General features: G+C 65.9%; 48 protein-coding genes and 1 pseudogene (2 of these 49 only partly in view). 14 read left to right on the top strand and 35 right to left on the bottom strand.

The window, feature by feature from the left end; genetic code table 11:
• A protein-coding gene (locus ACG0Z6_RS00965; RefSeq protein WP_394457948.1) for a hypothetical protein crosses the window boundary here: on the top strand, window positions 1–111 show its 3' portion. The gene continues 117 nt to the left of window position 1, outside the view; the window shows 111 of its 228 coding nt (coding positions 118–228); the start codon falls outside the window, past its left edge; its stop codon occupies window positions 109–111.
• On the opposite strand, the gene uvrA is transcribed toward ACG0Z6_RS00965, so the two are convergent.
• Entirely contained in the window at window positions 112–5,763 is a 5,652-nt protein-coding gene (gene uvrA / locus ACG0Z6_RS00960; RefSeq protein ID WP_394457946.1) for an excinuclease ABC subunit UvrA, read from the bottom strand.
• 215 nt (window positions 5,764–5,978) lie between these two features.
• On the opposite strand from uvrA, the gene ACG0Z6_RS00955 reads away from it, so the two are divergent.
• Window positions 5,979–6,419, top strand: a complete 441-nt coding sequence (locus tag ACG0Z6_RS00955) for a response regulator (protein ID WP_394457944.1) — start codon at window positions 5,979–5,981, stop codon at window positions 6,417–6,419.
• A 28-nt stretch (window positions 6,420–6,447) separates the two neighbouring features.
• Here ACG0Z6_RS00955 and ACG0Z6_RS00950 read toward each other — a convergent pair whose 3' ends face one another.
• On the bottom strand, window positions 6,448–7,065 hold the full coding sequence (locus ACG0Z6_RS00950; protein WP_394457942.1) for a 3-hydroxybutyrate oligomer hydrolase family protein: 618 nt from the start codon (window positions 7,063–7,065) through the stop codon (window positions 6,448–6,450).
• 192 nt (window positions 7,066–7,257) lie between these two features.
• Here ACG0Z6_RS00950 and ACG0Z6_RS00945 point away from each other — a divergent pair, with 192 nt between their 5' ends.
• Both ACG0Z6_RS00945 and ACG0Z6_RS00940 read left to right on the top strand, forming a co-directional pair.
• On the top strand, window positions 7,258–8,793 hold the full coding sequence (locus ACG0Z6_RS00945; RefSeq protein WP_394457940.1) for a malonate--CoA ligase: 1,536 nt from the start codon (window positions 7,258–7,260) through the stop codon (window positions 8,791–8,793).
• Window positions 8,790–8,999: a cysteine-rich CWC family protein gene (locus ACG0Z6_RS00940; RefSeq protein ID WP_394457938.1), complete on the top strand. Its 210-nt coding sequence runs from the start codon at window positions 8,790–8,792 to the stop codon at window positions 8,997–8,999. The genes ACG0Z6_RS00945 and ACG0Z6_RS00940 overlap by 4 nt, the downstream gene beginning before the upstream one ends.
• Before the next feature lie 1,136 nt (window positions 9,000–10,135).
• Here the strand turns inward: ACG0Z6_RS00940 and ACG0Z6_RS00935 are convergent.
• From ACG0Z6_RS00935 to ACG0Z6_RS00920, 4 genes are all read right to left on the bottom strand, one after another.
• Window positions 10,136–10,438 carry a contact-dependent growth inhibition system immunity protein gene (locus ACG0Z6_RS00935; RefSeq protein ID WP_394457936.1) on the bottom strand — a complete coding sequence of 101 codons (303 nt, stop codon included), beginning with the start codon at window positions 10,436–10,438 and terminating at the stop codon, window positions 10,136–10,138.
• Window positions 10,435–10,818 carry an RNase A-like domain-containing protein gene (locus ACG0Z6_RS00930; RefSeq protein WP_394458792.1) on the bottom strand — a complete coding sequence of 128 codons (384 nt, stop codon included), beginning with the start codon at window positions 10,816–10,818 and terminating at the stop codon, window positions 10,435–10,437. The genes ACG0Z6_RS00935 and ACG0Z6_RS00930 overlap by 4 nt, the downstream gene beginning before the upstream one ends.
• A 489-nt stretch (window positions 10,819–11,307) precedes the next feature.
• A complete protein-coding gene (locus ACG0Z6_RS00925) occupies window positions 11,308–12,027 on the bottom strand; it encodes a transporter (protein WP_394457933.1) in 720 nt (239 codons plus the stop codon).
• A 177-nt stretch (window positions 12,028–12,204) separates the two neighbouring features.
• Entirely contained in the window at window positions 12,205–15,138 is a 2,934-nt protein-coding gene (locus ACG0Z6_RS00920) for an adenosylcobalamin-dependent ribonucleoside-diphosphate reductase (RefSeq protein WP_394457931.1), read from the bottom strand.
• A gap of 376 nt (window positions 15,139–15,514) precedes the next feature.
• Between ACG0Z6_RS00920 and ACG0Z6_RS00915 the strand changes: the two genes are divergently transcribed.
• Both ACG0Z6_RS00915 and ACG0Z6_RS00910 read left to right on the top strand, forming a co-directional pair.
• Window positions 15,515–15,871: a PilZ domain-containing protein gene (locus ACG0Z6_RS00915; protein WP_394457928.1), complete on the top strand. Its 357-nt coding sequence runs from the start codon at window positions 15,515–15,517 to the stop codon at window positions 15,869–15,871.
• Between the two features lie 133 nt (window positions 15,872–16,004).
• The gene (locus tag ACG0Z6_RS00910) at window positions 16,005–18,488 is read left to right on the top strand and encodes a YgiQ family radical SAM protein (protein WP_394458791.1); all 2,484 of its coding nucleotides are present in this window, start codon (window positions 16,005–16,007) and stop codon (window positions 18,486–18,488) included.
• A gap of 33 nt (window positions 18,489–18,521) precedes the next feature.
• Here the strand turns inward: ACG0Z6_RS00910 and ACG0Z6_RS00905 are convergent, their stop codons facing one another.
• Window positions 18,522–18,827, bottom strand: a complete 306-nt coding sequence (locus ACG0Z6_RS00905; RefSeq protein WP_394457926.1) for a hypothetical protein — start codon at window positions 18,825–18,827, stop codon at window positions 18,522–18,524.
• Between the two features lies 1 nt (window position 18,828).
• Window positions 18,829–19,206 carry a phage holin family protein gene (locus tag ACG0Z6_RS00900; RefSeq protein ID WP_394457924.1) on the bottom strand — a complete coding sequence of 126 codons (378 nt, stop codon included), beginning with the start codon at window positions 19,204–19,206 and terminating at the stop codon, window positions 18,829–18,831.
• 193 nt (window positions 19,207–19,399) lie between these two features.
• On the opposite strand from ACG0Z6_RS00900, the gene ACG0Z6_RS00895 reads away from it, so the two are divergent.
• Window positions 19,400–21,637, top strand: a complete 2,238-nt coding sequence (locus ACG0Z6_RS00895; protein WP_394457922.1) for a putative bifunctional diguanylate cyclase/phosphodiesterase — start codon at window positions 19,400–19,402, stop codon at window positions 21,635–21,637.
• Between the two features lie 39 nt (window positions 21,638–21,676).
• Here the strand turns inward: ACG0Z6_RS00895 and ACG0Z6_RS00890 are convergent, their stop codons facing one another.
• The 3 genes from ACG0Z6_RS00890 to ACG0Z6_RS00880 all read right to left on the bottom strand — a co-directional run bounded on the left by ACG0Z6_RS00890 (window position 21,677) and on the right by ACG0Z6_RS00880 (window position 25,059).
• Window positions 21,677–21,976, bottom strand: coding sequence for an ElaB/YgaM/YqjD family protein (locus ACG0Z6_RS00890; RefSeq protein ID WP_394457920.1), 300 nt, complete (start codon window positions 21,974–21,976; stop codon window positions 21,677–21,679).
• Between the two features lie 139 nt (window positions 21,977–22,115).
• Window positions 22,116–23,033: a hydroxymethylglutaryl-CoA lyase gene (locus tag ACG0Z6_RS00885; RefSeq protein WP_394457918.1), complete on the bottom strand. Its 918-nt coding sequence runs from the start codon at window positions 23,031–23,033 to the stop codon at window positions 22,116–22,118.
• Window positions 23,020–25,059: an acetyl/propionyl/methylcrotonyl-CoA carboxylase subunit alpha gene (locus ACG0Z6_RS00880; protein ID WP_394458790.1), complete on the bottom strand. Its 2,040-nt coding sequence runs from the start codon at window positions 25,057–25,059 to the stop codon at window positions 23,020–23,022. Before ACG0Z6_RS00880 ends, ACG0Z6_RS00885 begins: the two co-directional genes overlap by 14 nt.
• Window positions 25,060–25,291: 232 nt before the next feature.
• Between ACG0Z6_RS00880 and truD the strand changes: the two genes are divergently transcribed.
• Window positions 25,292–26,305: a tRNA pseudouridine(13) synthase TruD gene (truD, locus tag ACG0Z6_RS00875; RefSeq protein WP_394457916.1), complete on the top strand. Its 1,014-nt coding sequence runs from the start codon at window positions 25,292–25,294 to the stop codon at window positions 26,303–26,305.
• Between the two features lie 121 nt (window positions 26,306–26,426).
• Here truD and ACG0Z6_RS00870 read toward each other — a convergent pair.
• The 7 genes and pseudogenes from ACG0Z6_RS00870 to ACG0Z6_RS00840 all read right to left on the bottom strand — a co-directional run.
• Window positions 26,427–26,700, bottom strand: a pseudogene (locus tag ACG0Z6_RS00870) (MFS transporter); the annotation flags it as partial.
• A 2-nt stretch (window positions 26,701–26,702) separates the two neighbouring features.
• Window positions 26,703–28,544 carry an arsenic resistance N-acetyltransferase ArsN2 gene (gene arsN2, locus ACG0Z6_RS00865; protein WP_394457914.1) on the bottom strand — a complete coding sequence of 614 codons (1,842 nt, stop codon included), beginning with the start codon at window positions 28,542–28,544 and terminating at the stop codon, window positions 26,703–26,705.
• Entirely contained in the window at window positions 28,535–29,023 is a 489-nt protein-coding gene (locus ACG0Z6_RS00860) for a MarR family winged helix-turn-helix transcriptional regulator (protein WP_394457912.1), read from the bottom strand. Before ACG0Z6_RS00860 ends, arsN2 begins: the two co-directional genes overlap by 10 nt.
• 117 nt (window positions 29,024–29,140) lie before the next feature.
• On the bottom strand, window positions 29,141–29,872 hold the full coding sequence (arsH, locus tag ACG0Z6_RS00855) for an arsenical resistance protein ArsH (protein WP_394457910.1): 732 nt from the start codon (window positions 29,870–29,872) through the stop codon (window positions 29,141–29,143).
• Complete coding sequence (locus ACG0Z6_RS00850) at window positions 29,865–30,575, bottom strand: aquaporin (protein ID WP_394457908.1); 711 nt, start codon at window positions 30,573–30,575, stop codon at window positions 29,865–29,867. The genes arsH and ACG0Z6_RS00850 overlap by 8 nt, the downstream gene beginning before the upstream one ends.
• Before the next feature lie 10 nt (window positions 30,576–30,585).
• Window positions 30,586–31,089 (bottom strand): arsenate reductase ArsC, encoded by a 504-nt coding sequence (locus ACG0Z6_RS00845; protein ID WP_394457906.1) that lies wholly within the window; start codon window positions 31,087–31,089, stop codon window positions 30,586–30,588.
• 81 nt (window positions 31,090–31,170) lie between these two features.
• Window positions 31,171–31,494, bottom strand: coding sequence for an ArsR/SmtB family transcription factor (locus ACG0Z6_RS00840; protein WP_394457904.1), 324 nt, complete (start codon window positions 31,492–31,494; stop codon window positions 31,171–31,173).
• A gap of 456 nt (window positions 31,495–31,950) precedes the next feature.
• On the opposite strand from ACG0Z6_RS00840, the gene ACG0Z6_RS00835 reads away from it, so the two are divergent.
• Entirely contained in the window at window positions 31,951–33,342 is a 1,392-nt protein-coding gene (locus tag ACG0Z6_RS00835; protein ID WP_394457902.1) for an SNIPE associated domain-containing protein, read from the top strand.
• A gap of 3 nt (window positions 33,343–33,345) precedes the next feature.
• On the opposite strand, the gene ACG0Z6_RS00830 is transcribed toward ACG0Z6_RS00835, so the two are convergent.
• Together ACG0Z6_RS00830 and glmS are read right to left on the bottom strand one after the other, a co-directional pair.
• A complete protein-coding gene (locus ACG0Z6_RS00830; protein ID WP_394457900.1) occupies window positions 33,346–33,627 on the bottom strand; it encodes a helix-turn-helix domain-containing protein in 282 nt (93 codons plus the stop codon).
• A 50-nt stretch (window positions 33,628–33,677) separates the two neighbouring features.
• Entirely contained in the window at window positions 33,678–35,552 is a 1,875-nt protein-coding gene (glmS, locus tag ACG0Z6_RS00825) for a glutamine--fructose-6-phosphate transaminase (isomerizing) (RefSeq protein WP_394457898.1), read from the bottom strand.
• Window positions 35,553–35,690: 138 nt separating this feature from the next.
• On the opposite strand from glmS, the gene ACG0Z6_RS00820 reads away from it, so the two are divergent.
• Window positions 35,691–36,167 carry an Lrp/AsnC family transcriptional regulator gene (locus ACG0Z6_RS00820; protein WP_394457896.1) on the top strand — a complete coding sequence of 159 codons (477 nt, stop codon included), beginning with the start codon at window positions 35,691–35,693 and terminating at the stop codon, window positions 36,165–36,167.
• Window positions 36,168–36,172: 5 nt separating this feature from the next.
• On the opposite strand, the gene ACG0Z6_RS00815 is transcribed toward ACG0Z6_RS00820, so the two are convergent.
• The 13 genes from ACG0Z6_RS00815 to ACG0Z6_RS00755 all read right to left on the bottom strand — a co-directional run bounded on the left by ACG0Z6_RS00815 (window position 36,173) and on the right by ACG0Z6_RS00755 (window position 50,180).
• Entirely contained in the window at window positions 36,173–37,378 is a 1,206-nt protein-coding gene (locus tag ACG0Z6_RS00815; protein ID WP_394457894.1) for a PEP-CTERM sorting domain-containing protein, read from the bottom strand.
• A gap of 256 nt (window positions 37,379–37,634) precedes the next feature.
• On the bottom strand, window positions 37,635–38,804 hold the full coding sequence (locus ACG0Z6_RS00810; protein WP_394457892.1) for a trypsin-like serine protease: 1,170 nt from the start codon (window positions 38,802–38,804) through the stop codon (window positions 37,635–37,637).
• A 246-nt stretch (window positions 38,805–39,050) separates the two neighbouring features.
• The gene (locus tag ACG0Z6_RS00805; protein WP_394457890.1) at window positions 39,051–40,196 is read right to left on the bottom strand and encodes a HupE/UreJ family protein; all 1,146 of its coding nucleotides are present in this window, start codon (window positions 40,194–40,196) and stop codon (window positions 39,051–39,053) included.
• Window positions 40,197–40,213: 17 nt separating this feature from the next.
• Window positions 40,214–41,320, bottom strand: coding sequence for a DUF3500 domain-containing protein (locus ACG0Z6_RS00800; RefSeq protein WP_394457888.1), 1,107 nt, complete (start codon window positions 41,318–41,320; stop codon window positions 40,214–40,216).
• Between the two features lie 93 nt (window positions 41,321–41,413).
• Window positions 41,414–42,430, bottom strand: a complete 1,017-nt coding sequence (locus ACG0Z6_RS00795) for a sensor histidine kinase (RefSeq protein ID WP_394457886.1) — start codon at window positions 42,428–42,430, stop codon at window positions 41,414–41,416.
• Window positions 42,427–43,098: a response regulator transcription factor gene (locus tag ACG0Z6_RS00790; RefSeq protein ID WP_394457884.1), complete on the bottom strand. Its 672-nt coding sequence runs from the start codon at window positions 43,096–43,098 to the stop codon at window positions 42,427–42,429. The genes ACG0Z6_RS00795 and ACG0Z6_RS00790 overlap by 4 nt, the downstream gene beginning before the upstream one ends.
• A gap of 2 nt (window positions 43,099–43,100) precedes the next feature.
• Entirely contained in the window at window positions 43,101–44,282 is a 1,182-nt protein-coding gene (locus ACG0Z6_RS00785) for a class I SAM-dependent rRNA methyltransferase (protein ID WP_394458789.1), read from the bottom strand.
• Window positions 44,283–44,315: 33 nt separating this feature from the next.
• Window positions 44,316–45,860 carry a hypothetical protein gene (locus ACG0Z6_RS00780; protein WP_394457882.1) on the bottom strand — a complete coding sequence of 515 codons (1,545 nt, stop codon included), beginning with the start codon at window positions 45,858–45,860 and terminating at the stop codon, window positions 44,316–44,318.
• A gap of 30 nt (window positions 45,861–45,890) precedes the next feature.
• Window positions 45,891–46,844, bottom strand: a complete 954-nt coding sequence (locus ACG0Z6_RS00775) for a tyrosine recombinase XerC (protein ID WP_394457880.1) — start codon at window positions 46,842–46,844, stop codon at window positions 45,891–45,893.
• Complete coding sequence (locus ACG0Z6_RS00770) at window positions 46,837–47,532, bottom strand: DUF484 family protein (RefSeq protein ID WP_394457878.1); 696 nt, start codon at window positions 47,530–47,532, stop codon at window positions 46,837–46,839. The genes ACG0Z6_RS00775 and ACG0Z6_RS00770 overlap by 8 nt, the downstream gene beginning before the upstream one ends.
• Window positions 47,529–48,395 (bottom strand): diaminopimelate epimerase, encoded by an 867-nt coding sequence (gene dapF, locus ACG0Z6_RS00765; protein WP_394457876.1) that lies wholly within the window; start codon window positions 48,393–48,395, stop codon window positions 47,529–47,531. Before dapF ends, ACG0Z6_RS00770 begins: the two co-directional genes overlap by 4 nt.
• A gap of 7 nt (window positions 48,396–48,402) precedes the next feature.
• Entirely contained in the window at window positions 48,403–49,326 is a 924-nt protein-coding gene (locus ACG0Z6_RS00760; protein ID WP_394457874.1) for an LpxL/LpxP family acyltransferase, read from the bottom strand.
• The gene (locus ACG0Z6_RS00755) at window positions 49,323–50,180 is read right to left on the bottom strand and encodes a lysophospholipid acyltransferase family protein (RefSeq protein WP_394457872.1); all 858 of its coding nucleotides are present in this window, start codon (window positions 50,178–50,180) and stop codon (window positions 49,323–49,325) included. Before ACG0Z6_RS00755 ends, ACG0Z6_RS00760 begins: the two co-directional genes overlap by 4 nt.
• Before the next feature lie 190 nt (window positions 50,181–50,370).
• On the opposite strand from ACG0Z6_RS00755, the gene metK reads away from it, so the two are divergent.
• The gene (gene metK / locus ACG0Z6_RS00750) at window positions 50,371–51,552 is read left to right on the top strand and encodes a methionine adenosyltransferase (RefSeq protein ID WP_394457870.1); all 1,182 of its coding nucleotides are present in this window, start codon (window positions 50,371–50,373) and stop codon (window positions 51,550–51,552) included.
• A gap of 190 nt (window positions 51,553–51,742) precedes the next feature.
• Here the strand turns inward: metK and ACG0Z6_RS00745 are convergent, their stop codons facing one another.
• Together ACG0Z6_RS00745 and ACG0Z6_RS00740 are read right to left on the bottom strand one after the other, a co-directional pair.
• Complete coding sequence (locus ACG0Z6_RS00745; RefSeq protein WP_394457868.1) at window positions 51,743–52,111, bottom strand: response regulator; 369 nt, start codon at window positions 52,109–52,111, stop codon at window positions 51,743–51,745.
• A gap of 26 nt (window positions 52,112–52,137) precedes the next feature.
• The gene (locus ACG0Z6_RS00740; protein ID WP_394457866.1) at window positions 52,138–53,103 is read right to left on the bottom strand and encodes a chemotaxis protein CheX; all 966 of its coding nucleotides are present in this window, start codon (window positions 53,101–53,103) and stop codon (window positions 52,138–52,140) included.
• 372 nt (window positions 53,104–53,475) lie between these two features.
• Between ACG0Z6_RS00740 and ACG0Z6_RS00735 the strand changes: the two genes are divergently transcribed.
• From ACG0Z6_RS00735 to ACG0Z6_RS00725, 3 genes are all read left to right on the top strand, one after another.
• Complete coding sequence (locus ACG0Z6_RS00735; RefSeq protein ID WP_394457864.1) at window positions 53,476–54,591, top strand: GGDEF domain-containing response regulator; 1,116 nt, start codon at window positions 53,476–53,478, stop codon at window positions 54,589–54,591.
• A gap of 53 nt (window positions 54,592–54,644) precedes the next feature.
• The gene (locus ACG0Z6_RS00730) at window positions 54,645–55,760 is read left to right on the top strand and encodes a DNA glycosylase AlkZ-like family protein (RefSeq protein ID WP_394457862.1); all 1,116 of its coding nucleotides are present in this window, start codon (window positions 54,645–54,647) and stop codon (window positions 55,758–55,760) included.
• Window positions 55,761–55,906: 146 nt separating this feature from the next.
• Window positions 55,907–56,062 carry the 5' end (the start) of a class I SAM-dependent methyltransferase gene (locus ACG0Z6_RS00725; RefSeq protein WP_394457861.1) on the top strand. 510 nt of this gene lie beyond the right edge of the window, so 156 of the gene's 666 nt are visible here — the first part of the coding sequence; the start codon lies at window positions 55,907–55,909; its stop codon lies off the right edge, out of view.

The following is a 56,062-nucleotide window of genomic DNA, read 5'->3' as shown; positions in this document are numbered from 1 at the left end:
GAGCCCGCCAGCGTGCTGACCATGAGCGAGGCCAATGCCCGCGTGCTCATGGCCTTGCTGAAAAAGCAGCTGGCCGACTTCGACGGCCGCAAAGCGCGCAGCCAGCGCTGATCAGCGCCCCCGCGCCAACACCGGCGCCAGGGCCACGCCGGTGTGCGTGGCCGCGGCCACCAGCTGCTCGGGCGTGCCCTGGGCCGCCAGGTGCCCGCCGCCGCTGCCGCCTTCGGGGCCGAGGTCGATGATCCAGTCGGCCTCGGCAATCACGTCGAGGTCGTGCTCGATCACCACCACGCTGTGCCCGGCCGCCACCAGGCGGTGCAGCACGCCGATGAGTTTGGCCACATCGGCCATGTGCAGGCCCACGGTGGGTTCGTCCAGCACGTAGAGCGTGTGCGGGGCTTTCTGGCCGCGGCGCGTGACGTCGTCGCGCACCTTGACCAGCTCGCTCACCAGCTTGATGCGCTGGGCTTCGCCGCCGCTGAGCGTGGGGCTGGGCTGGCCCAGGGTGAGGTAGCCCAGGCCCACGTCCTGCAGCAGCTTGAGCGGGTGGGCGATGGAGGGCATGGCGGCGAAGAATTCCACCGCCTCGTCCACTTCCATCTTCAGCACATCGCCCACGCTCTTGCCGCGCCAGCTCACTTCCAGGGTTTGGGGGTTGAAGCGCTGGCCGTGGCATTGATCGCACAGCAGCTTCACATCGGGCAAAAAGCTCATGGCAATGGTGCGCATGCCCTGGCCCTCGCAGGCCGGGCAGCGGCCCTCGCCGGTGTTGAAGCTGAAGCGCCCAGCGGCATAGCCACGGGCTTTGGCCTCCAGGGTTTCGGCAAAGAGCTTGCGGATGGCGTCCCAAAAGCCCACATAGGTGGCCGGGCAGCTGCGTGGGGTTTTGCCGATGGGGGTTTGGTCCACTTCCAGCACGCGGTCCACCTGCTGGTGGCCTTCAATGCCCGCGCAGCCCAGCCATGGCGCCGGGTCCTGGCGCAGCGGCACGGCCACGGCCATATTGGCCAGCAGCACGTCGCGCGCCAGCGTGCTCTTGCCTGAGCCCGACACCCCCGTCACCGCCACCAGGCGCTGCAGCGGCACGGCCACGTCCAGGCCCTGCAGATTGTGCAGACGCGCCTGGCGCACGTAGAGCTGCGGGCCCTCGGGCGTGATGGCGCGGCGCGCCTGCAGCGGGTGGCACAGCGGCTGGGCCAGCCAGCGCCCGGTGACGGACTCGGGCTGCGCGGCCAAGTCGGCCGCACTGCCTTGCGCCACCACGCGCCCGCCGCGTTTGCCCGCGCCGGGGCCGATGTCGATGATGTGGTCGGCGCGGCGTATGGTGTCTTCGTCGTGCTCCACCACCACCAGGGTGTTGCCCTTGGCGCTGAGTTGGGCCAGCGCCCCGAGCAGGATTTGGTTGTCGCGCGGGTGCAGGCCGATGGTGGGCTCGTCCAGCACATAGCAGACGCCCTGCAGCTGGCTGCCGAGCTGTGCGGCCAGGCGGATGCGCTGCGCCTCGCCGCCCGAGAGCGTGGGCGCGGCGCGGTCCAGCGTCAGATAGCCCAGGCCCACGTCTTCCAAAAAGCGCAGACGGCTGCGGATTTCGGTGAGCACATCGCGCGCGATCTCGGCGTCGCGGCCCTGCAGCGCCAGGCCCTCGGCCCAGAGCCGCGCCTGTGCCACGCTCCAGGACGCCACGCTGGCAATGGCCTCGCCCTCAAAGCGCACGGCGCGCGCCACGGGGTTCAGGCGGCTGCCCTGGCAGTCGGGGCAGGCGTGCTCGGCCAGGTCGTCGATCTCGGGTTCTTCGGCGGGGAAGCTTTGCTCGCGCCCGCGTGCGTCGGCCTGCACGCTGTCGTCGAGCTGCTTGCGCTGCTCGCGGCTGAGTGCCAGGCCCGTGCCCACGCAGCTGCTGCACCAGCCGTGCGAGCTGTTGTAGCTGAACAGGCGCGGGTCCAGCTCGGGGTAGCTGGTGCCGCAGCTGGGGCAGGCGCGCTTGGTGGAGAACACGCGCAGCTGCCCAATGCCCGCCGTGGGTGCGCCCGTGCGCAGCGCAGCGTGCAAGCCCTCCAGCGGCGCGAGCACCTGCACCACGCCCTTGCCGTGCTCCAGGGCCTTGTCCAGCAGGCTGCGCAGCTCGGCCTCGTTGTCGGCGCTCACCACCAGGTCGCCCACGGGCAGCTCGATGTGGTGTTCCTTGAAGCGGTCCAGCCGCGGCCAGGGCGCCACGGGCAGGAATTCGCCGTCCACGCGCAAATGCGTGAAGCCCTTGCCTTTGGCCCATTTGGCCAGGTCGGTGTAGAGGCCTTTGCGCGCCACCACCAGCGGCGCCAGCAGCCCGATGTGATGGCCGCGGTAGTCGCGCAGCAGCTGCGCGGCAATGGCTTCCTGGCTTTGCGGCTGCACGGGCGTGCCGTCGTTGGGGCAATGCTGCAGGCCCAGCTTCACATAGAGCAGGCGCAGAAAGTGCCAGACCTCGGTGGCCGTGGCCACGGTGCTCTTGCGCCCGCCGCGCGAGAGCCGCTGCTCAATAGCCACGGTAGGCGGAATGCCCCATACCGCGTCCACCTCGGGGCGCCCGGCGGGCTGCACGATGGAGCGCGCGTAGGCGTTGAGCGATTCAAGGTAGCGGCGCTGGCCCTCGTTGAAGAGGATGTCAAAGGCCAGCGTGCTCTTGCCCGAGCCCGACACGCCGGTGACGACGCTGAACTTGCCGCGCGGAATGCTCACGTCCACGGACTTGAGGTTGTGTTCGCGGGCGTTGACGATGCGGATCTCCTGCTCGGCCGCCACCGCGCGGCGCGCGCGCAGCAGGCTTTGCAGCGGGCGCCCTTCGGCCACGGCCATGGGCGTGCGGTCCATGTGCTGGGCGTACTCGCGCAGCGCGCGTGCGGTGTGGGAGTGCGGGTGCTCGCGCACCTCCTCCGGCGTGCCGCAAACCACCAGCTCGCCGCCGTCTTCGCCGCCCTCGGGGCCCAGGTCTATGACCCAGTCGGCGGCGCGGATCACGTCCAGGTTGTGCTCGATGAGCACCAGCGAGTGCCCGGCAGCCAGCAGTTTGCGCAGCGCGCGCATGAGCTTGGCAATGTCGTCAAAGTGCAGCCCGGTGGTGGGCTCGTCAAACAGAAACAGCGTGCCCTTGGTGGCCAGGCCCTGGCGCGCCGTGGGGCGCTTGGCGCTGGCGGCCTCGGCCAAAAAGCCCGCGAGCTTGAGGCGCTGCGCCTCGCCGCCCGAGAGCGTGGGCACGGGCTGGCCCAGGGTGAGGTAGTCCAGGCCCACGTCGGAGAGCGGCTGCAGGCGCGCCAGCACCTCGCGGTCCTGCGCGAAAGCGGCCAGCGCCTCGGCCACGGTGAGGTCCAGCACATCGGCCACGCTGAGGCTGCGCCCGCCGCGCTCGATGTGCACTTCCAGCACCTCGGCACGGAAGCGCCGCCCGTCGCAATCGGGGCAGCGCAGGTAGACGTCGGAGAGGAACTGCATCTCCACATGCTCAAAACCCGAGCCGCCGCAGGTCGGGCAGCGGCCGTCGCCCGCGTTGAAGCTGAACATGCCCGCGCCGTAGCTGCGCTCCTGCGCCAGCGGGGCGTCGGCAAAGCGCTTGCGGATGTCATCAAAGGCGCCGACATAGCTCACGGGGTTGGAGCGCGCGGTCTTGCCAATGGGCGACTGGTCCACAAACACCGCGTCCACCAGCACGTCAGCACCGAGCAGGCGGTCGTGCTCGCCCGGGGTTTCGGTGGCCTGCCCAAACCAGCGCGCCAGCGCGGGGTAGAGCACGTCTTGAATGAGCGTGCTTTTGCCCGAGCCCGACACGCCCGTCACCGCCACCAGGCGCTGCAGCGGGATGTCGACGCTGAGGTTTTTCAGGTTGTGCGCACGCGCGCCTTCGAGGATGAGGCGCGGCGTGTGCGCCTCCACCGGGCGCTTCAAGCACATGCCCACGTGCTTGCGCCCGCCCAGATAAGCGCCGGTGAGCGTGTCGGCGGCGCGGATTTGCTCGGGCGTGCCGTCAAACACAATCTGCCCGCCCAGCCGCCCGGGGCCGGGGCCCATGTCGATGAGGCGGTCGGCGGCCAGCATCACGGCGGGGTCGTGCTCCACCACCACCAGGGTGTTGCCCGCGTCGCGCAGGCGCTGCATGGCCTGCACGATGCGGTTCATGTCACGCGGGTGCAGGCCGATGGAGGGCTCGTCCAGCACAAACAGCGTGTTCACCAGCGAGGTGCCCAGGGCCGTGGTGAGGTTGATGCGCTGCACCTCGCCGCCCGAGAGCGTGCGGCTTTGCCGGTCCAGCGTCAGATAGCCCAGCCCCACCTCGCAGAGGTAGCGCAGCCGCGTGCGGATTTCGGTCTGCAGCAGCTGCAGGGCTTCGTCCATGAGCGCGTCGGGCAGGCGAAGCGTGTCCATGAACTGGCGCAGGCGCTGCAGCGGCAGTTGCATGAGGTCGTGCAGCGACAGGCCCGGCAGCGCCTGCAGCTGCTCGCGCGACCAGCCCACGCTGGGCGGCAAAAAGCGCTGCGCCAGCGGCAGCAGGGTCGCGCAGTCGCCATCACCCAGGCGCCACAGCAGGGCCTGGGGCTGCAGCCGCGCGCCGCGGCAGGACGGGCACTCGGTGTAGCTGCGGTACTTGGACAGCAGCACCCGGATGTGCATCTTGTAGGCCTTGCTCTCCAAATACTCGAAGAAGCGGCGCACGCCATACCACTGCTGGTTCCACTTGCCCTTCCAGTCCGGCGCGCCCTCCACCACCCAGTCGCGCTGCGCGGGGCTGAGCTGGTTCCAGGCGGTGTCGCGCGGGATGCCGGCCTCACCGGCGTACTTGATCAAGTCGTCCTGGCACTCCTTCCAGGCCGGGGTTTGCAGGGGCTTGATGGCGCCGTTGCGCAGGGTTTTTTTCTCGTCCGGAATCACCAGACCCAGGTCCACGCCGATGACGCGGCCAAAGCCGCGGCAGGTCTCGCAAGCCCCCATGGCGGAGTTGAAGGAGAACAGCGCGGGCTGGGGTTCGAGGTAACGCTCGTCGCTCTCGGGGCAGTGCAGGCCGCTGGAGTAGCGCCAGAGCTGCTCGGGCGCGTCGGGCTCAGCACCCAGCACATGCACGCTCATGCGCCCGCCGCCGCGCTTGAGGCACAGCTCGATGGCCTCCATCACGCGCGCTTGCTCGGCGCCTTGCAGGCGCAGCCGGTCGGCCACCACCTCCAGAATCTTGCGCTCGCCCTGCACGCGCTCGCTGTGCACGCGCGTGAAGCCCGAGGCCGACAGCCACTGCTGCACCTCCTCAGCGCTGACGCTGGCGGGCAGCTCCACCGGGAAGCTCAGCACCAGGCGCGGGTTGTCCTGGCGCGTGCGCTCCAGCAGTTCGGCGTAAATGGTCTGGGGCGTGTCGTGGCGCACCGGCAGCGCGGTCTGGCGGTCAAACAGCCGCGCACCGCGCGCCATGAGCAGCTTGAGGTGGTCGTTGAGCTCCGTCATGGTGCCCACCGTGGAGCGGCTGGTGCGCACCGGGTTGGTCTGGTCGATGGCGATGGCCGGGGGCACGCCCTCGACTTTGTCCACCGCCGGGCGGTCCATGCGGTCCAGGAACTGGCGCGCGTAGGCCGAGAAGGTCTCAACATAGCGGCGTTGGCCCTCGGCATAGAGGGTGTCGAACACCAGGCTGGATTTGCCCGAGCCACTGGGGCCCGTCACCACCGTCAACTCGCCTGTACGAACGTCCAGATCCAGGTTTTTGAGGTTGTGCTGGCGTGCGCCACGAATACGGATATCGGCGTCGGACATGCGGAGGAACCCTGGGAGAGCGTGGGGGAAGCATTCTGGCAGAGGACTCTCATCATCTTGTCTGATGAGTTGTTGCCGCCATTCACGACCCCTCACTTCTGGTGACGCCTCGCCCCCGACTGCAGGGGTTATCGTTGGGCCGCTTTCCGCCACAAGCCCTCACAATTCCTGCACCCCAGCGCCGTTACCGCGGCCCAGCCGTTCTGCCTCCATCCATGTCAAGCCTGACCCCGCACCCCTCGAACCCCGCCCAAGCCACAGCCGCGCCGCTGGTGCTGGTGGTGGAGGACAACGCCATCAACCAAGTGGTGGCCATGGAGTTCCTGCGCATGATGGGGGTGAGGGTGGAATTGGCCGACAACGGCGTGGAGGCCCTGGAGTGCTGCTACCGCCAGGCGCCGGATTTGGTGCTGATGGACATCCAGATGCCCGAGATGGACGGGCTGGAGTGCACACGGCGGCTGCGTGAAGAGCAAACGCATGGGCGGCTCAAGCACTTCCCCATTCTGGCGCTGACGGCCCATGCCCTGGAGAGCGATGTGGCCGAGAGCCTGCGCGCGGGCATGAACGAGCACCTGACCAAGCCGCTGGACTACCTCACGCTGCGCGAGCGGCTTGCCCGCTGGCTGCCACTGCCCGTGGCCATGAGCAGCTGACGCGCCGGGAGGCGCGCGGCTCAAACGTTCAAACCAAAGGTGCTACAGGGGTTGCGGGGCCCTGCACCACTTGCATGGGGCGGTCTGCGGTGGTGATGACCACCGTCTGCCCCGGCAGGATGCGCACCTGACGCCGACCCGACCGGTCCACGCTGCCGTATTGCTCGTTGAGCACGAAAAACGCAAAGCTCAACGCACGGCGCGTGGAGGCGTCCCACAGTGCAGCGCTGCTGGGCGCCGCAGTGCTGCGACGCTCCAAGGTGCTGGCTTGCATCACGGGAGCCTCGTTCTGAGTCTCCAGGCGCACCACCGCGCAGCCATTGCGCAAGCCCACGTCGGCTGCGGCACTCTGACCATAGACGCCTTGGCTGGCAGACACGGCGGCGGTGATGATGCAGGGCTGCTGCGGGTTGAAGCCCACGGGCACTTGCACCAAGACGGCGGCCATGTGCTGGGGGTCTGCACCGCCCAGCAAGGTCAGATATTCGTTGCCGGGCTGACCCTTCAGGTGTTTAACTTCACCCAGCCAATGGGGTTTGGCATTGAGCGCCTGCGGTGCGTTGACAGCACCCCCGCACCCCCACAACTGCGCCAGCATCAGCGCCATGAAGGCGCCGACACAGAGCTTGACCCAGCCTGCAACCATGATTTCCCCTGACCTTGTTTTTCAAATTCGTATGCAGCTTCTGTGTGCGTTTTTACCGGCTTGGCCGGACAAGCACATCCCCAGAGTCCCCCGCAGTCAGGGGTTTATTTCATCAAGTCCACTGACTTAAGTGACAAGGGTTTGCAGTGCAACAATGCCCGCCATCCCGGCCCTCAGCCCCCTTCGCCCACCATGGACAGCGCCAACGACAATCTCTTTCTTGCCCTGCGTCAAGGCTTCCCAGAAGACCTGCAGGCCTGCGCCATCGAGGTGGCCGATGCCGCTGCGCCGCTGCGCTACAGCTGGCTGGATTTGGAGCGCGCCAGCGCCATGCTGGCCAACTGGCTGGAACAGCTGCAGCTGGAGCCCGCCAGCCGCGTTTTGGTGCAGGTGGACAAGAGCGTGGAGGCCCTGACGCTGTACCTGGCCGTGCTGCGCGCAGGCCATGTCTATGTGCCGCTCAACAGTGCTTACCAAGACGCCGAGCTGGCCTATTTCATCGAGGACGCCAAGCCCGCTGTGGTGGTGTGTGCGGGGCGAAATTTCGGCTGGATCAGCAAGCTGGCTTTCACGCGCGGCGTGCCCTGGGTCTTCACGCTCAACGAGGACCGCAGCGGCACATTGCTGGACCGCGCCCAGCACATGAGCGACCAACACCAGGTGGCGCACAAGCGCGGCAGCGAGCTGGCCGCCATCCTCTACACCAGCGGCACCACGGGGCGCAGCAAAGGCGCCATGCTCAGCCACGCCAACTTGCTCAGCAACGCGCAGGTGCTCAAAGACTTGTGGGCCTGGCGGGGCGAGGACGTGCTCATCCACGCCCTGCCCATCTTCCACGTGCACGGGCTCTTTGTGGCCTCGCACGGCGCGCTGCTGGCCGGCGCGCGCATGCTGTGGGTGAACCGTTTTGACGCCGCCACGGTGCTGGCCCTGTTGCCGCGCGCCACCGTGTTCATGGGCGTACCCACGCTCTATGTGCGCCTGCTGGCCGAGCGCGGCCTCACGCCTCAGCACTGTGCGGCTATGCGGCTGTTCATCAGCGGCTCAGCACCCCTGCTGCTGGAGACCTTCCGCAGCTGGCAAGAACGCACCGGCCACACGATTCTGGAACGCTACGGCATGAGCGAGACGCTGATGCTGAGCTCCAACCCCTACGACCCGCAGCAGCGCATGGGCGGCACCGTGGGCCCGGCCCTGCCCGGCGTGGGCCTGCGCGTGGTGGACGACGCCGGCCAGCCCTGCGCGGCCGAGCACATCGGGCACATCCAAGTGCGCGGCCCCAACGTCTTCAGCGGCTACTGGTGCATGCCCGAGAAAACGGCGGCCGAGTTCAGCGCCGATGGCTGGTTCAAAACAGGTGATGTCGGGCAGCTGGACGCACAGGGCTATCTGCGCATCGTCGGGCGCAGCAAAGACCTCATCATCAGCGGCGGCTACAACGTCTACCCGGCTGAGGTGGAGGGCTTTATCAACGAACTGCCCGGCGTGGCCGAGTCCGCCGTGATCGGCGCCCCCCACCCCGACTTCGGCGAAGCCGTGGTGGCCGTGGTGGTGGCACAGGCCGGCGCCACGCCGGATGCCGCGCAGATGCTGGCCACGCTCAAGCAGCGCATTGCGGGCTTCAAAGTGCCCAAACAGCTGCTGCTGGTGCCAGAGCTGCCGCGCAACGCCATGGGCAAGGTGCAGAAAAACCTGCTGCGCCAGCAATACCAGGACCTGTTCGCATGAGTACCACCCCGGCACCCCAGGCCCTGGACCGCTGCCCGCGCTGCGGCCAGGCTTTTCACTGCGGCGTGCAAGACAGCCACTGCGACTGCCAGACCCTCACGCTCACACCCGCACTGCGCGCCGAGCTGGCCCAACGCTGGCCGGGCGCCTGCCTGTGCCTGCGCTGCCTGCGCGAACTCAGCACGGGCCAAGTCCCACCTGCGTAGGCACCGATAGGCTCTGACGCCGATCACGACGACGGCCAGCTCAGCGACGAGGAGGCGCGGCGCAGGATCATCGAGCGGGCGCGGGCGGCGGGTCGGCGGGTGGGGACTTAACATTTAAGACCTGACCCCAAATTCCCAAGATCTTGGGTGTCCTTGAGATTTACTGCCAAGAGCGACCTGCGCCTAATACCCTCGGCGCATCTCAGTGAGGCTTCCGTCCTGAGGATTGAGCACGCCGGCGACCTCGACCCACCGCCCCTGGTCGTCTGAGTAACCGACTGTCACCTCAAGAGCCCCCCCCGCCTCCCGAACAGCTCCAAACTGCGCGTTGGCACCAAGCCCAGGTGCTCGATGTTTGCGCAGCAGGTCTCCTGCCGGAGAGTAGATGAACAGGTTCTCAGACCCACACTCTTCGAAGTCTCCGACGATTGCCATCTGACCATGGGCAATCAACGGGCACACAGCGATTGGCGGCTTCTGAAACATTACTCGCGTCGATGCGCCGCTCCATGACCAGGAGACAACAGGCTTACGGTCCCAAACGGACCAATCAATCACGGGTGCGTCAGACATTTGTGGATGAAAAGCAAATTCGGGGTCAAGTCTTAAATATTTACCCTCTACACCCCGAGGCCAGTCGGTAAGCATACTTGCCGTCATGTCTCGTCCTCTGCGTATCGAGTTCCCGGGTGCGCTGTACCACGTGACCGCGCGTGGTACAGGCGGGAAGACATCTTTGTCGATGATGCGGGGAATCGAGGTCAGGCCTCAAAGATATACCCCCACCAGCTATTCCTCCCGCTCCTTGCGCTCAGCCTTGGCTATCAACTGACAAGATTTGAGACTTGACCTCAAATTCCGATGAGGTGCGGCAAAGGATCATCGAGCGGGCTGCGGATCGGCGGGGCAAGGACTAAATATTTGAGACCTGACTCCGAATTCCGGCGCCCAGCCGAGAGGAGGGGCTGCGACGGGCACATGACGAGGGAGGCCTGACCATGACCGCCATGGCAGCCGAACTGGGCTTGACCGTGGCGCGCGTGAGCCAGCTGGTCAGCCGGGCTGAGCGTGCGAGAAATGGGGACGGGCGTGATAGGCAAGACTCAATAATTAAGATTTGACCCCGTTGTCCCCTGTCAGCAGCCCTCTTCAAACTTTCGCTTCACGTGGGAAAGCCACTCCTCCCAGGAAAGATTGCGCGAATGTGGCTCGAAGAAACACCCCAGCTCGATAGTGATGACGGTCCGCAGCGCGTCTTGGGCTAAGCCCTTGCGCAGCAGCAAGTCGAGTTCAGCAGCAGCACTCTTCAACCGCGCAGGTGACTCACCGGCGACGATGGTCTGCAGGGCAGCATCATCCGTTTGGAACTCAGCAGCCCAGTCTTGGTGGAAATAGCTTCCAAGAATGTCGGACAGCTCAGGGTAATGATTGGTGGTCATGGCAATGTAGGAAAGCCGGTAAGAGTTCTGTATCCCGTTGGCATGCGCGGGTCGCGCACAAGAATGACTCGCACGGAACTCGCATCCACCGCGCCACCGGCACCTCGCGTCACTGAAATCCCTGCAGGCCCAGTGAGCGCGTGGTCAAGGCGCAAGCGCGGGGCGGTTCCGCTGAGCCAATCTGAAACCTTGATTTGGTTTGCGTCAAGTGTCTGCGACACGGCACTCTCGGCCGCAGGGCGGTCGTAGAACGAGGATGAGCCCGTGATGTTTGGCTCAGCGGCTAGGCGGTTCCGCAAGTCGAGCTCAGTCTTGCCTACGTGCTTCTCCAACAGGTGGCCGCCAGCGTTCTCATGAACTTGAAGACCACCTCCGGGCACCAACCGGCTGAACGGTGCTGCCGCCTCATCAGCGGCATTGCCAACAGTACCGCCCCATCGCCCAGCCTGCCCCGCCCTCAATAGGCTGACGCCCTCACTCACCAGCGCCCGGGCCCCTGGCCCGGCTATCGTCGCGACGAAAATTCGGGGTCAAGTCTTAAATATTTACCCCCACCAGCTATTCCTCCCGCTCCTTGCGCTCAGCCTTGGCGATCAACTGACTGACTTTGGCCAGCGTCAGGCCGACTTCCTTGGCAATCATCGTCATGCTCAGGCCACTCTCTGTGTACGCGCGCTTAAACGCTTCTTCTCGCGTTTCGCACTGAGCCAGCCATTCGGCAAGGCTGTGGCTTGACAAGCGTTGAACTTTGGGGGCAGTGCCAGGATTTGTTCGCATGAGCATCACCCCCGGACCGCTGCCTGCGCGAGCTCAGCGCCCGCGTTGCTGGCGTGCCCTAAGCCCTGCTGCTGCTGCGCGGTAGCACTGCCTCAGTGAGGAAACAAAAAGGTCAGCGCCAGACGAAATCCGTGGTCTGGTCGTTCATCAGGCGACTGCAGGTAGTGCTTGTAACCGACCCCAACACTGAGCATCTGACCACCGATACGCGTCACCTTGCTGACCACCCCCACCATCGGAAATGTCACCTTCTTGCCCGCTTGCCCTTCCCAGTTGTAGGTGTACTCCGGCGCCAAAGTTGCCGACCATCCTTGACCCAGACGGTAGCTGGCAAAGGGGTTCAAAAACGTCGCGTTGATCTTCGTCCGTCCCTCACCACCGCTGACACGAAGCAGATGATTGGCCAAGCTGCCATAGGACCAATTGCCGGACTCCACCAACATCACAACGCTGGGACCCACGGCCCATTGGTCTGCTCCGAGTCGCTTTTGGGTGGCGCTTGGCGCCACCAAAACCGGGCCTACACCCCAAATCAAGCCGCTCGCCTTGGCTGGGGAAAGAAATGCTGTCAGCACCAAATCACCCACGCCGCTTGCCGCTCCTTGCCCCGCCACCCATTCGGGCTGACGAAGCACTGGCACGATGACCCGGGTGATGAGGTTCCACTCCGGGTCGAGCGACACGGGAATGACCGGCTGCACATTCAGGGTGAACTGGGTGCTCCGGCCATCAAGCCCCGCGCCACGGTCCCAGTTGAACTGCAAAGGCACGCTGGTCATGGCAGCCACAGGATTGGCTGAGGCTTTGGCCAATTCATCGGCGGTGGGTGCGCTCTGTGCCGTACTGCAGGCCAGAGCCCAAGTGCAAATCGCTACAACAACACGCATGTTCATCGCGGCTCCTCAGTCAAAGCGGCGATCGTAAAGAGGTCGCCACTCCAGCACCAGGACTATTGAGCCCTGTGTTCAGGCTGCCCCACTATCGCCCCCTCAACCGCATTGCCCCACAAAGCCGCAGGCGGTGCAGAACTCGCAGCCGTCTTTGTGAATGAGCGTGGCGTTACCGCATTCGCTGCAGGTTTTTCCGCCTTGCAGGGCCAGCCCGGCGGGCTTGGGCACGCTGGCGCGCGGGGCTTGCAGCAGGCCCATGTCCACCAGGGGGTAGCCCTGCTCGTCCAGCACGCCCAGCATGGCGTAGCGGTGGATGATGAGGCGCGCCACATAGGCCACGGTGCTGGGCCAGACCTGCTGGCGGCGTTCGCCGCTGAGGTTGGGCACGGAGGCCATGAAGTGGCCCAGCGGTTCGCCCACGTTCAGCAGCTTGCGCAGCTTCATGCCGATCCAGGCCGGGTCCAGCACGCGCATGTCCAGCGACAAGAGCCGCGCCAGCCCGTCCAGCGCCTTGGGGTAGTTGCCCGACAGGCCCATGGCGCAGGGGCGCGTGACATGGCCCTCGCCCGTGGGCGCGGGCAGGCTCACTTCCTTGAGCGTGAGCGTGAACTGCTCGCCGCTGGCGGGGTTGTCCACGTCCACCGCCCAGGCCAGCGTGCCTTGCACGCCGGTGCGGGGTTCCTCGAGGGCAAAGAGCGCGTCCATCACCGGCGTGGGCCCGCCTTCTTGCAGCGCGCCGAGCTGCTCGCAGCGCCAGCGAATCACTGCCGCCGTGGCGGCCACCACGCCGGGGAAGAGGCGCGTCTCGCCGCTGGGCGGCATGGGCATTTCAAAGCTGCGTTCCTCGGCCACGGTGGCCAGGGCGTCGAGCTTGAGCTTGAGCCAGGCGGCGTCGTGGCAGCGCATGTCCAGCGACAGCGTCTTGGCCAGCGCCGCCAGGCCGCGCGGTTGCTCAGCGCCGTTGACCCAGACCTCAAAAGGCAGGTTGCGCTCGAACAGGCCAGCCTCGGGCCCGTTGGCGGGCAGCTCGCCCACGAAGAGCGCGAAGTCCCCATGCGGGTAGCGAATCATGGTGGACCAGGCCGGGTTGCCGCTGGGCAGCTCAGGCCGGCTGGGCCAGCGCAGCGAGGCCAGCACGGGCTTGGGCAGGCGCTCCAGGCGCAGCCGCTCGTTGCCTCCGGCGGCGGGCTTGAGCGGCTCTGGCTGCACCTCGGGCGTGACCGACAGCACCGAGCCCAGCACCGCATTGGGCCGGTAAGTGGCCAGGCCCTTGAGCCCGCTCTTCCAGGCCGCGAAGTACAGGTCCTGGAAGTCCTCGTAGGGGTAGTCGGCCGGGACGTTGACGGTCTTGGAAATCGAGGTGTCGATATAGGGCGCCACCGCGGCCACCATGGCTTCGTGGTCGGCGGCTTGCAGCTCCAGCGCAGTCACAAAGGCCGCAGGCAGCGGCACCTCGGTGCCAAACATATGGCGGAACAGGCGCCAGGCGTGGTCCTCCACCGCATAGTCTTTGGTGCTGCCATCGGCCATGCGCTTTTTGCGCGTGTAGCTCCACGAGAACGCGGGCTCGATGCCGTTGCTGGCGTTGTCGGCAAAGGCCAGGCTGATGGTGCCCGTGGGGGCGATGGACAGCAGGTGCGAGTTGCGCAGGCCCTGGCGGCGGATTTTGTCTTTGAGCCAATTGGGCAGGCGCGAGGCAAAGTTGCCCCCGGCCAGATACAGGTCGGCGTTGAAGAGCGGGAAAGCGCCGCGCTCCAGCGCCAGGTCAGCGCTGGCCTCGTAAGCCGCGTCGCGCATGACCTCGCTGATGCGCTGCGCGGCCTCGCGTGCGGCATCGCTGTCGTAGCGCAGGCCCAGCATCACCAGCGTGTCACCCAGGCCGGTAAAGCCCAGGCCCACGCGGCGCTTGTTGGCGGCTTCCTGCGCCTGCGCGGGCAGCGGCCACAAGGTGGCATCGAGCACGTTGTCCAGCATGCGCACCGCGGTCTTGCAGACCTCGGCAAACCCGGCTTCGTCAAAGCGGGCCTGCGGCAAGAAGGGGTCGATCACGTATTGCGTGAGGTTGACCGAACCCAGGCAGCAGCAGCCATAAGAAGGCAGGGGCTGCTCGGCGCAGGGGTTGGTGGCGGCAATGCGCTCGCAGTAGTAGAGGTTGTTGTCGACGTTGATGCGGTCCAGGAACAGCACGCCGGGTTCGGCATGGTCGTAGGTGGAGCGCATGATCAAGTCCCAGAGCTGGCGCGCCCGCACGCGGCGGTACACCCACAGCCCATCGCCGCGCTGCACCGCACCGGCGGCGCGCAGCTTGTCGCAGGGCGCAGCCTTGTGCACCAGCTCCACCTCGGCGTCGTCCTGCACGGCTTGCATGAAGTCGTCGGTCACGCCCACGGAGATGTTGAAGTTGCGCAGATCGCCCTTGTCCTTGGCGTGGATGAATTCCTCGATGTCCGGGTGGTCGCAGCGCAGCACGCCCATCTGCGCGCCGCGGCGGCTGCCGGCGGACTCCACCGTCTCGCAGCTGCGGTCGAACACACGCATATAGCTCACCGGCCCCGAGGCCTTGGACTGCGTGGACGCCACCCAAGCGCCCTTGGGCCGTATGCGCGAAAAGTCGTAGCCCACACCGCCGCCGCGGCGCATGGTCTCGGCCGCCTCGGTCAGCGCGGTGTAGATGCCGGGGAAGCCTTCTTCGCTGTCGGCAATGGCATCACCCACGGGCTGCACAAAGCAGTTGATCAAGGTCGCGGACAGCCCCGTGCCCGCCGCCGAGGCAATGCGCCCGGCCGGTACAAAGCCGCGGCGCTGGGCCTCCAAAAAGCGCTGCACCCAGGCGTCGCGCTGCTCCTGGGATTCCACCTCCGCCAGGGCCTGCGCCACGCGCTGGCGCACCTGGTCGACATGCTGCTCTTTGCCCTTGGCGTATTTCTCTTGCAGCACCTCGGTGCTGATGTCCTGAGGCGGCAGGGTTTCGGGGGGCTGGCGCAGCGCCGGCAGGGGGGATGTCTCAGAGACTCCAGGGAAGGTCGAACTCATGGCAATGCTTCTCCAAACAGCCAGGACCCGCCAGTGCATCAAGAGGCGCGGCGGTCGGGTCGCTCAGGCCATGTTAGCGCCGCATCATCCGGCCCCAAGAACCTGGATTGCCCGCATCGGGATGGGGCCCATTGCATTGATCCGGCGCAAACGGCAGCGCCCACACCGGCCGCTCCATCAGCACTTGGCGCAACACCCCAGCCGCGGTGAACGCCCACTTTTTGGGGGCTGGCACATCACACCAAAGTGGGGCAAGGTCACGTCAATCGAAAAAATCATTGCCAGACACAACCATGTCACGCCCTTTCTCGAACCCGCTGCCCGGCACGGTGTGCCTCAGTACATGCTGTCGTCTCACTGCCGATGGGAGTCACTCATGAGCCAGGAACGCCGTCAATTCACCCGCGTCGCCTTTGAAGCTCCCGCCACCCTGGTCACGCTGCAACAGCGCCATTCGGCGCGCGTGCTGGATCTCTCGCTCAAGGGTGCTTTGCTCGCGCTGTCACAAGAATTGGTGCCCCGCGCCGGGCAGTTCGCGCTGGTGGAAGTGCAGCTGGGCGACGTGCGCTTGTCCATGGCCGCTGAAGTGGCCTTTGTGCGCGATCAGCACGTAGGACTGCACTGCCGCGCCATCGACCTGGAGAGCATCACCCACCTGCGCCGCCTCATCGAGGTGAATCTGGGCGACCCCAAATTGCTCGAACGCGAGCTGGCGACCCTGGTCGGGCACTGATTCCGTGCAACATGCCCGGCGCTAGCGCAGGGCTTTGCAGGCGGCTCTTCTACGGGTTGCCCCGAGGTTTGGGACAATAGCCGGTTGCCTGGTCTTCGGGCGCCCAAAGCCCGCCGCCGCTGTGACTGCCACCCTGCCCCCCTCGACCTCCCCCACCGCCGCCGCCGCCAAACCCGCGCGCAGCGCTGCGCCCAAGGCCCTCACCGCTTACCGCCCGTTCTGGGCCAAGCGCTTTGGCCCAGCGCCCTTCTTGCCCATGAGCCGCGAGGAGATGCAGCAACTGGGCTGGGACAGCTGCGACATCATCATCGTCAGCGGCGACGCCTATGTGGACCACCCCAGCTTTGGCATGGCCGTGATTGGCCGCACGCTGGAGGCGCAGGGCTTTCGCGTGGGCATCATTGCCCAGCCCGACTGGCAGTCGGCTGAGCCTTTCCGCGCACTGGGCCGCCCCAACCTGTTCTTTGGCGTGGCCGCCGGGAATATGGACTCCATGATCAACCACTACACGGCGGACCGAAAAATCCGCAGTGACGACGCCTACACCCCGGGCGGCGAAGCCGGCAAGCGCCCCGACCGCGCCACCCTGGTCTACACCCAGCGCTGCCGCGAAGCCTACAAAGACGTGCCCGTCATCATTGGCGGCATCGAGGCCTCGCTGCGGCGCATTGCGCACTACGACTACTGGCAGGACAAGGTGCGCCGCTCCATCTTGGTGGACTCCAAGGCCGACCTGCTGCTCTACGGCAACGCCGAGCGCGCCATCATCGAAATCGCCCACCGCCTGGCGCAGAAAAAACCCATCGAATCCATCACCGATGTGCGCGGCACGGCCTTTATGCGCCGCCCCGACGACGCGCAGCTGCACGGCTGGTTTGAGATCGACTCCACCGAGGTGGACACGCCCGGCCACATCGACGCCCTCATCAACCCCTACGCCAGCACCGAAGAAACCGCCAGCGCCCAAGGCAGCGATTGCAGCGCCTCGGCCGCGGCCGGTGCGGCCCAAGCCGCTGGCGTGGAGCAGGCTGCGGCACAGCCGCAAGAACAACCCATTCGCATCGTGCGCCGCACCCTGGCGCGCACCGACGAGCGCGGCCACATCACCGCGCCGCCGCGCGAGCGCAGCGTCATCCGGCTGCCCGCCTACGAGCAGGTCAAGCGCGACCCCGTGCTCTACGCCCACGCCAGCCGCGTGCTGCACCTGGAGACCAACCCCGGCAATGCGCGCGCCCTGGTGCAGCGCCACAGCTCGGGCGGCGTGGACCGCGATGTGTGGATCAACCCACCGCCGCTGCCGCTGTCCACGACCGAGATGGACCATGTGTTTGACCTGCCCTACGCGCGCTCGCCCCACCCGCGCTACGCCGACGAGCAGGGCCGCCACGACGGCGCCACCAAAATCCCGGCCTGGGAGATGATTCGCTTCAGCGTCAACATCATGCGCGGCTGTTTTGGTGGCTGCACTTTTTGCTCCATCACCGAGCACGAAGGGCGCATCATCCAAAGCCGCAGCGAGGCCTCGGTGCTGCGCGAGATCGAAGACATCCGCGACAAGGTGCAGGGCTTCACCGGCGTGGTCTCGGACCTGGGCGGGCCCACGGCCAATATGTGGCACATCGGCTGCAAGAGCAAAGAGATCGAGGCCAACTGCCGCAAGCCCAGCTGCGTCTACCCCGGCATCTGCCCCAATCTGCGCACCGACCACGGCCCGCTCATCCAGCTCTACCGCAAGGCGCGCGCGCTGCGCGGGGTCAAGAAAATCCTCATCGGCTCGGGCCTGCGCTACGACCTGGCGGTGGAATCCCCCGAGTACATCCAGGAGCTGGTGACGCACCACGTCGGCGGCTACCTCAAAATCGCGCCCGAGCACACCGAAGGCGGGCCGCTGTCGAAGATGATGAAGCCCGGCATCGGCACCTACGACCGCTTCAAGCAGCTGTTTGAAGCCGCCAGCGAGGCCGCGGGCAAGAAGCAATACCTCATCCCCTACTTCATCGCGGCGCACCCGGGCACCTCGGACGAGGACATGATGAACCTGGCCATCTGGCTCAAGCGCAATGGCTTTCGCGCTGACCAGGTGCAGACCTTCTACCCCAGCCCCATGGCCACGGCCACGGCCATGTACCACTCGGGCAAGAACCCGCTCAAGAAAGTGGGCCGCGAGAGCGAGGCAGTGGACGTGGTCAAGGGCGAGCGCCGCCGCCGCCTGCACAAGGCCTTTTTGCGCTACCACGACCCCAACAACTGGCCGCTGCTGCGTGAGGCGCTCAAGGACATGGGCCGTGCCGACCTCATCGGCAATGGCAAAAACCACCTCATCCCCAGCTACCAGCCGCAAACCGACGGCGCCTACCGCAGCGCGCGGCGCAGCAACTCCACCTCCGCCGTGGCCGCCAGCAGCCCCGCCGCCGCCAAGCCCGCCCAGGGCGTGGTGAAGCCGGGCGGCAAACCCGTTGCGGCCAAGCCGGGACTCAAACCCGGCGCGGGTGCACGCGGCAGCAGTTCAGGCGCACCCGCCCGCCCGGCGCGGCCCGGCCCGGGCCAGCTGCTCACCCAGCACACAGGCCTGCCGCCGCGCCCCGGCGTGGGCAGCGGGCGCAAGCCCAAGCGTTAAGCGCGAAGGCAAGCGGACAACAAGCGCCGCAGATCAGCGCGGCGGCGTTTGCCGCCACCAGCGCCAGAGCTGGCGCCCGATGCGCCACACCCCCACCCAGCGCGCCAGGCGTGCGCGCTGGCGCAGCAGCTGCCAGCTGCTCCACAAGCCCGCACTGCCCCACACCAGAGGGGCGCGGCGCACCAGCTGCGCCACGCGCCAGCCCAGGTCCAGCCAGCCCAGAGGCTGCTGCAGGCTCTGGGCCGCTTCAGCCAGCTGCACGCGCTGCTGCGCACAGCGCAGGCGCAGCTCCAACTGGCGCAGTGCCAAGCGCTGCAAGTCTTGTTGGCGCCCCCACATCTCAGTCTCCCTGCGCCGCGGCGGACGGGCCACCGCCCAGAGCGTCGCGGTCACGCTGCAGTTCAGCCAAAGTGGCCGCAAAAGGCTGGCCGCTGCTCAGCACCGCCTGCACATGCACGAGGCAGCGCCAAGCCGCCAGGCCCAGCGCCAGCGCCAGCCCCGAAGCCAGCGCCCAGCGCCAGGGTTCGGGGCACAGCAGCAGCAGCGCCAACACGGCCATCAAAAGTGCCGTCGCCCCCAGCAGCCAAGCGGTGAGCAGGCCACTCAAGGCCGCCATAAGGCGCAACTTTTCTTGCTCCAAATCGGTGCCCAGCAAAGCCAAGCGAGTGCTCAGAGCCGCCAACACCAAGAGCAGGCGCCGACGCAATACCTCTGACACTGACGAGTGTTTTTCTGTCGACACAATCTCCCCCTCACTGCCCTGAACGGCCCAGAGCTGGCAACTATTGCACTGCGCCACACAGTCTTACTGACCACGGCAGCGACCCTTGGGCTACATTCGTGCAACGCACAGCCTGATGCAGCGCATGAGGCGGGTATACCACCACTGTTGTCGCCCTGAACGTCGCCGCATGTCCCCTTCAACGTCCATGACCGATGTCGACACTGACGACCTGCTTGAGCTGGTCGACGACGTAGAGGAGGCCCAGGCCGAAACGGGCAACGCCAACTGGGGTTGGCCGGTGTTGATCGTCGACGACGACGACGATGTTCACAAAGCCACCGAGCTGGCCATGCAGGGCCTGCGCATCGAAGGCCAGGCCCTGAACTTTCTGCACGCCTACTCGGCCGCCGAGGCACGCCAGGTGCTGGACCGCTCACCCGGTGTGGCCGTGGTGTTGCTGGACGTGGTGATGGAGTCCGAGGACGCCGGTCTGCAACTCGTTCACCAAATCCGCGAAGTGCTGCAGATGCGCGCCGTGCGCATCGTGCTGCGCACCGGTCAGCCGGGCTATGCCCCGGAAATCGAGACCGTGCGCACCTACGACATCAACGACTACAAAACCAAGTCGGAGCTGACGCGCACACGGCTCTACACGGTGCTGACGGCCGCCATACGCTCCTTCCGCCAGATCAGCGCCATCCGCAGCCACCAGCAGGGTTTGGAACAAATCATCGACGCCAGTGTTGAGCTCAGCCGCCAGCGCGGGCTGCAAGCCTATGGCGAAGGCGCTTTGCAGCACCTGTGCGCGCTGCTGGGTTTGCCCCCCGCAGGCTTGGTGTGCCAGCACCTGCAAAACGGCGACCCACTGCAAGCCACGGTGCTGGCTGCCTGCGGTGTAGACAGCGCCAGCAAAGGCAAAAACCTCGGCAGAGTGCCCCCAGGCCCGCAGCGTGAACTGCTGTTGAACAGCCTGCAGCTGGGTGCAGCGCAGTACAGCAGCGTGGGCTGTTGCTTGCATTTCAAGATCGGCAACGAGCGCTGTATCAGCATCCTGCTGCCCTTGACACAGGCCCTGGACACCACCCAACAACAGCTGCTGCGCGCCTTTGGCTCGCAGCTGCAAGTGGGCTTTGAGAACGTCACGCTCTACGGCCAACTGCTGGAGCAGGCCTACAGTGACCCGCTGCTGCGCATGCCCAACCGCTCGCGCTTCATCGAGCTGCTGGAACAAAACCTGCGCACGCCCGACGGCATCACGCTGGCCCTCATCGACCTGGACGACTTTGCCGACATCAACGACGCCTTCGGCCACCGTTTTGGCGACCAAGTTCTGCAAGCCGTGGCGCGGCGCATGGGCGAGCAGCTGGGTCTGAGCACGGCCATGGCGCGCATTGGGGCCGACACCTTCGGGTTGCTGGGTCCCGATGAAATCGTCAACGCCGAATGCATACACCAGCTCTTTGAAGACCCGCTCACGGTGGATGGCGAACGCCTCAAGATGTCGGCCACGGCTGGGCTGGTGCGCCTCACACAGTCGCGCGCGCTGGGCAGTGAGCTGCTGCTGGATGCGCAAATCGCGCTCAAACGCGCCAAGCAGTCGAACCGCGGCGCCTCGCAATACTTTTCGTCTGAGATGGGCGCTGATGCGCGCGAGCGCTTCAACCTGCTCAAAGGCCTGCGGGCGGGCTTTGAGGAAAAGCGCCTCTTCGTGGCCTACCAGCCCCAGATCTGCCTGGCCACGGGGCGGCCCTTGGCCTTTGAGGCGCTGCTGCGTTGGCGCACCGAAGAAGGCAAGTTCGTGCCGCCGGACCAGTTCATCCCCATCGCCGAGCAGTCCGGCTTGATCGTGCCCATCGGCGAATTCGTGCTGCGCACAGCGCTGCAACAGCTGCGCCGCCTGCACGACCAAGGCCACACCGAAATTCGCATGGCCGTGAACATCTCGCTGGCGCAGTTCCGCCACGCAGGCTTTATGGACCAGCTGCACAAAGCCCTGGCCGACACAGGCATTGCCGGGCAGTCGCTAGAGCTGGAGATCACCGAATCCATGGCCATGGAAGACGTCTCGGTGGTGCAAGACGTGCTGGAGGCCATTCACGCCACTGGCGTGTCCGTGGCCATTGACGACTTTGGCACGGGCTTCTCGTCCCTGAGCCAGCTGCGGCGGCTCAGCGTGGAGCGGCTCAAGATCGACCGCGCCTTTGTGCAGGAAGCACAGAACTCCGCCGCCAGCGCCACCATTGCGCAAATGGTGGTCAACCTCGGCTGCAGCCTGGGCCTGCGCGTGGTGGCCGAAGGCATTGAAACCGAAGCCCAGCGCCAACACCTGCTGGCTCTGGGCTGCCACGAGGGGCAAGGCTGGCTGTTTGCCAAAGCCATGCCCGCCAACGAAATGCACGACTGGCTCGTGCAGCACAGCGCCTGAGCCACCTGAGGTGCGGCGGCCATGGCCGCGCACAAGCCCTCAGCGTCGACTGATAAGCATGCCCACCAACAAGCCCACGCCTGCGGCAAGGCCAATGGCGTGCCAGGGCTTCTCGTGCACGTATTGATCGGTGGCACGACCGGCCGCGCGCGCTTTGTCCACCGCCGCGTGCTGCACCTCCGTCAGGCTGCGCCGCGCGCCATCGAGCGTGGCCTGCACACGGCTGCGCAGCTCCGACGTGCCCTCACCGGCCTGGTCCGCCGTAGCCCGCAACAGCGTTTCGGCCTCGGCCACGACACGGTGCAACTCCTCCAGCAAACGCTCTGAAGACTGAGACATATCGTTCTCCCACAAAGATACAAACGGCGCACCCACCTGAGCGCGCCTTTTGCACCCTAGCACGCTGCGCCGCAGCGGTAGAGCTTGGAAGCAGCGACAGCCTCCCCTGCGCCTCGATGGCAAGGAATGACCCCAAAACTCAAGCGACCGCAGCGGCGCGTTTGGCCAAGGTGGCGCGGCCCACGCGCGAGAGCACCTCGCGGCCCAGGGCTTGGGCGATGAAGGCGGCAGCATCAACCAGGCGGTCCAGGTCCACGCGGGTGTGCAGGCCCAGGCCGTTGAGCATGAAGACGATGTCTTCGGTGGCCACATTGCCCGTGGCGCCGCGCGCGTAGGGGCAGCCGCCCAGGCCACCCACGCTGGCGTCAAAGGTGTGCACGCCCAGCTCCAGGCAGGCGTAGACATTGGTCAGCGCCTGGCCATAGGTGTCGTGGAAATGGCCGCTGACTTCGTGCAGCGGGAAGTGCTTGAGCGCGCGCTGCATGGCCGCTTGCACGCGGCGCGGCGTGCCCACGCCAATGGTGTCGGCCACGCCCAGGTGCTGCACGCCGATGTCGGCCAAGGCCTGGGCCACCCAGTCCACGCGGTCAGGGTGGATGTCGCCCTCGTAAGGGCAGGCCACGGCGCAGGACAGCGCGGCGCGCACCTTGAGGCCTTGGTCGCGCGCGGCGCGCACCACGGGGGCAAAGCGCTCAATGCTTTGAGCTATCGAGCAGTTGATGTTCTTCTGGCTGAAGGCCTCAGAGGCCGCGCCAAACACCACCACCTCGTCGGGCTGGCAGGCCAGCGCCGCTTCCAGGCCCTGCATATTGGGCGTGAGCACGCTGTAGCGCACGCCGGGCTTGCGCTCGATGGCGGCCATGACGGCGGCGTTGTCGGCCATCTGCGGCACCCACTTGGGGCTGACGAAGCTGGTGACTTCAATCTCGCGCAGGCCCGCTTGCTGCAGCAAGCCCACCAGCTGCGCTTTGTGCGCGGTGGAGACGGGCTGCTTCTCGTTTTGCAGGCCATCGCGCGGGCCCACTTCGACCAGGGTGATGCGTTCAGGCAGCGACATGGCTGGTGCCCTCCAACAGCGTGAGCAAGGCCGCGCCATCGCCCACTTGGTCGCCCACGGCAAAGCACAGCTCGCCCACCACGCCGTCGCGCGGCGCGCTGATGGTGTGCTCCATCTTCATGGCCTCCATCACCGCCAGGGGCTGGCCCTTGGTGACGCGCTGGCCCGGCTGCGCCAGCAGGGCCACCAGCTTGCCGGGCATGGGCGCGGTGAGCCCGCCGCCGCCCTGCGCCGCTTCGCCCGCGTGCGCCAGCACATCCACCTCGGTGAGCACGGCCGCGCCCTGCGCGCAAAACACCGACACCTGCTCGCCCTGCTTGTAGGTGTGAACCTTGAAGCGCTGCTGCGCCGCGCCCTCGCCCAGCCACAGCTCGTGGCACTCTGGGCTCTGGGAGCGCAGCGCCAGCGCCTGGCGCTGGCCTTGCACGGTCAGCACCAGGCCGCCACGGTGCTGGTGTTCCAGCAGCACGCTGTGCTGGGTCTCGCCCTGCGCCAGCTCGAAGTGGCGCGTGGCACCGCCCCACAGCCGCCAGCCGTCGCGCTGGCTCCAGGGGTCCGCGTCTTGCCCAGCGGCCTCTTCGGCCAGGGTGTGGGCCACCACGGCGGCAGCGGCCACCGCCAGGGGCAAGCCCGGCTGCTCGAAGAGCGCGGCGCGCTCGCGTTCGATCAAGGCGGTGTCCAGATCGGCCTCAGCAAAGCTGCGCGTGGCGGCACAGCGGCGCAAAAAGGCCACATTGGTGTGCAGGCCCACGATGTGGGTGTCGCGCAGCGCGGCGTCCAGGCGCTGCAGGGCCTGGGCGCGGTCTTCGCCCCAGACGATGAGCTTGGCCACCATGGAGTCGTAGAAGGGGCTGATGGCATCGCCCTGGCCCACGCCCGCGTCGATGCGCACGCCCGCGGCAGAGGTCGCGCGCTCAAACGCCACATGCGCAGGCCAGCGCAGCACGTGCAGCGTGCCGGTGGCGGGCAGAAAGCCAGCCTCGGGGTTCTCAGCGCAGATGCGCGCCTCAATGGCATGGCCGTGGCGCTGCAGCTCGTCCTGGCGCAGCGGCAGCGGCTCGCCCGCAGCCACACGCAGCTGCCAGGCCACCAAGTCTTGCCCGGTGATGGCCTCGGTGACGGGGTGCTCCACCTGCAGCCGCGTGTTCATTTCCATGAAATAGAAACGCCAGTCCTCGGCGCTGCGCTGCTCGACGATGAACTCCACCGTGCCCGCGCCCACATAGCCCACGGCGCGCGCGGCGGCCACGGCGGCCTCGCCCATCTCGCGCCGCAGGGCTTCGTTCAGGCCCGGCGCGGGGGCTTCTTCCAGCACCTTTTGGTGGCGGCGCTGCACTGAGCAGTCGCGCTCGAACAGGTAGACGCAGTTGCCGTGGCTGTCGGCAAACACCTGAATTTCGATGTGCCGCGGGCGCTGCACATAGCGCTCGATGAGCACGGCATCGTCGCCAAAGCTGTTGGCCGCTTCGCGCTTGCACGAGGCCAGTGCGGCCTGGAATTCGTCTTCGTTATAGACCGCGCGCATGCCCTTGCCGCCGCCGCCCGCGCTGGCCTTGATGAGCACCGGAAAGCCAATGCGCACGGCCTCGCGTTGCAGCAGCGCGGGGTCTTGGTCAGCCCCGTGGTAGCCCGGCACCAGCGGCACCCCGGCCGCTTCCATGAGCCGCTTGGATTCGGCCTTGAGCCCCATGGCCTGAATGGCCGCAGCAGGTGGGCCGATGAAGACCAGCCCGGCGTCCGCACAGGCCTGGGCGAACTCTTCGTTCTCGCTCAAAAAGCCATAGCCCGGGTGAATGGCCTGCGCCCCGGTGGCCTGTGCCGCGGCAATGATGCGCTGCCACTGCAGGTAGGACTCGCGCGGCGGCGGCGCGCCGATGTGCACCGCCTCGTCACAGGCCGCCACATGGCGGGCCTGGGCATCGGCCTCGGAATACACCGCCACGGTCTTCACGCCCATGCGGCGCGCGGTGGCGGCCACACGGCAGGCAATTTCGCCGCGGTTGGCGACGAGGATTTTTTGGAACATGCAGTCGATCTCCCAGATGCGGCCAGCGCCTTGGCTCACAGCAAGGCCCCCGGCACAGCGTTCTTCCCGCCAGCGATTAGACCGTGTTTAGCCGCACCTGCTGAGGGTGCAAATCCGGCGGGCTTTTTCATGTGGGCTCGGCCCATGGGCGGGGGGACAATCGCGCCCTGGACCGCCCCTGGCCGGAGAGGCAACCTGCCTTCATCCACAGCTGGTGCCGTCAAACTCCCTCATGACCGACGCTCAATACACCACCTTGCCGCCCTGGCCCAAGGCCTACCCGGCCAGCGGCGCCCGCGCCACCCTGAAAAGCCTCAACGAGGATTTCGTGGTGACCGAACTGCCGCTGCAGCTGCCCTCCGGTGAGGGCGAACACATCTGGCTGGACATCGAAAAAAACGGCGCCAACACCGCCTTCGTCGCCCAACAACTGGCCGAGGCCGCAGGCGTGCAGGAGCGCGACGTGGGCTACGCTGGCTTGAAAGACCGCTACGCCATCACCCGCCAGTGGTTCAGCATCTACTTCCCCAAGGGCGACACGCCGGACCTGACCCAGCTCCAGCACCCCGAATTCAAGGTGCTGGGCCAAAGCCGCCACGTCAAAAAACTGCGCCCCGGCGACCTGCAGGGCAACCGCTTCCGCATCGTGCTGCGCGACGTGGCAGGAGACCGCGCGGCCATCGAGGCCAACCTCCAAGCCATTGCGGCACAGGGCGTGCCCAACTACTTCGGCGCCCAGCGCTTTGGCTTTGAGGGTGGCAACGTCGAGCAAGGCCGCGCCATGCTGGCGCGCGAAATCCGCGTGCGCAACCCGAAGAAAAAAGGCATCTACCTCTCGGCCGTGCGCTCCTTCGTCTTCAACGAAGTGCTGGCGCAGCGCATCCAGCAAGGGCTCTGGGGCCAAACCCTCCCCGGCGACCTGCTTGACGACGCCGGCCGCCCCACCGGGCCACTCTGGGGCCGCGGCCGCGTGAGCACCACCGACCAAGCCCAGGCCCTGGAACTGGCCGTGGCCCAGCGCCACGCCACCTTGTGCGACGGCATGGAACACGCTGGCCTGGACCAAGAACGCCGCCCCCTGGTGGCCACCCCCGCCGACATGAGCTGGGCATGGCCCCAGGCCGATCAACTCGAGCTCACCTTCGCCCTGCCCGCCGGCACCTACGCCACCTCGGTGCTGAGCGAAGTGCTGCACACCACCGAGCCTGAGCGGCAGGTGGAGGGTGAAGCCGCGCTCAGCGAGTAGCGCGAGGTCGGTGCCACGGTGAGCGTCAGGCCCGGCCGCTCGCCTGCTCAGTGCGGTGGACCTGTTGGCTCCGCCTGGGTGCAGCGGGAGGGCCCGTGCAAGCAAAGCAGGCCAGCAGCGTCGTCAAAGGCCAACCGACGGTGGTGGCAAAACCGGCAATGCGCGTGATGCCAGTGATGGCATTGCGCGAGTCCCTGCCGTATATCCGGACCAGGGCCGAGCAAGGCCGACACCACGAGCGCGGCCGAGAACGCCGCAAATACGGTCGGCACTGATGTGCCCAGGTCCCGGGCCATCGGGACGGCAAGCATCGCGGGCAAGTAGTAGGAAGAGGCCCAGGCCAGTGTCTGGGCCGTCCCCAAAGTCGCGACGGTTCGGACTTGAGTGGCTTTCATCGTCAACCGCAGCAGCGGGCCTGCGTGGCAGCAGGCTCTTGGGGTGGCGCGGCCTGCACAACCACAGCCTCGGCGGATGCGTCCGGGGCAGGCCCACAGCAAGCGCCATCGCGCTCAGGCGAGTCCGCAGGACTGAGCGAGCAGACACCTGTTTCTGGCAATTCCAGCTCCACACGGTCAGCTGCAACCAAGTCGCCCGCGATGGCGGCGACCACCGAACGCACCTGCTCGAAGCCCGTTGCCATGAGGAAGGTCGGCGCGCGCCCATAGCTCTTGGTGCCCACTGTGTAGAGCCCTGGTTCCGGATGTGCCAACTCGCGGTGTCCGTGCGGTCGGACGGTGCCACAGCTGTGCAGATTGGGGTCAATCAGCGGGCCTAGTGCCTCAGTGGACTCCAGCCAAGGGTCGAGTTTGACGCGCAGCTCGCTGGTCAATGAAAGATCAGGGCGCTGGCCGGTGGCGCAGATGATTTCGTCGATGCCTTCGACCACCACAGGCTGCCGCTGTGGGTCCAGGCCGAGCACGGTCAACTGACCGCCCCCTCGCCGAATCTCGGTGATGCGCAATCCGCTGAAGAACTCCAGTGTGCCGCTGTCGCGCAGGCGCCGCAGCGAGGCACCGAGCTGACCGCGCGCCGGCAGCGCATCGGCCGCGCCGCCACCGAAGACCCGCGGCGGGGCTGGCGAACGCACCGCCCAGACCAACCGCGTTCCGGCCGATTGCTTGGCCAGGTCCGCCAAGTCCAGCAAGATGTTTGCAGCCGAGTGTCCTGCACCCACGACCAGCGTGCGCTTGCCTTCGTAGCGCTGTCGCAGCGCCCCCTGCAGGTCCGGAATGCCGTAGAAGATTTGCGCGGCAGCTTCTGGTTCGCCAATGGCGGGGAGGCCATTGGCACCCACGGGGTTGGGCGTGCTCCAGGTGCCTGTGGCGTCGACAACGGCTCGGGCGCGCAGCTCGATGGGATGCCCGGCCTGTATGGCACGAATCACAAATGGCGCCATCTCCCGCCCTGCGCTCTTCACCTTGTCCAAGCCTTCTCGGCTGACCGACACAACGCGGGTGTCGAGCCGGAGAGAACTGGCCACCGTCGGCAGCAGCGAAAAGGGTTGCAGGACGCGCTCGACAATCTCGCTGGCCAGCGGCAGTTCACCCTGCGGTGGGGCCACCCAACCCGTCGGTTCGAGCAGCTTTGCCATCGTGGGGTCGACGTTGTACTGCCAAGGCGAGAACAGGCGAACATGACCGTAGTCGAGCAAGTTCGCGGCCACGCGGCTGCCCGCCTCAAGCACCACGAAGGGAATGCCGCGCTCCATCAAATGGGCAGCTGCAGCCAAGCCGACGGGGCCAGCACCGAGCACGGCCACGGGCAAATCGTCCTCCAGCTTCGGCGCTTGCCGCAGCGTCAAGCTCATGAACGCGGCACAGGTCGGGCATGCGCCCCGGAATTCGGCCGAGGCCTTCAAAGCGGCAGGTGCTTGCTCAATCTTGCCGCGCTTGAAACCGTACTGGGCAAAGTATTCGGGCGCAGTGACCGTCAATAGATGCAGCGAGGCGATGTCGCGCGAGCGTGCCTCATGAATCAAGCGCTCGACCAGCAGTCGACCTAGGCCCTGCTTCTGAAGGCCGGGCGTGATGGCGACGGAGCGCATGAGCGCCACCGAGCCGTAGACCTCGGCGCCGGCACTGCCGACGACCTCGCCATTGGAGAGGGCCAGCAAATAGGTGGCCAGGTGTTCGCGGGCTCCCGCGGTGGGCAGCTTGTTGGCCAACAGCAGCGCTTCGATGGCCGGCCAGTCGGAGGGGCCTGCTTGACGCAGGGTGATGGATGCGTTGTTCAGCAACATGACTTGGTGTCTTTCCTAGCTTCAGGCTCGGGCGGCGGGAGGCAGCAATTGGCCGCCTGGTCGTCCCGCAGGGCCTGCATGAGCAGCCATAGCGATTTCTCGACAGCAGCGCGGTCTCGCACGCTCATGCGCCCCAGCAACTGAGTCGCATGCGCGTCGAGGGTCTGGTTCAGCTCATTGACGGTGCGCACGCCGTCGGCGGTGAGCGTGACGAGCCAGCTCCTTGCGTCGAACGGGTTCGGCTCCTTGGTCACCAAGCCACGCTCGACCATGGCCTCCACCGCACGTGACACCCAGCTCTTCTCCAGGCTGACCCGCATGCCGAGTTCCGACAGCGGTAAGGGCCCGGAACGCCCCAGCTCGGTCAGCAGGTGGCACTGGGTGCTGGTCGTGCGGCAGCAGTCGGCCACCACGCGCTGGGCTCGGGTGTACAGGCGAGCCACCTCGCGCAACAGGCCGCCGGAATTGGAGTCGGTCATTTGGATGTGAATAGCAACTAATTGCTTGCACGGTATTCGTCTCAACTGTGGTTGTCAATAGCAACTACTTAATCCAAAGAAGCGGGGCAAGTACCCCGCTGGCTCACCCCCTTGGGCTCAGAGGGCGCGTTGGTTCACGCGCTGGGAGAGTTCCTCGGCGCTTTCCTTGCGCTCGCTGTAGCGGTCGACCAGATAGGGCCCGAGGTCGCGCGTGAGCAGCGTGAACTTGAACAGCTCCTCCATCACGTCGACGACACGGTCATAAAACGCTGAGGGCTTCATCCGCCCCTCTTGCGTGAACTCTGCGAAAGCCTTGGCCACCGACGACTGGTTCGGAATCGTCAGCATGCGCATCCAGCGGCCCAGCACGCGCATCTGATTGACGGCATTGAAGGACTGCGAGCCGCCCGACACTTGCATCACCGCCAAGGTCTTGCCCTGGGTGGGACGAACGGCGCCGGAGTTCAGCGGAATCCAGTCAATCTGGGACTTCATCACCCCGGTCATCGCGCCATGCCGCTCGGGCGAGCACCAGACCATGCCCTCGGCCCAGTGCGCCAGCTGGCGCAGCTCCTGGACCTTAGGGTGGCTGTCAGGCGCACCGTCGGGCAAAGGCAGGCCGGCCGGGTCAAAGATGCGCACCTCGCCGCCCATGGCCTCCAACAGGCGTGCGGCTTCAAAGCTCAGCAAGCGGCTGTAGGAGCGCTCGCGCAGCGAACCATAGAGCAGCAGGAATCGAGGCCGATGCTGTGAAGGAGCCCCGACCACCAAGCGCTCCTGCGTCGGCACCTCGAACAAGTCCGCGTTCAGCGCTGGAAACGTGGCCTCGGGAAACAGCAACTCAGACATGACGGGCCTTTTGTGAATTCTGCGCATCAGACCCGGCCGCCTTGACGCGGGCGGTGCTGGGCGACAGCCAGTGGTGGACCGTGACGGCAAGGCCTGCACCAAGCAATTGCGCGATGACGAAGCCTGGCGCACTCACCGGCGCAATGCCAGCGAAGCTGTCGCTGAACATGCGGCCAAAAACGGCAGCCGGGTTCGCGAAAGACGTCGAGGCGGTGAACCAATAGGCGGCACCGATGTAAGCAGCCACCATGGCCGATGCGCGACCGGCCGACGCCCGCAGGATGACCAGCAGCAGCCCGAAGGTGGCCACACCCTCGGCAATCCATTGCCCCGTGCCCGTGCGCAGCTTGGTCGAGAACTGCAGGATGCTCATGTCGAACATCGCATGCGCCAGCCAGGCCCCCAGCATGGCGCCCAGCAGCTGCATCACCACATACGGGGCAAGCAGGCCCTTGGGCAACTCGCCACGCGCGGCCATCACCAAGGACACCGCAGGGTTGAAATGGGCACCGCTGATGGGGCCGAACACTTCAATCAGGATGAAGAGCCCGCACACCGTCGCGAGGGTGTTGGCCAGCAGTGCGACGGCCACGTTGCCGCCCGACAAGCGCTCAGCCATGAGCCCTGAGCCGATCACGACGGCAAGCAGCAAGGCTGTGCCCAGGCCCTCGGCCAACAGCTTCTGTGGAGTTCCAGCAGTCATGGCCGTCACCTCAGGTGGAAGAAATGGCCTTGAGCTCGGCGAGCAGCTCTTGCTTGCCCAGCGTCTCCAGCGGCAACTGCAGAAGCTGCAACATGCGATAACCGATGGCCTGGCGCGTCAGCTCGAATGCTCGGCGCTTGCCCTCGTCGCCACCCTCGGCGTTGGATGGGTCGGGGTAGCCCCAATGCACCTTGACCGGCTGGCCATTCCCACCAAAGAACACGGGACATTGCTCAGCGGCTGCGCTGTCGCAGACCGTGATGACGATGGACAGCGGCGGTGCCTCAGGCGTGGTGAACTCATCCCAGCTCTTGCTGCGGTAGCCGGACACGTCGATGTCGGCATGGGTCAGCGCCTCAAGGGCAAAAGGGTTCAATCGGCCACTCGGAGCGCTGCCCGCGCTGAAGGCGCGCACGTCTTTGCCAAGCTTCCTGGCCCAATGGTTCAGCATGCCCTCGCTGAGCACGCTGCGGGCCGAGTTGTGGGTACAGAGGATGAGAATGTTGGTCGTCATGGTTGAAGCTCAGAGAAGTCGCTTGGCCGATATCAAGCGCAGGAAACTTTGCCTGCGCGCATTCATCCCAGTTCTTGCCCCCTAGCAGGCGCAGGCCGTTGCCGAGGCGGGCATGCAGGCTTCGCCTTGGCAGCAGTTCTCGGTGAGATAGGCCAGCAAGGCGTTCATGTGCTCAAACGCAGCGCGATAGACCACATTCCTGCTCACGCGCTGCTGGGTCACCAAGCCAGCATGGGTCATTTCCTTCAGATGAAAGGAAAGGGTTGCCGACGGCAATTCCAGCGCCTCCGCAAGCGCGCCGGGCGTCAAACCCTGTTGACCCGCCACGACAAGCAAGCGGAACACCCTGAGCCGGTGGGTCTGTGCCAGGGCTGCGAGGGAGCGAATGATGTGTTGCTCTTCCATAAGTTGATAATTCTATAGAGTTGGAAATATCGATGCAACACAAAGCGCGGGTTGAGCTGTGCATCAGACTGGTGGGCATGTGATGGCAGGTTCAACTTCAAGGCCAGCAAAGACGATGCCTCATGCCTTGGCCGACCCGCACGTTGAAACGCACCGCCACCAGCAGCAAGTTTTGACCCGCAAGGGCAAGCACCTCGATGAGTGCGGCCGTGGGCCCTGTACAGCAAACCCGCTCGGCGCACTAAGCCATTGCGAAAACGGCTTTGTTGAGCGACTTGATGGGTGGGCTGGCCTGACACTGCAGCAGACCCAGGAGATTTGGGGCTGAGCATGTGCTCACTGGCATTGCCATAAATGCCAGAGCGAAGGCGCTCGTTCACCATCAATTGGCGTCCACCGACCGCATTTCCTGGCCTCGATATAGTTCACTGCCATCGAACAACAAGTGGAGGGACGATGGCACTGCGCGACTATTGGAACGGGCCGAAACACCGACTCAAAGCCGAAAGCCTAGAACGCGAACTGGGGTCTCTGCAGTCGTCAGCCGATGAGCTTCAAAAGCGCTACGAAACCCTTGAGGAGCAACAGCGGCAAAGCGGTCTTCTGACTCTGCTTGAGATACAGAAAGCTATCCAATCGGAGGAGCACCGACTCGCTCAAACCCAGGCGAACGTGCTCACGGCTCAAGCCGAAGTGGACGCGGCTGTGCAAAGGCTGAAGGACGTTCAAAACCAAATCCTGGTTGCCGAAGACGTGATTGAACTCGAATCGTTCGCGCTCTACGTACCCAAGTACCAACTCACCAACAGTGCGGAGTACAAGGCTCGGCTGGATGCCATCCGCGAGGAACAAAAGGAATCGGCGCGGGGACTGAGCAAAAGCGTCGACCAGTGGGACCACGAGAGCGTCAGGCTCACAAAGACTGAATGGAAGCAGTTGCGAAAGGACGTCTTGAAGCTCGCGTTACGTGCCTTCAACAGTGAGAGCGAGTACTGCATCGACAACGTCAAGTTCAACAATGTCGACCGCATGGAGGAACGCATCCGTCGGTCGTTCGCCGCTTGCAACAAGCTGCTGAACCAAACGAGTTGCTGGTGGACCGATGTGGTTCTCGGGCGCAAGTTGGAAGAGTTGCATCTGGCTCACGAATTCCAAACGAAGCGGGCTGAAGAGAAGGAAATGGCACGCCAAGCTCGCGAGGAACAGCGTGAGCAAGAGAAGTTGGAACGCGAAATCCGGGAAGCGCGCGCCAAGATCGAGAAAGAGCGTCGGCACTTTGCTGGCGCGATGCAAAAGCTGCAACTCCGGCTGGCAGACACTCAGAACGGACAAGAACGTGAAGAACTGCTGGCGCGACTCACCGAGTTGGAGCAGCAGAAGGGCTCGCTTGACGAAGAGGAGCGCCTCTTGGACTATCGCGAACAGAATGCGCGGGCGGGCTACGTGTACGTGATCTCGAACATTGGCGCATTCGGCGAGGGCGTCTACAAGATTGGCATGACACGGCGCTTGGAGCCGATGGAGCGAATCGATGAACTGGGTGACGCCTCAGTGCCATTCCGCTTCGACGTGCATGCCTTGGTGTTTTCCGACAACGCACCGGCACTCGAAGCCAAGTTGCACGCACACTTTGCAGCGGGGCGAATGAACAAGGTCAACGGACGCAAAGAATTTTTCCGTGCGGACCTCAAGGACATCGAAGCGGTGATTCGGGCGAATTACGACGCGGTCGTTGAAGTGGTGCACGCGGCGCCAGCAGAGCAGTACCGCGAGAGCCTGCGCATGACCATGCCCTCTGAGTCCATCCAAGCAGCGGAAATGGCTGCGGCGATTGGTGCCTTAGCTTGACAGTCAAACGGCGTCCAAAACACGCATCTCAACCTGCAATCCCGCCGCCGTGGCCATGTTCACCAAGGCATCCAGGCCGAAAAGGTTGATCTTGCCGCGCATCAGGTCTGAGACGCGAGGTTGGGTCACGCCAAAGAGCTTTGCGGCTTGCGCTTGGCTCATCTCGGTGCGGGCCAGGTGATTCTTCAGCGCCGCCATCAGGACGGATCGCAGCTTCATGTTTTCGGCTTCTTCCGGGGTGTCTTCGATGGCATCCCAGACGCTGGCAAATCGTTGACTGTTCATCGTCCTGCTCCTTCAACCAGACCTGGCAACACTGAGTTGCCAGTCGCCCCTCACTCCACCGTCACACTCTTCGCCAGATTGCGGGGTTTGTCCACGTCCGTCCCGCGCGCGCAGGCGGTGTGGTAGGCCATGAGTTGCAGGGGCACGGTGTGCAGGATGGGGCTGAGGGCGCCGTAGTGCTCGGGCATGCGGATGACGTGCAGGCCGGGTTCGCTGTCGATGGCGGTGTCGCCGTCGGCGAAGACGTAGAGCTGGCCGCCGCGGGCGCGGACTTCTTGCATATTGCTTTTGAGCTTTTCCAGCAGCGCGTCGTTGGGTGCGACGGTGACGACGGGCATGTCGGCGGTGACCAGGGCCAGGGGGCCGTGTTTGAGTTCACCGGCGGGGTAGGCCTCGGCGTGGATGTAGCTGATTTCCTTGAGCTTCAAGGCGCCTTCCAGGGCGATGGGGTAGTGCAGGCCACGGCCGAGGAAGAGTGCGTTTTCTTTGCGCGCAAATTCTTCGGCCCAGGCCATGACTTGGGGCTCCAGGGCCAGCACGGCTTGCACGGCCACGGGCAGGTGGCGCAGGTCTTTGAGGTGTTGGGCTTCGTCGGCCTCGCTGAGGTGGCCGCGCACTTGCGCCAGAGCCAGGGTGAGCAGGAACAGGCCCACGAGCTGGGTGGTGAAGGCTTTGGTGGAGGCCACGCCGATTTCCGCCCCGGCGCGGGTGATGAAGGCGAGCTGGCATTCGCGCACCATGGCGCTGGTGGGCACGTTGCACACTGTCAGCGTGTGTTGCATGCCCAGGCTGCGGGCGTGTTTGAGGGCGGCCAGGGTGTCGGCGGTTTCACCGCTTTGGCTGATGGTGACGACCAGGGTGCGCGCGTCGGGCACGCTGTCGCGGTAGCGGTACTCGCTGGCAATCTCCACGCTGGTGGGGATTTTGGCGATGCTCTCCAGCCAGTATTTGGCCGTGGAGCCCGCGTAGTAGCTGGTGCCACAGGCCAGGATGAGCACGCGGTCCACGCCGGTGAAAACGCGGTGTGCGCCATCGCCAAAGAGTTCGGGGCAGATGTGGGTGACGGCATCGAGCGTGTTGGCAATGGCGCGCGGCTGCTCGAAGATTTCCTTTTGCATGTAGTGGCGGTAGGGGCCCAGCTCGGCCGCGCCGCTGTGGGCTTGCACGGTGCGCACTTCGCGTTGCACAGCCTCAAAGCGGCCGCTGGCCGCATCTTGGTGGCTGATCCAGCAGCGGCCCAGCTGCAGGTCCACCACGTCGCCGTCTTCGAGGTAGACGATTTGGTCGGTCACGCCGGCCAGGGCCATGGCGTCAGAGGCCAGGAAGTGCGCGCCCGCGTGCTGCTCGCGGCCCACGCCCAACACCAGGGGCGAGCCTTCGCGTGCGCCCACCACGCGGTGGGGTTCGTCGCGGCAGAACACGGCAATGGCAAACGCGCCCTTGAGGTGGGGCACGGTGGCTTGCACGGCTTCGAGCAGGTCGCCCTGGTAGTGCCAGTCCACCAGATGGGCAATCACCTCGGTGTCGGTCTGGCTGTGAAAGACATAGCCGCGCTGCTGCAGCTGGGCGCGCAGCTCGGCGTAGTTTTCGATGATGCCGTTGTGCACCAGCGCAATGCGCCCGGGGCCGCTGTGCGCGGCCTCACCCGTGCCGTGGGAGAAGTGCGGGTGGGCGTTGTGCACGGCGGGCGCGCCATGCGTGGCCCAGCGCGTGTGGGCAATGCCGGTGCCTGAGGCCACGCGGTCCTCGCTGGCCAGCGCCTGCAGCTCGGCCACGCGGCTGGTGGAGCGGGCGCGGCGCAGCTGCCCGTCTTGGTGCACGGCCACGCCACAGCTGTCGTAGCCGCGGTATTCCAAGCGCTTGAGGCCCTCCAGCAGGATGGGAACGATGTCTTGCTGACTCACTGCACCAACAATGCCGCACATACCGGGCTCCAAGATTTGTGTGAATGGCCCGAATCCTAGTGCTGAGCCCACACCAAGTGCATTCAACTTTAGTCCACTTTTGGTGGAAAATTTCACCACTCAGCATGAATGGCTGAATGTTTCAAAACCAATCACCAAATGAAACCAGAAATCACACTCGACGAGCTGGACTGGCGCCTGCTGGAGGCGCTGCAGCAAGATGCAGGTTGCTCCAACCAGGCGCTGGCGCAGCGCTGCCATGCCTCGCCCGCCACCACGCTGCGCCGGGTGCGGCGCCTGGAGGACTTGGGGGTGATTGAGCGGCGCGTGGCCCTGCTGTCGGTGCAGCACCTGGGCCTGGGCCTGCAGGCGGTGGTGGAGGTGACGCTGGACCGCCAGGGCGCGGAGCATCTGGCCGCTTTTGAAGCGCGCGTGCTGGCCGAGGGTGCGGTGCAGCAGTGCTACCGCGTCTCCCCCGGGCCGGACTTTGTGTTGATCGTGCAGGTGCTCGACATGCCGGCTTACCACGCGCTGGTGCAGCGGCTCTTCACGCAAGAAGCGAATGTGCGCAACGTCAAGAGCTTCTTCAGCGTTCAGCGCAGCAAGTTCACCACTGCGCTGAACCTCAAGCCCTGAGGCGTTCAGCCCTGGCTTGAGACTGTGCGACGCCGGGCCAAGCCCGCGCAGGCCAGGCCCATCACCAACATCAGCGCAGCGCTGGGCTCCGGCACCGGAGCCAGGCCGGTGAGCATGAAGCCCACGGGCGTGGAGTCCACCAGACCTCCGTTGACCGCATATGCGGTGCCCACGATGACGCTGGCGTCCTCGCTCATGGCTGTGGGCAGGGCGAAGCTGTAAGCACCCGCCACATCAATGCCCAAGCCATGCACGAAGTCGTTGAAGGACTGCATGCCGCCAGACTGGGTCCAGATGAAGCCGCTGCCTTGGTAGGCCTGAGCCCCGGTGGTGCGCTGCGTGCCAATGATCACACTGCCATCGAGGCTCACCGCATTGGCGTAGCCATAGGTGCGGGGAGGCGCACCGGGCAGCATGGGCAGGCTTTGCAAGCCAGTGGCTTCACTCCAGCGCCAGCCCCCAGGGTTGCCATTGGCGCCAAAACCCACCACCCATCGACCATCGGCCGACACACTGGCGGCTTCCTGCAGCACCCCACTGGGCGGCTTGATTTCAAACCGGCTGTACTGCGCGTCGCCGTCCGGGTCGCTCCACACCATGGGGCTGCGGCTGCCGCCCCAGCCCACAGCCACTTTGCCGTCATTGCTGATGGCATTGAGCCGCGTGCTGGCGGTGCTGTAGCCCGAGGTGCCCACATTGGCCACCAAGTTGCCGGTGGTGGTGTCCCAAATCACACCACGGCCACGGCCTGCGGCCGTACCGACGTCCCAGGCCATGCCCGCGACGTAGCGGCCGTTGCGGCTCATCGCCCAGCCGCCGGAAGTTTCCTGGGAGGAGGTGCCGCCAATGCCGCCCAGCAGTGTCCAGTCTCCCCCGTCAGCGCGCCGAAATGCGGCCTCGTAAAAGCCTGTCGCGGCATTGCGGGCCGTGCCGCTGATGATGCTGCCATCGGCACTGATTTGCGGTATGCCGCCAAACGCCCCCGAGGCCACCGCCCCACCCACATCACGCAAGGCGCCGCCAGACCATAGGCTGTAGCGCGTGGTGTTGTAGTCGTTACCGATCACGGCCGTGCCGTTGTTGCTGGTGCCCGTGGGCATAAAGCCGCTACCGAGCCACGTCATGTCAGCAGCATGAGCGCCGGTGCACAACAGCCCGCAGGCCAAAGACAGCGCGCCCAAACGCGCCGGAATACGATTCAAGCAAAGCATGGCAATCCCTTGGTGTAGCCCAAACAATTCCCACGCGATGCGGATACGTTTTTGTGTTTGCCAGTTCAAGCTTTCCGCTGCATGAACTTGAGCACATCGTAGAAAAGTCACGAGTTAGCCAGCAATCCCCGTGCTCGCGGGGTAGGCATGCGCAGCGCACCATGCAAGCAAATCTCAGACATGGCGGCCCAATAAATAAGGGCGGCCAGCGCCGCCCCTTGGGTGTGTGTTGCAAAGCGCGCTGCGCGCGCTGGCCTCAGTCTTGGCGGCGGCGTGCAGTCGCACCCACAGCCAGCAGGCCAGCCAACATCAATGCATAGGTGCTGGGTTCCGGCACAGGAGCGGACACGATTTCGTTGATCCAAGCCGCGTGGCTGAACACAGCCGTGGAGCCGCTGAGGTCTCCCCAGCTGGAGCTGTTGGCCTTGGAATAGTCGCAACCCATGGCGGCAGTGCAAACCTGCCAACCCCAGGAGTGCACGCCGGAGAGCAACCATTCGCTGCCATTCCAGACAAAGTCGCCACCGCCGGAGTCACCACCGGCGATCAGCGCTTCGTCTTGGCCCAAACCGGTGCCGCTGGTCCAGCGGTTGCCGGAGGCATTGGCCAGGATCTGCAGGGTGTTGTGCTTGTCGGGGTTCAGGAAGCCGTCGTAGTCGGCAACGTATTCCACGCCGTACTTGTCGTCGTCAGGGCTGTCACCAAACAGCGCGGTGTTGAGGTCCTTGCCCGAGACATCCGCAGTGTTGCGCCCCCAGTGCGCCCAACCCCGGTCATTCCAGTTGGTGGCGGTGTTGCTATTGCCCACGGAGGTGGTGCCATAGCCCATGATCAGGAAGTCCTTGCCCAGATCGTTGCTGGTGCTGATGTTGAAGCCCTGGATCGAGGTCACCGCGTTGTCCAGCTTCAGGATGGCGATATCCGAGCCCTGACCCAGCGCACCCGTCCAACCGGAGTGCACAAAGGCCTGGGTGGCGTAGCGGGTTTCCTTGGCAACGTTGTTGTAGACGCCGAAGTCCACGCGCATGCTGGTGAAGTCGTCCGCGCAATGTGCGGCCGTCAGCACGTACTGGCCGCCAGCCAGCAGCGTCCCCGAGCACGCGTAGCCCGCACCGGCCTTGGTGGTGAAGGCCAGACGCGCCACGCCCTCGAAATTGCGTCCGTTGAAGGTCTGCCCCTCAGTCACGCGCCAATTTGAGGGGTGGCTGTTGTTGCCCGTCTGTGGCTGCACTTGGCCTGGACCATCCAGGCTGGCCCTGGGCGCAAAGCGCGAGCCATAGACCTCGATAGGTTTGCTCGCGCCATCCCCCAGTTGCTTGGGGACAAAGCGCGTGTCTTCGATCTGACCGACCGGGCTGGCCTGCGCCAAGCCGGCCGCCACCAGCAGGGCCAGGGGCATGAGTTTGATTTTCAAGGACGTCGACATCCGGATACTCCTGTTTGCGCCCCAAGGCACACACGAGGAAAACCGCCCACACCAAGCCCTATGCCTGATCGAAGCCCTCCCTCATGCGTACCTCCAGTGCATGGCACATGGGGCAGCGGTTGCTTGAGAGGCCCATTCTTGAACAGTCAGGGTCGTGTTTTGCCAACCACAGCAAGCCAAATGCCGCGACAGACAAACCCTGATTCAGGGGCATCTGGGGGCTTTTTTGTCTGCGAGCACTGCCATTCAGGCCAGGCGCTGACCCAACCAAACCAGGGCCATGACCAGAGTGCAGATGGCCAGCCCCTGCCGGATCTGATTGACATGCGGCCGGGTGCTGCAAGCCAGAGGCAGGGCCAGGGGCGCCATCGCGACCACGACCAGCAATTGCGCCAACTCCAGGCCTGCATTGAAGGCCAGGCAGGCGCCCAGGAGCTGGGAGGTGTTGAGGTGTAGTGCCGTGAGGCCTTCGGCAAATGCACTGCCGTGGATGGCACCAAAGGCCGTGACCAAAGCCAACTCGCGGCGCGGGAACAGCGGCCTGAGGGCATGCAGCGCACACAGCGCGACGGTAACGGCAATCAAGACCTCCACCACGCGGCCTGCTGGGGGGAGCCAGTGCAAGGCCACGGCCATCAAAGCCAGGCTGTGCCCCAGGGTGAAGGCACTGACCCGCCAGAGCATGGCCTGCCACACGGCACGACGCGAAGGCGCGGCCTGCCAGCGGCCTCGGTGCAGGCGCAGCCCCGCCGTCCACCACAGCGTGGCCAGGAAGAGCAGGTGGTCTGCACCCTCCAGCAAATGCCAAAAGCCCTGGCGAGCCATGCTGAGAGCGCCTGCCCAAGGCGCGGGCGCTCTGCGGTGCACGTCCAGCCACAGCGGTGCATGGGAGACGCTGCCCAGCAAACGCGGCTGCTGGGGCAGTTCGCCGCGCTCCCAGTCTTGCGTCAGGGTGAAGACCACCACATGCGTGGCGATCTCGCGGGTGATGAGCTCGTAGTGCAGCCGCACCCTCTCGGCCTGCAGGCCGCTTGCAGGGTGCAGCTGCCAGCGCAGCGTCCATTCATTGGTGCCGGGTGCGGGCGGCAGGACCTCGGTGCTCATGAGCACCCAAGGCTGACCGTCAGGGTCAGTCGCCCAAAAGCGCCCTTGCGCGTAGCTGCGCACGGTGGCTTCGGTGAGGGCGTTGGGCGGGCTGCCGGACGACGCTGGCTGCGCGGCCTGAGCCATGGCCAGCATCAGCCGGTCCTCGGGCAGGCGAGCCTGCACCTGCCAATACCCAGACAGCACCTGCACCGACACCATCGACTGAGGCATGTCGTGTGCCACCCCCACCATGGGCCAACACAGCCACCACCACAAGCCCTGTTGAAGCAGACGCACCCAGCGCATCACCCAGCCCTCCAGGCTCAAAACTTGAACAAGCCGCCGTAGTCCAGCTGCTTGTCGCGCCAGACGCTGTGGTAGTGGTTTTGCGTGCGGATCACGATGCCGGGCTGCACCGAGAACTCGATCCAGACGCTGGGGCCATCGATGCGGACATAGGCCCCGCGCGTGGCCAGGTCGGTGTAGCCGGCCCAGGCCACGCGCGTGTCGGCCAAGGCCGTATCACTGACATAGGCCTCGGCCTGGCCGGTCTTGGCGTCGGCCGCATAGCTGAGGATGGCGGCCTTGACCAAGGCCTGCTGGGTGGCACTGAGCTGGCTGACCTGCAAGCCCTCACGCACGCTGGGGAACTTGCCGTCTTGCTGCGGTCGCACCAGCAGATCGTCATAGGCCTGGGGCAACTTGGCCGCAGCTTGCTGGCTCGCATCCAAGCCATTCAACATGGCCAGCAGGGCGTTGCGGCGGCTGGCCAGCGGCGCATGCTCCACGCCATTGGCACTCCAGGCCGTGGGCTCTACGGCCACAAACATGGGCGTGGCCCCCAGCACCTTGCCCGACACCGTGATGTGATGGGTGTAGTGGTGCCCAGTGAACTGCAAGATCCACGACGAGGTGGTGCTGGGCGCCCCCAACAAGGCGATGTAGTACAGGTCTTCGCCGTAGCCGCCGGTCAGCCCGCCGAGGTAGGCATCGGCGCTGCGCAACTCGTCCATGGTGGTTTGCCCCTGCGCCGTAAGCGAGGCACGCAGCAAAGTCAGCGCTGCCGCTTTGGCCTTGGCATCCAGGCTGCTCAAGGGCAGACCGCTGCGCGCCACCATGCCCACTGGCAGGTTGGACCAGCGCTGCGTGGCGTTGCTGGCCGTCAGCGACACCACCACCGCACTCTGCTGACTGCTGCTGAGCGTGGCCAGGAAGTTGTTGGCCAGGCAGGTGAGTTGCGCGGCCTGCTCCGTCTGCTGGCTGCAGTCTGCAGTCACCGGCGGCGTGATGGGTGTGGTGGGCGTGGTGGGCGTGGCGCCAGCGGCATCGCCGCTGTCACTGCCACCGCCGCAGGCGACCAACAAGGCCACGGTCGCCGCGGCAATAGCGCTGAACAATCCAGCGCGACGAATGACAGAGGGGTGGTTCACGGGGTTCTCCTTCAGGCCAACGCACAAGCCCTCGAAATGGGGCATAGCTGCCATGCTGGGACCGCTCGGTGAACCCTTGTTGTCTGAATTACATCAAGTTGGACACATGGCGCGAGGCCATGCCATGCGCACCACCAAACCACCGCCCTCGCGCGCGTGCAAGCTGAGACTGCCGCCATGCGCCACCGCCACCTGATGGGCGATGGCCAAACCCAGACCCCAGCCACCCGGCGAGGACTGAGGGGCTTGGACATAGGGCTGCAGCACATGATCCAGCAACTCGGCTGCGAGGCCCGGTCCACGGTCGCAGATCTCGATCAGCACCTGCGCGCCCTCCTCGCTCAAACGCAGCTCGCCGCCGCCGCCGTGGCGGATGGCGTTGTCCAGCAGGTTGTTCAACGCCCGTCGCAGCGCCAGCGGGCGCGCCTGCACGGGAGGCAGTTCACCACGGCAGCTCAGGGGGGGCGGTGCGGCGGCGGCGTCAACCCCGTAGAGCTCGTTCAAATCATCGACCACGCTGTCGGCCAGCGCACGCAGGTCCAGCACCTGCAGGGGTTCAGCCTCCACGCCACGGCTCAGCAAGGTCAAGGATTGCTCGAGCAAGCGCGCCATTTCCTCTGCGTCGCGGCGCAGGGCTGCACCTTCCGGGGTGGACGCAGCCATGCCCTCCAATCGCAGCTGCATGCGGGTCAGGGGGCCTCGCAGGTCGTGAGCAATGCCCGCCAACAGGGCCTGGCGCTGCCGCACTTGTTCGGTGATGCGGGCCTGCATGGCGTTGAACAGGGTGGTGGCTTGCTGAGCTTCCAGCGGGCCCTCCACGGGCAGGGGCATCAGGGCCTGATCGGCCTGCATGGCCCCAGCAGCCCGCGCCAGACGCTCAAATGGCCGCGCCAGCACCCGGCTGCCCACCCACACAGCCAGAGCCGCCGCCACGAGCTGGGCCAGCATGAGCAGGGCCAGCCAATGGGGTGGGAGTGGCGGGCTGTGGGGCTGCGGCCCCAGGCTGAGCTGGATCAACACAAAGGTCAGGCCATGGCTGAGCAGCAGCAAGCCCAACATCAGCATCACCAGGCGCCCAAACACCGTTTGCCAGCGGGTCAAGAATGTCATGGCGCGTCCAGTTGATAGCCCAGGCCACGCACGGTGCGGACCAGGCGCCCCTCGTCGTCTTGCAGCTTGTGGCGCAAACGGCTGACCAGCAAGTCAATGCTGCGCTCATGGCCCACCGCACGCGGTTGCGCCTGCGCTTGCAGGTCGGCCCGACTCAGCACCTGCCCTTTGTGCTGCAGCAGACACAGCAACAACCGGAACTCAGCCCCAGACAGAGGCACCAGCAGACCGTCGGCGCGGCGCAGTTCGCGTTGGCTCAAATTCAGGGCCCAACCCGCAAAGTGCCAGGCCTCTTGGCGCACCTCGCCTTGCTGGCGCCGCATCAGCACCTTGATGCGGGCCACCAGCTCGGCCACATCAAAGGGCTTGACCATGTAGTCGTCGGCCCCGCCATAGAGGCCCACCACCCGGTCCACTGGGTCACCCAGGGCGGTCAGCATCAGGATGGGCAGGGCGTGCTGTTGTCGCACCGCCCCACACAGGCTCAGGCCGTCGTCGCCGGGCAGCATGCGGTCCAAGATCAACACGTCCACATCTCCGCACGCCAGGCGCTTGAGCAAGCCCTGGCCACTGAGCTGATGCTCGGCCTGCAGGCCATGGCGCGCCAAAGCAGCACACAGCAAGGCACCGATCTCGGCATCGTCGTCGACGATCAGCACCCGCACCATGATCAGCGCTTGAGCACCATCAGGCCCTTGAGGTATTCGCCTTCGGGGAAGCAGATGGTTTGCGGGTGGTCGGGAGTGGCGCCCACGCGATCGAGGATGAAGCCGTCCACGCCTGCATCCATGCCCGCACCGGCCACGATTTTGTGAAAGAGCTCCGGCCCCACGCCGCCTGAGCAGCTGAAGGTGAACAGCACACCGCCGGGGGCCAGCAGTTTGAAGCCCAGGCGATTGATGTCTTTGTAGGCCCGCGCCGCGCGCTCGGCATGGGCGGCGGTGGGCGCGAACTTGGGCGGGTCCAGCACGATGGCGTCGAACTGCCGCCCCTCTTTGAGGTATTCGCGCAGCGTGGCGTTCACATCGGCATCCCGCGCGGTGTGACGCGCGGCGTCAAAGCCGTTGAGCAGCACATGGGCATTGGCGCGCGCCAGGGCGGGAGCAGACGAGTCCACGCTCACCACCTCCTTCGCCCCACCGGCCAGGGCAGCCACCGAAAAGCCCCCCGTGTAGCAGTAGCAGTTGAGCACCGAGTTCAGGCCGTATTGGCGCACGGTGTCGGCAAACTTTTTGCGGTTGTCGCGCTGGTCGAGGTAGTAGCCGGTCTTGTGGCCCTCGTGCACATCCAGGGTGAGCTGCCACTCATGCTCGCAGATGGTGATGGCCGTGCTGCCCTCGCCGCGCAGCCAGCCGCTGACCAGGGGCAGGCCTTCGAGCTGGCGCACGCTCGAGTCGCTGCGTTCATAAAGCCGCGTCAGGCCCGTGGCTTGGAGCAAAGCGTCGGCAATGGTGTCTTTCCAGCGCTCCGTGCCCGCTGACAGAAACTGCGCACACAGCGTGTCGTCGTAGCGGTCGACGATCAGGCCCGGCAGGCCATCGGCCTCGCCGTGCACCAGCCGCACCGCGTTGGAGGCAATGGGCATGCGGCTGCGCACGGCCACGGCCTGGCTGATCTTGTCGGCGAAGAAGGCCGCGTCAATGCGCTGGTGCTCCTCAAAGCTCCAGGCCCGCACGCGGATCATGGAGCTGGGGCTGAAGGAGGCCCAGCACAGGAAGCTGCCGTCCTCGGACTCGACCCGCACGGTCTCGCCCGGGTCGGCCTTGCCTTTTTCGATGGAACCCTGAAACACCCAAGGGTGGCGGCGCAGCAGTGAGCGTTCTTTGCCCGCTCTTATACGAATCACTTTCATGCCCGAATTGTCGGCCATGGGCTGCGCATTTGTTCAGCGCCCGGTGGTGCCGAAGGCGTAGCCGAGGTCGAGATTGAACATGGGGCTGCTGTTGTGGGTCTGACCCAGGGTGCGCCATTGGCCCGCGCCCAGGCGCAGGCGCAGGCGGCCGTCGCTTTGCAGGCCTTCCCACTGCAGCCAGGCCTGGCTTTGCGCCACCGCGCCCGAGCCCGCGGCCACGCCCCCACCACCGGCCGCGCCCACCAGCAGCTCAGCCCCCGTGCGCCAGCCTGACCAAGCCGGGCTGTTGAGGCCCAGGCCAAACAGGCCATAGGCATAGGCCCCTGCACGGCCCCGGGCCGCACTGCCAGCTTGCGCCACGCCATAGAGCGGCCCGCCGAGCTGGCGCGTCACACCCAAGGTCAGCGCCGTCATGCCCTCTTGGCGCCCGTCCTTGTAGGGCAGACGGCTGAAGTGGTGTGCACCAAATGTCCAGGTCTGCAAACGCACAGCAGCAGACTCCAGCGGCGGCAGCGACAGGGTGCGGCTGAGCGGCTCCAGCGGCAGAGCCAGGGCCAGGCGCAGTTGGCGCGCTTCGTAATGGCCGCGCGGCGCCTTGGTCCAAGCGGCCTCCAGGCGCAGCGTGGGGCCCCAGGGCGTGATCCAGCGCAAGGTGGGGCCAGCGCGCAGCAGCCAGCCACTGCCGGTATCGAGGTCCCCCCCGCCGCCCAAGCCCGCCGAGAGCTGTGCCCCCACACGCAGACGCGGGCTGAACAGCGCCCAGTCCTGACCCATATTGGCCAGGACGTCCATATAACCGTCGTTGCCGCCTTGCGCAGCGCCTGAGGCCTCCAGGCCCCACCAGGCGCCCTCGCCCAGGTACTGGCGCACATCGGCGCCAGCGCGGCCGCGGCGGCCGCTCACGGTCTGGCCGCTGCGCTGACGGCTGGCCGAAGCACGTGGGCTGTCCTGCACCACATTCAGCGCCACTTCGTCAAAGCCCATGCCGGTGCGATCACCCGCACGCCCCCAGCGGCCAGCTTCCTCGGGCGAGAAGCTCAGAAAGCGGTCCGAGCGGCCCAGCACCAGGGTCCAGTTGGTGTCGCGGATATTGCCGCTGGGAAAGCGCAGCTGTGCCACGCCCAGACCCAGATACCAGGCGCCGAACTGGCTGCGCAGGCTCAGTTCCGGACGCAGCATCAAACCGCCGCCCGTGTTGTTGAGCGGTGTGCTCACGCCCCCGCCCGCACCTGTGAACAGGCCGGCTGACAGGTGCATGTCCTGACCCAGCGCCCAGCGCCCTTGCAGCGTCAGGCCTGAGGCAAAAAAGCCGCCCAAATCTCCCTTGGCCGCGCCGTACACAGAGGGCCCCAGGCCCCAGGTTTCGTTGAGCGCCACCAGATAGCTGCCGCCCAGCAAAGCGCTGCGCTGCCCGCCGTTGAGGCGCAGCGGCGTCCAGCTCATTTCAAACGCCGCCGGGCGTTGGTCGATGGCGGTGACTGTTGGTGGCTGCGCGGTCTCGGTACTTTGGGCCTGCACACCCAGTGCAGCAGCGCCGAGCATGGCGCACAAAGCCCGGGACATCAAAGGGCGAAACATGAACATCAACTCCAGCGGGCTTGTCGCCCCTTACTTTTTGCGCGCCCTGGGGTGGGCGGCATCGTAGACCTGGGCCAGACGTTGATAGTCCAGCCTTGTGTAGACCTGGGTGGTGCGAATCTGAGCGTGGCCCAGCAACTCCTGCACCCCACGCAAGTCTCCACTGGATTGCAACACATGCGAGGCAAAGGAATGCCTCAACATGTGGGGGTGAACATGCGCGGGCATTCCTGCATGGACACCGCGCAGGCGCAGGCGGCGGCGCAGCGCATCGGCGCTCAAACGCCGCCCGCGCGGGCCCACCAGCAAGGCCGCCTCATCGGCCGCAGCCCACTGACCACGCACGGCCAGCCATTGCTGCAGCGCCTCCAGGGCGCAGCGCCCCAGCGGCAGCGCGCGGCGCTTGCTGCCCTTGCCCAGCACCTGCAGCTCGGCTGCATCGAGCTGCAGCCAGCCCTGGGCCTGGGCGCTGTGGCGCAGGTCCAGCCCCACCAGTTCGGCCACACGCAAGCCGCAGCCGTAGAGCAGCTCCACCACGCAGCGGTCCTGCACTTGCTGCACGGGGTTGGCCTCGCCGTCGGTGTGCTCGGCCAGGCGCACGGCGTCGTCCACACCCAGGGCTTTGGGCAAGGCCTGACCTTGGCGCGGCGCGCGCAGCCCATCTACGGGATTGCTGGCCACCAGGCCCTCGCGGCCCAGCCAGCGGTACCAGCCACGCCAGGCCGACAGGTGCAGGGCCAGCGTGCGCGGGCCCTGTTGCTGCGCCATGTGCAGCTGCGCCAGCCACGTGCGCGCGCGCGCCATGTCCAGCTTCAGCAAGTCTTGCGCGTCGCGCTGCGCCAGCTGCTGCAGCTGGGCCAGGGCATGTTGATAGATCACCAAGGTGCGCGGCGCCAGGCGGCGCTGCACGCGCAGAAATTCCAGATAGCGCAGCTGCAGCGCGTCCAGCTCGGGCGCGTCTGCAGCTGCGCTGTTCTCAGGCATCGCCCTGGTCCGGCGCAGTGCGCGGCAGCAGGCCGGCCAGCGCGGCGGAGGCCAAAGCGCCCACGCGCTCCAGGAACTCGGTGCCCATTTCGGCGGTGTAGCGCGTCGCGTCGGGCGAGCCCAGCACCAGCAGGCCAAAGGCCTTGCCGCTGCCCGGCTGCACCAGGGGCACCAGGGCCAGCGAACCCACCTCGCCGGTGAGCCAGTGGGCGGCCTCAAAGCCGGAGTTCACGCCGCAATAGGGCTGGCTCAGACTGTTGGCAAAAGATTTGACGTCCGAGCTCACGGCCAAGGCCTGCGGCAGCTCGGCATACACCGCATCCAGCCCCCACAGGCGCAGACCCGTGGTGGGGATGAGGAAGTGCTGGCGCAGCCCGCGCTCCACCAGCTCCGGCAACGCTTGCGGGTTGACCGCCGCCATCAAGGACAGCGTCCACTGATGCAGGCGCTCGCCATGGGTTTCGTTTTCCTGGCCGTGGCGGATCATGTCCAGGATCTTGCGCTCCAGGCCCTTGATCTTGTCGCGCAGCAGCTCGGTCTGGCGCTCCTGCAAGGAGACGGTGTGCGGGCCATGGGGATGGCCCAGCCGCACGCCGACCAGCAGCTCGGCGTGGCGCTCAAAAAAGCTGGGGTCGCGCGCGAGGTGCTCGACGATGTCTTGTTCGGTCAAACCTTGGATGCTGCTCACAGAACGATTTCTCCTTCAAACACCGTGGACGCCGGGCCGATCATGCGCACCGCGGCGCGCAAGCCCTGACTGATGCCGGCCCATTCAATGCGCAAGTCGCCGCCGCGGGCGTGGACTTCCACCGCCTCATCGAGCCAGCCCAGGCGTATGCCCGCCACCACCGCCGCACAAGCGCCGGTACCGCAGGCCAGGGTTTCGCCCGCGCCGCGCTCGTACACACGCAGCCGCACTTCGCGGCGCGACAGCACTTGCATAAAGCCCGCGTTGACGCGCTTGGGGAAGCGCGCATGGCCTTCGATTTGCGGGCCCAGGAGGGCCACGGGTGCTTGGTCGACATCGGCCACGCGCTGCACGGCGTGCGGGTTGCCCATGGACAGCACGGCGACTTCGCAAGACACGCTGTCGGCCAGGCTCAGCGGCCAGAGTTCAAACAGCCCCTCGTGGCGCGGCATGAGGCCGCCGCCATCGAAGGGAATGTCGAGGTGGTCAAACAGCGGCGTGCCCATGTCCACGCTCACGCGGCCATCGTCTTGCAGCGAGAGCTCCAGGGTTTTGTTGAGCGTGCGCACACGCACGCTGCGCTGCTGGGTCAGCCCTTTGTCGACGAGGAATCGCACCAGGCAGCGCGCGCCGTTGCCGCAGTGCTCGACCTCGCCGCCATCGGCATTGAAGATGCGGTAGGTGAAATCAACATCGTCTTGCTGGGGCGGTTCGACCAGCAGGATTTGGTCGCAGCCCACGCCAAAGCGACGGTCGGCCAGCTGGCGCAGCTGCTGGGTCGTGAGGGCGAGCGCAGTGCGCGTGGCGTCAAGCACCACCACGTCATTGCCTGCCCCCTGCATCTTGGTAAAGCGCAGATTCATAGGGGGATTATCTCCGTGTGTACAGCGAGGGCTCACCAGCCGGGCGGGTCTTGAAACGCTTGTGCACCCAGAGGTACTGCGCGGGTTGCTCGAGGATGCGCGCCTCAATCCAGCGGTTGAGCAGCAGCGCATCGGCTTCGAGGTCGCCGCTGGGGTAGCCCTGCAGCGGCTCGTGCGCACGCACCAAGATGCCCTGCCCGCGCGGCAGCAGCGTCACCACAATGGGCTGGACCACCATGTCCAGGGTCTGCGCAATCTTGGCCGGAGCCAGCAGCGTGCAGGCGGGCACGCCGAAGAACGGGATGAAGGCCGAGTCTTTGGCGCCAAAGTCCATGTCGGGCAGGTTCAAAAAACCATGGCCCGAGCGCACCGCGCGCAAGATGGCGCGCACGCCGTCGTGGCGGTCCACCAGCTGGGTGCGGCCAAAGCGTTCGCGCGCGCGGCGCAGCCAGCGGTCCACCACCGGGTTGCTCTGGCGCTGGTAGATGCTGGCACCCGGGCAGGCCTGGTTGAGCATGATGGCCGGGGCCGACCAGTCCAGGCCCACAAAGTGCGGCATCAACCACATCACCGGGCGGCCGCAGTGCTCGCTCAGCGCAATATCGCCCTCGATGCGCATGAGCCGCTGCAAGCGTGCGGGCGAGGCAAACCACAGCAGGCCGCGCTCCAGATAGCTGCGCGCCAGCCACGCAAAGTGCTCGCGCGCCAGGGCTTCGCGCTGCGGCGCGCTGCGCTCGGGAAAGCACAGCTCCAAATTGCGCAGCGCAATGCCGCGGCGCGAACGCGCCAGGCGGTAGAGCAGCGCCCCCAGGCCGCGGCCCAGCCAGTCCTGCACCCCCAGCGGCAGCCAATGCACCAGCCACAGCAGCGCAATAAAGCTGTAGGCCGCCAGCCGCGCTGCCAGGCCGGTGGAGCGGTAGCGCCCGCTCAAGAGCCATCTCCCAGCTGTTCCAGCGCCACGGCACGCGGCGGCTTGTAGCGGTTGTAGCCCCACAGGTATTGGTCGGGTGCCAAGCGGATCAAGCCTTCCATGGATTCATTGATGCAGCGCGCGGCCTCCACGGGCGACATCTCGGACGTCACCCGGGGCCCGTCCAGCACGTGGATGCGGTAGCCCGCGCCACCGGGCAGGCGCTCGCTCCACAGGGCCACAGCCCCGGCATCGGTCTGCTGCAGCAAGCGCGCTGCCAAGGTCATGGTGTAGGCCTCGCGGCCGAAAAAGGGCGCCCAGACGCCCAGCCCCTCGGGCGGCACCTGGTCTGGCAGCAAACCCACGGCTTCTTTCTGGCGCAAGGCGCGCAGCATTTTGCGCACACCCAGCAAGCTGGCCGGAGCGCCCTGCACGCCCGGACGCTCGCGCGCGGCTTCGACAATGGGCCGCAGCAGGGCTTGGCGCGATGGCCGGTACATCACGGTGATGGCACCAAAGCGTTCCGCAAAGGCCTGCGCGGCCACTTCAAAGCAGCCCATATGCGGTGTGAGCACGAGCACGCCGCGCCCCTGGGCCTGCAGCGCCTCGACACGCTCGGCCCCCACCCACTGCACACGCGCACTGGCCGGCTCAGACTGAGGCCGCGCCCACACCCAGGGAAGCTCCCCCAGCATGCGCCCGGCCTGACGCACCGCAGCGCGCGCCACCTGTGGCTCAAACCCAGCCTGCGCCACATGCGCTTGCAGGCGACGGCGGTAAGTCGGTGAGACCCAATTCGTCAATACCCCCAGGGCAGCGCCCAAAGCCTGCAATACCCACAAAGGCCAACGCGACATCCAACGCAGCACCCACATCTTGCGTACAAGTCTTTCTATAATTGCGACATCGCCGAGTTACTGGACTACTTGCGGGGCGATCATGCTGTTTTTCAAGGGAACCACAGCTTGCGGAGCAGCGATGCTCAATCAATTCCGCTAAAGCGTTCGCCGCCTGACTCCCTCAGCCCCGGCCAACGCGGGTCTTCGATGTCAACTGGGAGTTTAAATGGCGAATGATTTTCTCTTCACCTCCGAATCTGTCTCGGAAGGCCACCCCGACAAGGTGGCTGACCAAATCTCTGACGCGATCCTGGACGCCATCTTCGCGCAAGATCCCCGCTCGCGCGTAGCGGCTGAGACCTTGTGCAACACGGGCTTGGTGGTGTTGGCCGGTGAGATCACCACCAACGCGCATGTCGACTACATCCAAGTCGCGCGCGACACCATCAAACGCATCGGTTACGACAACACCGAGTACGGCATCGACTACAAGGGCTGTGCGGTGCTGGTGGCTTACGACAAGCAGAGCAACGACATCGCCCAGGGCGTGAACCACGCCAGCGACGATCACCTCAACACCGGGGCGGGCGACCAAGGCCTGATGTTCGGCTACGCCTGCGATGAGACGCCCGAGCTCATGCCCGCGCCCATCTACTACGCACATCGCCTGGTGGAGCGGCAAGCCCAGCTGCGCAAAGACGGCCGCCTGCCCTTCCTGCGCCCGGACGCCAAGAGCCAGGTGACCATGCGCTATGTGGACGGCAAGCCCCACAGCATCGACACCGTGGTGCTGTCCACCCAGCACGCCCCGGAGATGAGCCTGGGCGACAAGATGAAGCCCGAGTTCTACGAGGCGGTGATCGAAGAGATCATCAAGCCCGTGCTGCCCAAGGACTGGCTGACCGCCGACACCAAGTACCTCATCAACCCCACGGGGCGCTTCGTCATCGGTGGCCCGCAGGGCGATTGCGGCCTGACCGGGCGCAAGATCATCGTCGACACCTACGGCGGCGCCTGCCCGCACGGCGGTGGTGCCTTCTCGGGCAAGGACCCGACAAAGGTGGACCGCTCGGCCGCCTACGCCGCTCGCTACGTGGCCAAGAACATCGTGGCTGCGGGTCTGGCCAAGCAATGCCAAATCCAGGTGGCCTACGCCATCGGCGTGGCGCGCCCCATGAACGTGACGGTTTACACCGAAGGCACGGGTGTCATCCCTGACGAGCAAATCGCTCAGCTGGTGGAGCAGCACTTCGACCTGCGGCCCAAGGGCATCATCCAGATGCTGGACCTGCTGCGCCCCATCTACAGCAAGACGGCAGCCTACGGCCACTTCGGCCGCGAAGAGCCCGAGTTCACCTGGGAGCGTACGGACAAAGCCCAGGCGCTGCGTGCAGCGGCCGGGCTGTAAAGCACGGCCTTCGCGTCAGCGAAGCCTGGGCTTTGGGGCGCAGTTCATAGCCGCGCAGCGGATGTGAACGAAGACCACAAGGCTGCAATGCTGCGTGCAGCGGCCGGGCTGTAAAGCACGGCCTTCGCGTCAGCGAAGCCTAAGTAAAAAGCCACCGCACACGCGGTGGCTTTTTTCATGGGCGCAGCACTCAGAGGCCGCAGAACTTTTTGAAGGGGCCCAGCACCAAATCGCCGTTGAAGGGTTTGACGATCCAGCCCGTCACACCAATGGCTTTGCCGCGTGCGCGCAGCTCAGCGTTGGCCTCGGTGGTGAGCATGACGATGCGCACGTCTTGATTGCCCATTTCGGTGCGGATTTTCTCCGCCATGGTCAGCCCGTCCATATTGGGCATATTCACGTCTGACACCACCAGGCGGATGGCGGGGTCGGCGCGCAGCTGCGCCAGCCCGTCGCGCCCATCGCAGGCCAGCACGACCTCAAAGCCGTGCTTGCTCAAGTAGCGCCCCACCACATCGCGCATGGTGCTGGAATCGTCGACAACCAAAACATGTGCCATAGAAAGTCTCCTCCGTTGCGCACCACTCAGAACAGTTCCAACACGCCGGTTGAGCCGCCTTGAGGGGATGTGCGCATGAATTCTGTGTATTGGTCGGGCGACCAAAGTAGGTTGAAGATAAAGCGCTGCACGATCCACAAGGGCTCGGCCGATTTGCGCTGCTGGTCGCTCAACCGATAGCGCACGCACAGCTGCGGGTCCGTGGTGCCAAAGCTGATGTATTTGTGCGCGTGGTTGATCACGATGGGCACCTGGGTTTGCTGGTTGGCAAAGGCCTGCGGCGGGATGTAGCGATTTTTGAAAGCACCCCAAATCAGGTTGGTGCATTCGCCCAGCAGGTTGTTGATCTCGCGAAAGCTCAAGTCACCACCAATGCCCTCCATGCTCATCCCCTGCAGCACGCCTTGGCGCAGCGCGCTTTCTTCGGTTTGCAGCATCATGAAGCCGCGGCACCAGGTGCTTTCGATGGGAATGAGGGTGGAGACTTCGCCATAGATGATGCGGTCGTGCACCACATAGGGCGGGTCGGCCTGCACCTCGGCGTTGGGGAACATGGCCAGCAAGGCCTCTTGCGTCAGGGCCACGATGCCCTCCACCAGCTCGGCGGGGTAGCGCACGATGAAGATGGATTTGTCGACGATGCCACGCAGCGCGTCCATATCGCCGCTTTGCCACTCGTACTGCACCGAGGCTTGCTCTTCGTCGTTCAAGGCACGGCTGTCACTGCGGCGCAGCACGATGGGCAGCTCGGGCCGCTGGCGGTGAATGCGCTGGGCCAAGTTGAAGGCCGTACCGTCGTCCACAGGCAGATCCTGAGCCAACAGCACACCCGCCAGGTCCTTGTGCTGAGCCAGGGTGGCCAAAGCATCATGAGCGCTGCGCAGCAGAGGCATCAGCCCCACCGAGCGACAAAACTCCGACAAAGGGCGGTACTGAGCCGGATCGTGGTCCAGCAGCAGCACCTTGGCTTCGAGTTGCGTGGTATCGCTCATAGGGGTGTATTCCGTACGGCCTGGGTGGATGCAGCATGCCAGCCCAACAGCTGGGCTGGCGCGGTGCATCGGCACAGACTCCAGGACGAATTCACATCGCCCTCGAGTTCCTGAGCCAAACGCCCGCAACCCAAGTCATATCGGACGCTCGCGACGGGACTAAAGCCTCCTATTCAAGGGGTGCCTCCCATATTCAGTGTCCAGCCTGAACTACCGAAATAGACAGCACAAGCGCGTGCCAGCTGCGCGGCACAGAAACCAAGCATGGGGAGGAGCCCACCCCGCCTCAGGCCTTGGTTGCAGGCCAACGCGCGAACTCCGTAAGTGCGCCAACTCGAGCGCGCCACCTGAAATCATTGATGAGGGATGTTCATGTTTGATCTACCTGCCCGAGAGTCTTTGCCTCCCCAAGGTGCCTGCGCCGAGCCACCGCTACACCCGAGCGAGACGGCTGGCGTCAGCGCCTCACCGTCCGCCGAAGCCGCCCTGCCCTCGCTGCGCGTGCTGGTGGTGGACGACCAAGCCAGCTTGCGCGCCTTGCTCAAGGCCCAACTCTCGGCAGCGGGGCACGAGGTGACCTTGGCCGACGGTGGCGCCCAGGCGCTGGACGCCTTCAAGCGCTACCGCCCCGACGTGGTCTTGCTCGACGTTCACATGCCTGTCCATGACGGCTACTGGGTGGCCGCGCGGCTGCGTGAAATTGAACAGGAGCGCGGCGCCTGGACGCCCATCATCTTTCTCTCCGCTCTGGGGCAAGACCACGACTTGCAAAAAGGCATTGCCTGCGGCGGAGACGACTACCTGATCAAACCCGTCTCCTTGGTGGTGCTCAAGTCCAAGCTGCGCGCCATGCAACGCATACGGCTGTTGCAAGGTCAGCTCCTGACGGTGTCTGACGAACTGCGCCGCTCCAACGCCAAGCTCCTGCGCTTGTCGATGGAGGATGGACTGACCGGGCTGGTCAACCGCCGCACGCTCGACGAGCGCCTGCGCCATGAGGTGCTGGAAGTGCAGCGCACGGGCCGACCACTATCGCTGCTGCTGTGCGACATCGACCACTTCAAAAACTACAACGACACGCTGGGCCACCAGGCAGGCGACGAGTGCCTGCGCCAAGTGGCGCGCTACCTGCTCACCTCCTGCCTGCGTCCCAACGATCTGGCCGCACGCTACGGCGGTGAAGAATTTGCCCTGGTGCTGCCCAACACCCCGCACGGCGGCGCCCTGGCCTGGGCTCATGCGCTGCGCAAAACGCTGGCCGACACACCGCTGGAGCACCCAGCTTCGCCGGTGGCGCCGCATGTCACGCTCAGCTGCGGGGTGACCACTTTGCGCGCCGACCAATCAGCCTCGCCCGAGCTGCTGCTGCAGCGGGCCGACGAAGCCCTCTACCACGCCAAAGAATTGGGCCGCAACCGCTACTACAGCGCAGACTTGCAGCGGGACGGCTTGACCTTGGGAGAGCAGGAACTGGCACGCTTTGATTGAACCCGGTGTAGTCCCCAAGGGGGAGCACACAAGGGCTCGCCGATACTGTATGCATGAACAGTTGCCCATGCCTTGAACTGGAAACACTTCGCCGCTACGCCCTGGCGCGCAGCCTGTTTGCCCCCACCACACTGCCCCAGGCGCTGGCACGGCTGGGCTTTGTGCAGGCCGACCCGCTGCGCGCCCCGGCGCGCGCGCAAGACCTCATCCTCTACCAGCGTGTGCGCCACTACCGCGCCGGGCAGCTGGAGCAGCACTACCCCCGTCTGGCCGTGGCCGAGGACTTTTTCGTCAACTACGGCTTTGTCGTCCCGCAGCTGCAAGCCCTCATGCACCCGCGCCAGCCGCGCAAGGTGTGGAGCGCCGAACATGCCGCGCTGGCCCAGGAGGTGCTCGCCCATGTGCAGCACGCTGGCAGCGCCCACCCCAAGGACGTGGACGCCGCACTTCAGCATGGCCGTGTCAGCAACTGGTTTGGCGGCAGCAGCCGCCTGAGCACCGAGCTGCTCGATGCCCTGCACTACCGCGGCGCCCTGCGCGTGGTGCGGCGCGATGCAGGCACGCGCGTCTACGCCCCCGCACCGCCCTGGCCTGGCGTGGCTGAGCCTCAACAGGCCATGGACCAGCTGCTGGACGCCGTGGTGGCACTCTACGCCCCGCTGACGCGGCGCAGCCTGGGCCAGCTGCTGAGCCACCTCGGCGGCGGCGCCCCGCAGTGGGAGCACCTGCGCAGCGCCACCCTCAAGCGCGCCCTGCAGCGCCTGCCCAGCGCAGAAGTGGCCGGGCAGCAATGGTTCTGGCCCGTGGGCGAAGCACCGCGCGCCCTGGCGCGGCGTTGGCGCGGGGCCCAGCGCGTGCGCTTGCTCGCACCTTTTGACCCGGTGGTGTGGGACCGCCAACGCTTTGAACTCTTCTGGGGCTGGGCCTACCGCTTCGAGGCCTACACCCCCGCCGCACAGCGCCAGCGCGGCCACTACGCCCTGCCGCTGCTGTGGGGCGAGGAGGTCATCGGCTGGGGCAATCTGCGTGTGCAAGACGGCCGCCTGCACGCGCAGCTGGGCTATGTCAGCGGCCAAGCCCCGCGCACACCGGGCTACGCCGCCGCCCTGCAGCAAGAGCTGGCCGGCATGGCGGTATTTTTGGGCGCCACATCAATCGCAACGTGCTGACCCCCAAGGCCAAAGCCAGCTGTATGCGCGTCTGCGCGAAAGTCATGGGTAGGGAAGAGGACCGAGCGCGTCTCATCGGTATAGATGAACTTAGGCGCTCACCAACACAGGCGCAAAGGTCTGCGTCCTTAGCATGCAAGCCCCTGTTGAAAGAAGCCATGCCTGACACTTATACCCCCCGTTTCGACTTCAACGCCAAGGTCCAGGATTGCGGTCGCGAGCCCGGCGTGCATGACTACGATCGCGCCGCTCAGGCTATCGACTGGCCCTTGGTCGACTACTCCCACTGCCCTGAAACACCG

The organism is Roseateles rivi, assembly GCF_043555845.1.
Classification (GTDB): Bacteria; Pseudomonadota; Gammaproteobacteria; order Burkholderiales; family Burkholderiaceae_C; genus Roseateles; species Roseateles rivi.
This window is presented reverse-complemented; position numbering and strand designations above follow the sequence as displayed.

What these genes read in the sequence shown, in the direction of transcription:
- ACG0Z6_RS00775 (WP_394457880.1), bottom strand. Translation starts at nt 46,844, where the DNA reads ATGCCTGAGAACAGCGCAGCTGCAGACGCGCCCGAGCTGGACGCGCTG.
- ACG0Z6_RS00905 (WP_394457926.1), bottom strand. Translation starts at nt 18,827, where the DNA reads ATGTGGGGGCGCCAACAAGACTTGCAGCGCTTGGCACTGCGCCAGTTG.
- ACG0Z6_RS00895 (WP_394457922.1), top strand. Translation starts at nt 19,400, where the DNA reads ATGTCCCCTTCAACGTCCATGACCGATGTCGACACTGACGACCTGCTT.
- arsH (WP_394457910.1), bottom strand. Translation starts at nt 29,872, where the DNA reads ATGTCTGAGTTGCTGTTTCCCGAGGCCACGTTTCCAGCGCTGAACGCG.
- ACG0Z6_RS00940 (WP_394457938.1), top strand. Translation starts at nt 8,790, where the DNA reads ATGAGTACCACCCCGGCACCCCAGGCCCTGGACCGCTGCCCGCGCTGC.
- ACG0Z6_RS00745 (WP_394457868.1), bottom strand. Translation starts at nt 52,111, where the DNA reads ATGGCACATGTTTTGGTTGTCGACGATTCCAGCACCATGCGCGATGTG.
- metK (WP_394457870.1), top strand. Translation starts at nt 50,371, where the DNA reads ATGGCGAATGATTTTCTCTTCACCTCCGAATCTGTCTCGGAAGGCCAC.
- ACG0Z6_RS00915 (WP_394457928.1), top strand. Translation starts at nt 15,515, where the DNA reads ATGAGCCAGGAACGCCGTCAATTCACCCGCGTCGCCTTTGAAGCTCCC.
- uvrA (WP_394457946.1), bottom strand. Translation starts at nt 5,763, where the DNA reads ATGTCCGACGCCGATATCCGTATTCGTGGCGCACGCCAGCACAACCTC.
- ACG0Z6_RS00885 (WP_394457918.1), bottom strand. Translation starts at nt 23,033, where the DNA reads ATGTCGCTGCCTGAACGCATCACCCTGGTCGAAGTGGGCCCGCGCGAT.
- ACG0Z6_RS00805 (WP_394457890.1), bottom strand. Translation starts at nt 40,196, where the DNA reads ATGCGCTGGGTGCGTCTGCTTCAACAGGGCTTGTGGTGGTGGCTGTGT.
- ACG0Z6_RS00780 (WP_394457882.1), bottom strand. Translation starts at nt 45,860, where the DNA reads ATGTTTCGCCCTTTGATGTCCCGGGCTTTGTGCGCCATGCTCGGCGCT.
- ACG0Z6_RS00920 (WP_394457931.1), bottom strand. Translation starts at nt 15,138, where the DNA reads ATGAGTTCGACCTTCCCTGGAGTCTCTGAGACATCCCCCCTGCCGGCG.
- ACG0Z6_RS00950 (WP_394457942.1), bottom strand. Translation starts at nt 7,065, where the DNA reads ATGGTTGCAGGCTGGGTCAAGCTCTGTGTCGGCGCCTTCATGGCGCTG.
- ACG0Z6_RS00880 (WP_394458790.1), bottom strand. Translation starts at nt 25,059, where the DNA reads ATGTTCCAAAAAATCCTCGTCGCCAACCGCGGCGAAATTGCCTGCCGT.
- ACG0Z6_RS00740 (WP_394457866.1), bottom strand. Translation starts at nt 53,103, where the DNA reads ATGAGCGATACCACGCAACTCGAAGCCAAGGTGCTGCTGCTGGACCAC.
- ACG0Z6_RS00935 (WP_394457936.1), bottom strand. Translation starts at nt 10,438, where the DNA reads ATGACCACCAATCATTACCCTGAGCTGTCCGACATTCTTGGAAGCTAT.
- ACG0Z6_RS00840 (WP_394457904.1), bottom strand. Translation starts at nt 31,494, where the DNA reads ATGGAAGAGCAACACATCATTCGCTCCCTCGCAGCCCTGGCACAGACC.
- ACG0Z6_RS00845 (WP_394457906.1), bottom strand. Translation starts at nt 31,089, where the DNA reads ATGACGACCAACATTCTCATCCTCTGTACCCACAACTCGGCCCGCAGC.
- ACG0Z6_RS00785 (WP_394458789.1), bottom strand. Translation starts at nt 44,282, where the DNA reads ATGAAAGTGATTCGTATAAGAGCGGGCAAAGAACGCTCACTGCTGCGC.
- ACG0Z6_RS00955 (WP_394457944.1), top strand. Translation starts at nt 5,979, where the DNA reads ATGTCAAGCCTGACCCCGCACCCCTCGAACCCCGCCCAAGCCACAGCC.
- ACG0Z6_RS00820 (WP_394457896.1), top strand. Translation starts at nt 35,691, where the DNA reads ATGAAACCAGAAATCACACTCGACGAGCTGGACTGGCGCCTGCTGGAG.
- ACG0Z6_RS00815 (WP_394457894.1), bottom strand. Translation starts at nt 37,378, where the DNA reads ATGCTTTGCTTGAATCGTATTCCGGCGCGTTTGGGCGCGCTGTCTTTG.
- ACG0Z6_RS00755 (WP_394457872.1), bottom strand. Translation starts at nt 50,180, where the DNA reads ATGTGGGTGCTGCGTTGGATGTCGCGTTGGCCTTTGTGGGTATTGCAG.
- ACG0Z6_RS00810 (WP_394457892.1), bottom strand. Translation starts at nt 38,804, where the DNA reads ATGTCGACGTCCTTGAAAATCAAACTCATGCCCCTGGCCCTGCTGGTG.
- dapF (WP_394457876.1), bottom strand. Translation starts at nt 48,395, where the DNA reads ATGAATCTGCGCTTTACCAAGATGCAGGGGGCAGGCAATGACGTGGTG.
- ACG0Z6_RS00830 (WP_394457900.1), bottom strand. Translation starts at nt 33,627, where the DNA reads ATGAACAGTCAACGATTTGCCAGCGTCTGGGATGCCATCGAAGACACC.
- ACG0Z6_RS00850 (WP_394457908.1), bottom strand. Translation starts at nt 30,575, where the DNA reads ATGACTGCTGGAACTCCACAGAAGCTGTTGGCCGAGGGCCTGGGCACA.
- glmS (WP_394457898.1), bottom strand. Translation starts at nt 35,552, where the DNA reads ATGTGCGGCATTGTTGGTGCAGTGAGTCAGCAAGACATCGTTCCCATC.
- truD (WP_394457916.1), top strand. Translation starts at nt 25,292, where the DNA reads ATGACCGACGCTCAATACACCACCTTGCCGCCCTGGCCCAAGGCCTAC.
- ACG0Z6_RS00735 (WP_394457864.1), top strand. Translation starts at nt 53,476, where the DNA reads ATGTTTGATCTACCTGCCCGAGAGTCTTTGCCTCCCCAAGGTGCCTGC.
- ACG0Z6_RS00890 (WP_394457920.1), bottom strand. Translation starts at nt 21,976, where the DNA reads ATGTCTCAGTCTTCAGAGCGTTTGCTGGAGGAGTTGCACCGTGTCGTG.
- ACG0Z6_RS00730 (WP_394457862.1), top strand. Translation starts at nt 54,645, where the DNA reads ATGAACAGTTGCCCATGCCTTGAACTGGAAACACTTCGCCGCTACGCC.
- ACG0Z6_RS00790 (WP_394457884.1), bottom strand. Translation starts at nt 43,098, where the DNA reads ATGGTGCGGGTGCTGATCGTCGACGACGATGCCGAGATCGGTGCCTTG.
- ACG0Z6_RS00860 (WP_394457912.1), bottom strand. Translation starts at nt 29,023, where the DNA reads ATGACCGACTCCAATTCCGGCGGCCTGTTGCGCGAGGTGGCTCGCCTG.
- arsN2 (WP_394457914.1), bottom strand. Translation starts at nt 28,544, where the DNA reads ATGTTGCTGAACAACGCATCCATCACCCTGCGTCAAGCAGGCCCCTCC.
- ACG0Z6_RS00945 (WP_394457940.1), top strand. Translation starts at nt 7,258, where the DNA reads ATGGACAGCGCCAACGACAATCTCTTTCTTGCCCTGCGTCAAGGCTTC.
- ACG0Z6_RS00835 (WP_394457902.1), top strand. Translation starts at nt 31,951, where the DNA reads ATGGCACTGCGCGACTATTGGAACGGGCCGAAACACCGACTCAAAGCC.
- ACG0Z6_RS00795 (WP_394457886.1), bottom strand. Translation starts at nt 42,430, where the DNA reads ATGACATTCTTGACCCGCTGGCAAACGGTGTTTGGGCGCCTGGTGATG.